The organism is Mesobacterium hydrothermale (assembly GCF_035818635.1).
In the GTDB taxonomy this organism is placed as follows: domain Bacteria; phylum Pseudomonadota; class Alphaproteobacteria; order Rhodobacterales; family Rhodobacteraceae; genus Mesobacterium_A; species Mesobacterium_A hydrothermale.
The window spans coordinates 113511-161944 of sequence record NZ_JAYLLH010000007.1 but is presented as its reverse complement, the minus strand read 5'-3'; the positions used below and the strand labels follow the sequence as shown (position 1 = coordinate 161944).

Here is a 48434-nt window from a genome sequence, read left to right as displayed (position 1 = left end):
CATCAGCATGACTCGCACGGCCAGCACCAAATGGGAATCCCAATTCGGACTCGTTTGTCGCGATCAATCCACTAGGCCATCCCTTTGGCATAGGGGCGCAACAACCCGTGCAGGGTCGATTGCACCGGCGTCGGAATGCCCAGGGCCCTGCCCCGGCGGGCAATTTCGCCGGACAGGAAATCGACCTCGATCGGCTTGCCCTTGCGCAGATCGTCCAGCATCGACGCCCGGACCGTGGCCGGCATCGAGGTCATGAAGCCCCAGACCCGGTCCAGTACGTCGTCGGGGACCTGCGCCGCTTCGGCGCGGGCGACGGCCTCGGCCTCGCGCATGGCGGACCAGAACAGCTCGGTTGTGGCGGGGGTCGATCGGATCTGCCCGATGTCCAGACGGCCTGCCGCCGAGACCCCACTGAACGCGCTTTGCATGATGAACTTGGTCCAGAGATCGGCCCAGATGTCATCAAGCCGCTGCGGCGTCATCCCCGGCACCGTCATCGCCTGCAACAGCGCTTCGGCGCGCGCGGACGTCCCGCCCGACCATTCGCCGAAATTCAGCGCGTTGTTGTCCGAGTTGTGCATCATCACCCCGGGTTCAGAGATTTCGCCGGGGATCCGGGCCACGCCGGGCAGCACATGGTGCTGGCCGACGGTCTCGGCCAGGATTTCTGGCGCGGTGATCCCGTTTTGCACTGTCACCACCATCGTGTCGTCGCGCAGCATCGGCGCGATGGCCTTTGCCGCGTCGGCCACATCGCCGTTCTTGACCGCGAGCAGCACAACGTCCACCGGCCCGATATCGGCCGGCGCATCGCTGGCCGTGACCCGGTCAAGGTGCAGATCGCCCAACGGGCTGACGATGCGCAGGCCGGTGTCCCGCAGGGCCGCAAGATGTGTCCCGCGTGCGATAAACCCGACACTGTGCCCGGCAGCCGCCAGCCGCGCGCCAAAATATCCCCCCAGGGCGCCCGCCCCCATGACCGCGAATTTCATCCCTGCCCTCCGTTGATGTCAGCACAGTCTAACAGGGTCCCGGCGGTCTGGTCCAAGCCTGAAAAAACCGCGCAAAAAGCGCAAATTTCCTCTTGCAGAGCACGATGCGCGACGATACATCCCCAACACCAAACGGAGTGCGGGCGTAGCTCAGGGGTAGAGCATAACCTTGCCAAGGTTAGGGTCGGGCGTTCGAATCGCCTCGCCCGCTCCAGTTTGACAAGTTCTGTAGCGCGGGCGTAGCTCAGGGGTAGAGCATAACCTTGCCAAGGTTAGGGTCGGGCGTTCGAATCGCCTCGCCCGCTCCAGAACTCAGATTTACCGGAAATGTACACCGGTCCGGGTGATTAGCTCAGTTGGTAGAGCGCTTCGTTTACACCGAAGATGTCGGGAGTTCGAGTCTCTCATCACCCACCATCTATCCCATTGAAACCCTTGAATTTCATGCTGTTACCCCTCAGCTTTGGGTATAACGCCGGGTAAAATCGGGTCATCAACCATCGCGAACCACCTCGTGAAACCTGGCCAGACTTGGTCGGTCAAAGTGGCCATTCCTGTCGATGTTCAGCACGTTTTCGGCAAGCGCGCGTTCAACCAGCCCCGCCAGACGTCGGACAAGGCGATTGCCAATGCCGGGGCCGTGCCCTTGGTGGCCCGCTTCAAGGACGAGAGCGCCGTGGTTCGCCGCCATTTCCGCCCCGCCATCGGCTCAGCCAGTGCCCCCATCCTGACCGCTCCTGTTTCCTGTCGGCAGCAGGGCAGGTATCGGTGCCGACCGGCAGTTTGGAATCGGCGCCCTGGATCGGCTTCAGCATCAGCAGTCGGGCGCCCAGGCCGGTTCCTTCCCCCTGCCCCGTGGGCCCCACCCTGGCAAACCCGCACGGCAGGCGTTTGGTTCTGATCCTCGCCCCCGCTTCATCGCCAGCGTCCCTCAGCGCGGCAAAGCCGGGGGGGCTGTCAAGGCGAGCACGGGTTGTAGTGTGCCCGGGCGGTGCGCGTGACGGCACCCAGGACGGGGAACAGGGTCCGTCCGTGCGAGGGTCAGGCCCGTGGATCGTCCGCCGGTCGCCCGGCCACTTGCGCCATGAGCGTGTGCAGGTCGGCGCAGGTCCGACGGCAGGTCATCCCGGTCGATCGCCCCGTCAAGGGCCGCCAGGGTTTCCGCCGGGCGCGACAGATCCGGCGTCAGGTCCGGCGTTTGCCGCAACAGCACGAGCAGCCGCGCCACCACCGGAGCCGACGCCCGGACCAGAAATGTAGTCACGACGGCCGCGGCCCTTGGCGCGGGGCGGGCAAGACAATCGGCAGGAAATCACCCCATCTCATGCTTCGGATCCTGCCTTCTGCCCCGCGGTCGCGCAAGCGTGCCGTCACCCGCCCAGCGCCGGGAACAGCCCCACGATGAAGGAACGGGCCTCTGACGCGATGCCGGGCGACACCGGCTGTTCGCGCAGGTACAGATAGACTTCGCGCTGCTCGGCCAGCCCGTCGACGGGGCGGAACACCACGCCCTCGGGGGCGGCTCGCAGGACCGATTGCGGCAACACCGTCACCCAGCCCCCGTGCCGAACCATCGCCAACAGGGACTGGGTGTTGTGCACCGTGACATCGGCCTGCGCCATCCGATCCCGGAAGCGCGGCGTTTCGATCCGAGCGCACAGCGCGTTGCCCAGGAAAGGCACGGCAAACACCGCGTCAATGCCGGGATCGTCCTGCTGCTGTGCCAGCGGATGATCCTGCGCCATCACCAGCCCGTACCGGTCGCGGAACAGCAGTGCGGCCTCGGCCCCCTTCAACGGTTGCAACGCCGAAGCGATGCCGATATCCGCCCAGCCCTGCACCAGCGCCTCGATCACCTGTGGCGTGTCGCTGTCGCGCAGTTCGATCTTCAGCCCCGGGAATGCGTCGGCCAAGTGTCGCACCAGGCGCGGAAAGGTCTGCGCCGCGACGGACGGCACGGCGGCAATCCGCAACACGCCTTGCGGTGCGCGGGCCAGCGCCTCGATCGCCTGAACCGTGCTGTCAAACTGGCGCAGCTGGCCCAGCCCCATGGCCAGCACTTGCGTCCCCAGCGGGGTCAGCCGGTTCTTGCGCTCGTTTTCGAACAGCGCACCGCCAAGATGCGCCTCAAGCTGTTTCAACGTCATCGACAGCGCCGATTGCGTTCGGCCCAGGTGTTGCGCCGCATCCGACAGGTTGCCCGCACGGGCCACGGCGCAGAACGTCCGCAGCATTTCGATCTTGATCGCCAAATTTCACACTTTCTGAAACTTCCTTCAGAAGTTCGAGTTTGACTGATGCGGCTTTCCCTGTCCACCATCGCGCAGGCCCCGTGCAGACGGGGCCGTCCACATCCTGACGCTTTTGCGGGGGCACGATGACCGGGTACCTGATCGACGGGCTGCAATATGCCAACTGGTCGGAAAAGATCTTTCGCCAGCTGCGCGCGGGCGGGGTGGACGCGGTCCATGTCACGATCGCGTATCACGAAACGTTTCGCGAAACGGTTCTGAACTTTGAAAAGTGGAACCGCTGGTTCGACCTTTACCCGGACCTGATCATGAAGGGGCAATGGGCGTCCGATATCGACGTGGCGCGCAACACCGGGCGCACGGCGGTGTTTTTCGGATTTCAGAACCCGTCCCCGATCGAAGACGACATCGGTCTTGTCGAAATCCTGCACACGCTGGGCGCACGGTTCATGCAACTGAGCTACAACAACCAATCGCTGCTGGCCACCGGCTGCTACGAGGCCGAAGACCCCGGCATCACCCGCATGGGCCGGCAGGTCATCAAGGAAATGAACCGCGTCGGGCTGGTGGTGGACATGAGCCATTCCGCCGACCGGTCCACCATCGAGGCGGCCGAAATATCCGAACGTCCGATCACCGTTACCCATGCCAACCCGCACGACTGGCACCCCGCTCTGCGCAACAAGCGCGACGCCGTGATCCGCGCCGTGACCGAAAATGGCGGGATGCTGGGGTTTTCGGTCTATCCCCACCACATGAGGGACAAGTCCGCCTGCACACTGGACAGTTTTTGCGAAATGATCGCACGCACCGCGGATCGCTATGGCATCGCGCATCTTGGGATCGGGACCGACCTGTGCCAGGATCAGCCGGACTCGGTTGTCGAATGGATGCGCGTCGGGCGCTGGTCGAAAGACATCGACTATGGCGAAGGGTCCGCCAGCGCGCCGGGGTTTCCGCCGATGCCCGGATGGTTCCGAGACAACCGGGATTTCGGAAATATCGCCAATGGCTTGCGCAAGACCGGCATGAACAGGGACGAGGTAGGCGCGATCATGGGCGGAAACTGGTATCGCTTCTTTGCCGCGAATTTCACACCGAAGGCGGCCAGCCATGGCTGAGCGCCGCCCCCCGGATCAGGTCATGCGCCTGTCGCGGCTGGGCGCGCTGCATCAATGCCGGCTCAGCTTCATGCGGCAATTGACGCGGCGGATGGCGACCGAGGGCTGGACCTTTCACCGCCAGGCGTTCGACGTGGACGCAAACGGCGTGGGCCACGCGGTTTACTGCGCCACCGGGCCCGAGCGCAGCTATTCACTGGTCGCCTTCGCCCATGACCTGCCGCCGGAAAAACGTTCCGACCGGGTGATTGCCGACGCGTGGGACGCGACCTTTGCCCTGTTCGACGGGGTGCCGACGCAGGAAGATCTGGACCGGCTTGCCCGCAACGTGCCACTGCAAGAGGCAGGCCGGATCAGCGACCGGGAACTGTCGCTGTCGCGTGCGAACCGGTCGGTCCGGCTGTGGGCGCATGTGGTGGACAGGCTGGCCGCCGGGCAACAGCCCGACGCAGCAGAAATTGACGCCGTCGGCTACCTGATGCGGACCACGGCGGTCTATGGCTCGGGCAAGTTCGGGGCCGCGGACCGCGAACAGATCGCCGACCGTCCGGAAATGCAGGCCCCGTTCCAGGCAGAGATGCTGTCGGTCTATCTGACCCGCTGGTTCGTGCGGGACCTGGTCAACCACATGGCGCGGCAGCAAGGCGTCGGCCGGGCCGCGACACTGGCCCCCGATCTGGCCCGCAAGCTGGGGATCGGCAATTCCACCGGGCTGGGCATGGCGCCGTTCCTCATCAATCACCCTGTGCTGTTCAACAACTGGATCCTGACCCGGGAAGAGGCGCTGGCCCGTGTCCGCGCCCTGCCCCGCGCGTCGGTACAGGAACGCGACGTTTTCCGTACGATTTATGCCCGCGCGACGGGGCTTGTCGCCCGCTGGCGGTCTGACCACCCGATACAGCAGCGAAAGCTTGCGGCGCTGCGGACCGACCTGCGCGCGCTGGACACCCGTTTGGCGGCGGATGACCTGTCTGGCCCAACGCCGTGGGATGCGCTGATCCGCTGGTCGGAAACCGCCCTGTCCGAAGAGGGACAGGAACTGCTGGTGTCGCTGGTACTGGAACCTTACCCCGATCTGGTCGACGGATTGGGGTGTTGCATGGCGGACAGCGCGCCAGAGGCGTTCCAGATCGACGGGTCGATGACCGTTGGCACCGTGCAAGACCTGCTGCGCGACAGCTTTGGCTGGGCGCTTGAGCTGGACTGGTCCCGGCGGCAGGCCAACGCCCGCGCCTGGTATGTCTCGGCGGAAAAGCAGGAGCCGCGCCTGGGCGAGCGATACGAGGAACCGATCAGCGCCTACGAACAACCACTGGCGCCAGCGCGGGATGCGGCGGCCTGTTTCGCCACGCTGGACGGGCTGGCCCCGGACACCCCCATCGCCGATGTCCTTTCGGCGCATCCACAGCACCGCCATACCATCCGCCGCGCCCAGATTTCCGCCCGCGCGCCCTATGGCGAGATCCGAGACAACACCATCGGTGCCGATGTGCTGCCCATCGACATGCTGCGTGCCAAGCTGTCTTTCTTCGGGGCCACGCATTTTGACCCGCGCTCTGACCGCTGGGTGCGGATCAGCATGTACGGCAATGCCCCCTATCCGGATGAACTGACGCCGGCCAACGCCGATCTCTGGGTCTATCCAGAGGCCGCGCCATGACGCTGTCCCTGAACGAAATCGACGCCCAGGCCAAACGCGCCGCCCGCGGGGCGGGGTACAGTTGGGGCATGGCGGAAGAGGCCGGAAAGGCCGCGCGCTGGCTGTGCGCCCAAGGCCTTGACGGGGTGTCGGTGCTGGCGCAGGCGCTGACCCGTGACGGCACCGCGCTGACGCGCGGCGTGGCGATGGCGGACCGGGCGGTCCGGCTGCACGATGAACCGGCCACGCTGATGGATGTGCCGTGCCCGGCGCTGGTGCTGCCCTTTGCCGCCATGGCGGCCCGGCAGCTGCGCGCGGGCGTTTCGGTCGATCTGGACAGCGCTCTGGCGGTGACGGACGGTGACCGGCTGCAACTTTCCGGCCCGCTGCCCGACCACGCGGCCTGCGTGCGCGTGACGCTTGGCGGCGCGCTGTCCACGCCTGTTCCCCGACTCGGCCGCGCCAGCCCCACACCAGAGGCCTGGGCCACACTGACCCGCCTGGCCGCCCTGACCTATGCCCCGGCGACCGACGAAAGCCGCCTGCGCGGGGCCGGGGCGGGCCTTTCCGACAATGACTGACCCCCGAGGATGACATGATCGAAACGAAGACCCTGACCCTGGCCGAGATCGAAGACCTGTCGCTGCGCGCCCTGATGGAGGCCGGAACGCGCGTTGAAAACGCCCGCCCGCTGGCCAAAGCCACCGCCGCGACCGAGGCCGACGGGGTCGCCAGCCACGGGCTGGCTTATATCCCGATCTATTGCGAACACGTCCAGTGCGGCAAGGTCGATGGCGCGGCGCACCCCGTGGTGGACCAGCCCCGCCCCGGCGTGGTGACCGTCGATGCCGCCACGGGCTTTGCCCATCCCGCGATTGATGCCGGGTTCGAACGGTTGATCCCGCTGGCTCGGCAACAGGGTATCGCGGCGCTGGCGATCCGCAACAGCTATAACTGCGGGGTGTTGGGCTATCACACCTATCGGCTTGCCCAGGCCGGTCTGTTGGGCATTGGCTTTACCAATGCGCCCGCCTCCATCGCGCCGTCTGGTGGGGCAAAACCGGTGGTGGGCACCAACCCGTTTTCGATCGCGGCCCCGGGTGCCGATGGCGAACCGGCGGTGCTGATCGACCAGTCCGCGAGCACCATTGCCAAGTCCGAGGTCATGAAACACGCCCGCGAATGCCGGCCGATCCCGTTGGGCTGGGCGCTGGATGCGGACGGCACCCCGACCACCGACCCAGAGATCGGCCTGAAAGGGTCGATGGCACCGTCGGGCGGGTACAAGGGTGTCGGCGTCGCCCTGCTGACAGAGATGATGGCCGCCGCCATGACCGGCGCGACACTGGGCCTTGAAGCGTCGCCCTTTTCCGGCACCAAGGGTGGGCCGCCGAAAACCGGGCAGTTTTTCATCGCGATCGACCCCGGCGCGACCGCAGGCGGCGATTTCGCCGATCGCATCGCCGCGCTGGCCGCCGCGATTCATGCGCAGGACGGTGCCCACCTGCCCGGCGACGGGCGCAAGGCGAAACGGCAGGCGGCCGCGCGGAACGGCGTGGCGGTGAATGTCGCGACGCTGGCGCGGATCGAGGCGATCCTGGGCTGAACGCCTTTGCCGCAACAGCACCGCGCCGCACAGCAAAAAGGGCTGCCCGAGGGCAGCCCTTTCCCAGATTGGTAAATCCGAAGGATCAGCGCTTCGAGAACTGGAAGCTGCGGCGGGCTTTGCGCTTGCCGAACTTCTTCCGTTCAACGACGCGGCTGTCGCGGGTCAGGAAGCCAGCGGCCTTCAGCGCGCCACGCAGGGCGGGATCGTACAGTTGCAGGGCCTTGGAGATGCCGTGCTTGACTGCACCGGCCTGACCGGACAGGCCACCGCCCTTGACGGTTGCCATGACGTCGAATTCGCCTTCGACACCGGCCACCTGGAACGGCTGGCGCAGGATCATCTGCAGCACCGGACGGGCAAAGTACTTGTCCATTTCCTTGCCGTTGACGGTGACCTTGCCCGAACCCGGCTTGATCCAGACACGGGCAACCGCGTCCTTCCGCTTGCCGGTGGCATAAGACCGACCCAGTTCATCACGAACGGGTTCGCGGGGTGCTTCGATTTCGACGACGCTTTCGACGCCGGCTGCGGTCCCCAGCTCTTCGAGGGAGTTGATTTGCTCAGCCATGATTATACCCGCGTGTTTTTCTTGTTCATCGACTTGACGTCCAGCACTTCGGGCTGCTGGGCTTCGTGCGGATGCTCTGCGCCTGCATAGACGCGCAGGTTGGTCATCTGCTGGCGCGACAGGCGGTTGCCCGGCAACATGCGCTTGACGGCCTGGGTGATCACGCGCTCGGGGTGCGCACCTTCCAGGATCTGCTGCTTGGTGCGGGACTTGATGCCGCCTGGGTGACCGGTGTGCCAATAGAAGTTCTCTTGGCGCTTGTTGCCGGTCATCTGGATCTTGTCAGCGTTGATGACGATGACATTGTCACCCATGTCCATGTGCGGGGTGAAGGACGGCTTGTGCTTGCCGCGCAGACGCATGGCAATGATCGAGGCAAGACGGCCCAGAACAACGCCCTCGGCGTCGATCAGGATCCACTTCTTGTCGATGTCTGCCGGAGTCGCAGAAAAAGTTTTCATCGTGGGGCTACCCTGGTTCAGAAGTAAGTATCCCGCGGCAGGGCCACGGGACGTCATGATGGGCGGGTTATATAGATCGCGCGCGACCAGTCAAGCGGGGTTTTTCCGAATTAATACAACCAAAACAATCGCTTAAAATTACGGTATCTATTTACCCCAAAACTTCCCCGCCTTTTTGCCCCCCATACCCGACTCTTTCGCAAACGGACAACGCCCCCATTGGGGGCGTTGCAGGTCTTGTCTCGGGCCAGCAGGCAAATGGCCGTCAGGCTTTCTCATCATGCCCGGCGAACGTGCCCGACATTTCCTCGGTCGACTCGTCCGACAGTTCGGCCGGCAAGATCAGGTTCAGCACGATCGCGATCAGCGCCGCCGGCAGAATGCCCGACGTGGCCAGGACCTTGACCGACGTCGGCAGGTGCTGCAACGCGCCCGGCTCCAGTTGAAGACCAAGGCCAAGCGACAGCGCGATGGCAAAGATCACCATGTTGCGACGGTTCCATGTCACATCCGACAGCATCGAGATACCGGCGGCCACGACCATGCCGAACATGACGATCACACCGCCGCCCAGAACCTCGATCGGGACGGTCGAGATAATGGCGCCAACCTTGGGAACCAGCCCGGCCAGGATCAAGAACAGCGCACCGATGGTGACAACCGTGCGGCTCATGACGCCGGTCATCGCGATCAGACCGACGTTCTGGCTGAACGACGTGTTGGGCAATGCGCCGAACACACCTGCAATCGCGGTGCCAAGACCATCGGCAAAGGTCGCGCCCTGGATTTCCTTGTCGGTCGCCTCGCGGCCTGCGCCGCCCTTGGTGATGCCCGACACGTCGCCCACGGTTTCCACCGCCGACACAAAGGCCATCAGGCAGAAGCCCACGACCGCGGCCATCGAGAATTCAAAGCCGAAGTGGAACGGGCTGGGCAGCGCCACTACCGCTGCGCGGCCAACGTTGCCAAAGTTCACCATGCCCAGCGCCCAGGCCAGGATATAGCCGACCAGCAGGCCAACCAGGATCGCCGAGACCGACAACATGCCGCGGGCGTAGAATTTCAGCGCCAGCGTCACCACGATCACGCTGCCCGCGACCATCCAGTTCTGCAGGCTGCCGTATTCCGGAGTCCCGATCGCGGGCACCCCCCCTGCGGCATACTGAATGCCCACCTTGACCAGCGCCAGACCGATCATCGTGACCACAAGGCCAGTGACCAGCGGCGGCAGGGCAAAGCGGATCTTGCCAATCACGGTGCCCAGCAGCGCGTGGAACAGGCCGCCGATCATCACGCCGCCCATCAGTGCGGCCATGGCGTCGACGCCCTTGCCCACGACCAGAGGGATCATGATCGGGATAAAGGCGAAACTGGTGCCCTGCACGATCGGCAGGCGCGCGCCCACGGGGCCAAAGCCTACCGACTGGAACAGCGTCGCGATGCCCGCAAAGAACATCGACATCTGGATCATGTAGATCATTTCCGGGAAATCCGGGCTGTTCGACCCAAAGCCAAAGCCCGCGGCACCGCAAACGATGATCGCGGGCGTGACGTTCGACACGAACATCGCCAGAACATGCTGGATGCCCAACGGAACCGCTTTGACAAGCGGCGGGGTATAGTTCGGATCGCGCAGTTGCTCTGGCGTTCCAATGGATGCATCGGCCATGAATGTCTCCCTCCCTGATGCGTGGGCCTGGGGTTGCACCAGGCCCGCCTGCCGGGGTCCAGTGGAACCCGGGTGAACATGCTGCCGCGCCGCAAGGCTGCTTGGCGACCGCGTGAAACCGACGACCTTTCGTCCGGCGCGGCCTCCTCCTTGCCACAGTTTGCCCGAATTATGGTCAGCCTACCCCGGTTGCCCGGGATTTCAGCAGCAATAGTCCGAAACAATCCGGGAGAATTTCAAAAAATTCTTGAAGGTCTGTCAAATGGCGCGGGCAGGCCCCGGCACCAGCGCGGCATGGGCGCTGTCGGTAACGATGTGCTGGATGCGGTCGATCACGAATTCCATGAACAGACGGGTCTTCGGATCCTGCCCGCGCCGGTGAGTGAACAGGCACGCCATCTGCACCGGAACCGGAGGTGTGTTCAGCGCCACCGGGACCAGCCGACCGGCGGCCAGGTGTTCGGCCACTTCGAACAGCGGCTTCATCACCACCCCCTGCCCGTTCAGCGCCCAGTCGGTCAGCACGTCGCCGTCATCGCATTCATACCGCCCGGACACGCGGAACCGCTTTGGTCCCTCGGCGGTCCGCAAGGTCCACTGAAATTCCGTCGCGCCGGGAAACCGCAGGTTCAGGCAGTCGTGCCCGTCGGCCACCAGCGCCGCCCCGTCCGCCGGATTGCCCCGCGCGGCGACATAGCCGGGGGCGGCACACAGGACGCGCTGGCAATCTGCGATCTTGCGGATCCGCAGGGTACTGTCCTCTGGCAGGCCAAGGAAAAAGGCAAGGTCCAGCCCTTCGGTCGTCAGGTCGACCGTACGGTCGGTCAGGCGCAGGCGCAGCGTGACCTCGGGGTATTTTTCAAGGAAGTCCGGCACCTGCGGCGCGATCAGCCGCCGCCCAACCCCCAAAGGGGCCGCCACGAACAGCGACCCGCGCGGATTTTCCGAAATGTCGGTGACCTGCGCCTCGGCCTTTTCCAGCGATTCCAGTACCTCGCAGGCCCCTGAATAGAACGCCCGCCCCTGTTCGGTGGGCGCAAGGTTGCGTGTCGTCCGCTGGAACAGGCGCACGCCCAGATGATCCTCAAGCTGGGAAATCCGCGAAGACGTGACCGCCGGCGACACCCGCAGATCGCGGCCCGCAGCGGACATGCTGCCCAATTCATAGACACGAACGAAGGTGCGGATGTTTTCGAGATAGGACATTCTTCGGATATTTTTGATGCAGCTTGATCATTCGAATGGATACCAGAACAATATCCCCCAGCCTAGTCTGCACGGAAACGTCAGGGAGAGTTGTCATGCTGGATATTGCCATCCTTTGGGATTGGATCGGGTTTGCCGTGCGCTGGCTGCACGTCATCACCGCGATCGCCTGGATCGGGTCGTCGTTCTATTTCATCGCGCTGGACCTCGGGCTCAACCGCGACATCCCCGGCCCGGCGGATGGCGAGGAATGGCAGGTGCATGGCGGCGGGTTCTACCATATCCAGAAATACCTGGTCGCGCCCAGTCAGATGCCCGAGCATCTGACCTGGTTCAAATGGGAAAGCTACATGACGTGGATTTCCGGCGCGGCCATGCTGATGATCATCTACTGGGTCGGCGGCGAGCTTTACCTGCTGGACCCGTCCAAGATGGAGCTGTCGCTGTGGCAGGGCATCGCGATCTCGGCGCTGTCGCTGACCGTGGGCTGGCTGATCTATGACGCGCTGTGCAAATCGCCGCTGGGCGATCAGCCGACGCTGCTGATGGTACTGCTGTTCGTGATGCTGGTGGCCATGAGCTGGGGGTACAACCAGGTCTTCACCGGCCGTGCGTCGCTGCTGCACCTGGGGGCGTTCACCGCGACGATCATGACAGCCAACGTGTTCTTCATCATCATTCCGAACCAGAAAATCGTGGTGGCCGACCTGATTGCGGGCAAGGCCCCCGATCCGAAATACGGCAAGATCGCCAAGCTGCGCTCGACCCACAACAACTACCTGACGCTGCCGGTCATCTTCCTGATGCTGTCGAACCACTACCCGCTGGCCTTCGGCACACCCTATGCCTGGCTGATCGCGGCGCTGGTGTTCCTGATGGGGGTGACGATCCGGCACTGGTTCAACACCCAGCATGCCCGCAAGGGCGCGCCCTACTGGACATGGCCCGCAACGGTGATCCTGTTCGTTCTGATCGCCTGGCTGTCGACCCTTGGCCCCGCCGTGCCCGCAGAAGAGGCACGCGAGATGACGCCGCTGGAGCAGCGCTTTGCAAGTGCCGAGGGCTTTCAGGATGCCTATGACGTGGTGTCGGGCAACTGCACCATGTGCCACGCGCGCGAACCCTTCTGGGACGGCATCCACGTCGCCCCCAAGGGTGTGATCCTGGAAACCGAGGCAGAGGTCGCGCGCCATGCCAAGGACATCTATCTGCAAGCCGGGGTCAGCCACGCCATGCCGCCGCCGTCCGCCAGCTTTCTGGGAGAGGCAGAGCGCGACCTGATCGTGGCGTGGTACAAATCCGCAGATTAACCGTACAACTTGGTGGAAACAAAAACGGCGGGCCTTTTGCCCGCCGTTTCGCGTTTCTCTGGGATCGGACGGCAGCGCCAGGAATTACTCTGCCGCCTTGGCCAACCCGGCCCCACCCGATCGGATCACCGACAGCAATTCTTCGCGCCGTTTGGCGGCCTTTGCTTCGTTCGCCTGTTTCACCGGCCCGAAGCCACGGATTTGCAGCGGCAGTTCGGCCAGCGCGACAATCGCATCGCGGTTCGCATCGTCCAGCTTGGGCAGGACATCGGCCATGTCCTTTTCATATTGCTTGATCAGGGCGCGTTCCATCCGGCGCTCCTCTGTCCGGCCAAAGATGTCGAACGGTGTGCCACGCAGGCCCTTCAACTTGGCCAGCAGGGCAAAGCCCTTCAGCATGCGTTCACTGTAGTCCTTTTTCATCGGGCGTCCGTCGGCACCTTCTTTCGACACCATCGGCGGCGCCAGGTGGAAGGTCATTTCCAGATCGCCGTCAAACGCCGCGGCCACCTTGGCGCGGGTTTCCAGGTGCAGGCGGGCGACCTCGTATTCGTCCTTGTAGGCCAGAAGCTTGTGATAGCCCTTGGCGACCGCCTCTTTCACTGCCGGATCGGCAATGCCCTCCACCAGTTTGCGATAGCGCTTGGCCAGCCGTTTCCCTTGGTACTTGACCAGGTGATCGGCGCGGAAGGCAATCTTGTCGTCCAGCGTTTTCGGCAGGGCAACCACGTTCGGCGTGATCAGCTTGGCTGCGTCTTCGGGGTGGGTCACGGCCCAGCGGCCAAGGTCAAAGGCGCGCTTGTTAAGCTCGACCGCCGCGCCGTTCAGGTCGACCGCCTGCAGGATGGCATCCCGCCCCAGCGGCACCAGCCCCATTTGCCAGGCAGCCCCCAGGATCATCATGTTGGAAAAAATCGCATCCCCCAACGTGACACGCGCCAGTTCAGAGGCGTCGAAGAACGCCACCCGATCCTGTAGCCGCGCCTGCAACGCCAGTTCCAGCCGGTCGGACGGCAGGGAAAATTCGGTGTTGCGGGTGAAATCGCCGGTGATGATCTCGTGACTGTTGACGACGCCGCCGGTGCGCCCGGTCTTCATCAGGCCCAATGTCTTGGCGCCGGCGCTGACCACTAGGTCGCCACCGATCAGCGCGTCCATTTCGCCGGTGGCGACGCGCACGGCGCTGATGTCCTCGGGCTGTTCGGCCAGCCGCAGGTGGATGTGCACCGCCCCGCCCTTCTGGGCGAGCCCGGCCATTTCCATCATGCCCGCGCCCTTGCCTTCGATCTGCGCGGCCTGCGCCAGAACCGCACCGATGGTCACCACGCCGGTCCCACCAACGCCGGTGATGACCACGTTGAACGTGCCGTCGATCTGCGGCAGCACGGGGTCGGCCAGATCAGGCAGGTCGACGTTTGTGGTTTCCGCCTTCTTCGGACGCGCGCCTTTCACGGTCACGAAACTTGGGCAAAAGCCCTTCAGGCAGGAAAAATCCTTGTTGCAGGACGACTGGTCGATGGCGCGCTTGCGGCCCAGTTCGGTTTCCACCGGCACGATGGACACGCAGTTCGACTGCACCCCGCAATCGCCGCAGCCTTCGCAAACGTCGGTATTGATGAAGACCCGCTTGTCGGGATCGGGAAACTGGCCGCGCTTGCGGCGACGGCGCTTTTCGGCGGCGCAGGTCTGGACGTAGACGATGGCGCTGACGCCCGTCGTACGGGCCATGTCCTTTTGCACGGTTTCCAGGTCGGCCCGTTCAAAGGTCTGCACACCAGAGGGGAAACTGCCGAGCGATAGCTCTTCCTTTTCGTCATAGACCACGGCGATCTTGCCGACGCCCATCGCCTTGAGCTCTTCCGCGATGCGCTGCGGGGTCAGCCCGCCTTCGTTTTTCTGCCCGCCGGTCATGGCGACGGCATCGTTGAACAGGATCTTGTAGGTGATGTTGACATCCGAGGCGAGCGCGGCGCGAATGGCCTGCACGCCCGAATGGTTGTAAGTGCCGTCGCCCAGGTTCTGGAACACATGGCCGCGCTTGGAAAACGGCGCTTCGCCGATCCAGTTCGCACCCTCGGCCCCCATGTGCGTGAAACCGGTGGTTTCGCGGTCCATCCACTGCACCATGTAGTGACAGCCGATCCCGGCATAGGCACGGCTGCCTTCGGGCACCTTGGTGGAACTGTTGTGCGGACAGCCCGAACAGAAATAGGGCAACCTTACCGCGATATCCTGCGCGTTGTCGGCCTTCTTCGCTTCCTCGATGGCGGTCAGGCCCGCCTTGATCCGGTCGGTGCCGCGGCCTTCTTCGATCAGGATTTCGCCCAGGCGGCTGGCAATCATGATCGGGTCCAGAGCTGCCTTGGTCTGGAACAGTTCCGGCCCGTGCATCGACCCGGCCCCGCCGCCCTTGTGCCAGCCCCAGACGCGGCGGCCGCGACGGTCGTCAAAGATCGCTTCCTTGACCTGTACTTCGATCAGCTTGCGTTTTTCCTCGACCACCACGACCAGGTCCAGGCCCTCGGCCCAGTCGTGGAAGCCGCGCATGTCGAGCGGGAACACCTGCCCGACCTTGTAGGTGGTGATGCCCAGCCGCTCGGCCTCTTCCGCGTCGATGCCCAGCAACGAAAGCGCGTGCACAAGGTCGAGCCAGTTCTTGCCCGCGGCAACGAACCCGATCTTGGCGCCCGGTTTACCCCACATCCGTTTGTCGATCTTGTTGGCGTGGGCAAAGGCTTCGGCGGCGAACCGCTTGTGGTCGATCATCCGCGCCTCTTGGGCGTGCGGCGTGTCGATCAGCCGAATGTTCAAACCGCCCTCGGGCATGTCGAATTCGGGCGTTACCAGCTGCATCCTGTCCGGACGGCCATCGACGACCGCCGTTGCCTCGACCGTGTCCTTCATCGTTTTCAGACCGACCCAGACACCGGCGAAGCGCGACAGCCCGTAGGCGTAAATCCCGTAGTCGAGGATTTCCTGAACCCCTGCGGGGCTGACCACCGGCATATAGGCATCGACCAGCGCCCATTCGGACTGATGCAGCACGGTCGAGGATTCGCCGGTATGATCGTCCCCCATGGCCATCAGCACGCCGCCGAATTTCGAGGTGCCCGCCATGTTGGCATGGCGCATCACGTCGCCCGACCGGTCGACCCCCGGCCCCTTGCCGTACCACAGGCCGAAGACCCCATCGAACTTGCCTTCACCCCGCAGTTCGGCCTGTTGCGCGCCCCACAGTGCGGTGGCGGCAAGGTCTTCGTTCAGCCCTTCCTGGAACTTGATGTCAGCGGCTTTCAGGAATTTTTCCGCGCGGCGCATCTGCATGTCGACGGCGCCCAGCGGCGAGCCGCGATAGCCGGTGCAGAACCCTGCGGTATTGAGACCAGCGGCCGCATCGCGCGCCTTTTGCATCAGCATCAGCCGCACAAGCGCCTGCGTGCCATTCAAGAGGACAGGCGATTTTTCCAGGTCAAAGCGGTCGTTTAGCGAAATCTGCGGGCTGCTCATGTCACGTCTCCCCTCGCGCGATGATGCGGCATTCTTGCACAAATTTTAGGTCAAAAACACTGACCTGAACAGGGAAAATTTCGGATTAACCCAAGGTTACTCAAACTAACGACTCAAATAATTCATTCTTTCGTGTAGACATGGGGCCGCGAACAGAAAGTGACCGACATGGATTGGGACAAGCTCAGAATCTTTCACGCGGTGGCCGATGCAGGCAGCCTGACCCACGCAGGCGACGCGCTGCATCTGTCGCAATCGGCGGTCAGCCGACAGGTGCGCGCGCTGGAAGAATCGCTGAACACCACGCTGTTCCACCGCCACGCGCGCGGGTTGATCCTGACCGAACAGGGTGAGTTGCTGTTCGATGCAACCAAGTCGATGGTCAAACGTATCGATGCCGCCACCGCCCGCATCCGTGACAGCGAAGAAGAGGTGTTCGGCACGCTTCGCGTCACCACGACCACGGGATTCGGCTCGCTGTGGCTGGCCCCGCGCCTGTCGCATCTTTATGAATCCTATCCCGACATCAACATCGACCTGATGCTGGAAGAACGCGTGCTGGACTTGCCCATGCGGGAAGCCGACGTTGCCATCCGGATGAAGGAACCCAGCCAGGCCGACCTGATCCGCAAGCGCCTGATGAGCGTGCGGATGCGGCTTTATGCGTCGCCCGAATACCTGGCCGAAAACGGCACGCCGGATACGCTGGAAGATATGGCCAACCATCGCCTGATCTGCCAGAATCCGAACTCTGCCCAGGTCAGCGCGGGCTTGCAGCTGGTGCAGGAACTGTTCACCTACAACATCCGTAGCACCTTGGCCGTGAACAATTATTTCGGGGTGTTGCAGGCCGTGATCTCGAACCTCGGGATCGGCGTGTTGCCCGATTACATCATCGAGGATTTCCCGACCGTGGTGCGCGTTCTGCCCGACATCGAAAGCAACGAAGTGCCCGTCTTTCTGGCATACCCGGAAGAGTTGAGACATTCCAAGCGGATAGCCGCGTTCCGCGATTTCGTCACGCAGGAAATCATGGCGCACCGTCGCAGCTTGAAAGCAATGTCAGACGCCTAAAAAATGAGCCATGCGGGAATCGCATAGCGGCCATGATGCATCTGCGGCGATAATTCCCTTGATTGGACGGGCTCTGATAAATTAATCGGCAATTGAACGATGAAGCGCTCATCCGCGCATCATCTTCATACCTCCCTGTTGGACTAGGCCGAGCTTTGTGCTCGGCCCTTTTTTTTTTGCGGCTTACAATTCCGGCAGCTTGGGCTTGGCAAAGCCGGTGATCGCCTCTGCACCTGTCGGTCTGATGACCACGTTTTCCTCGTGCACCATGATCCCGCCGCCCGGCAGTTGTACGCCCGGTTCCAGCGTGATGACCATGCCCGCCCGCAGGACATCGTCACAGTCATAGCTGAGCGACAGCCCCTCGGTCAGCTGCATGCCCAGCCCGTGGCCCAACCGGCCAAAGCTTTCGTCGACGCCGCAGATATCGGCCAGCACCTGCCACAGGTCCGACGCCCGCATCCCCGGCTTGGCGGCCTCAAGCCCGGCATGGGCGGCCTCGACAAGTTGCGCGTGGGCGGCCTCTGCCTCGGGCGCGGGGGTGCCGATGGCATAGTTGCGGTCGAAATCGCAGAAATACCCATCCCAGACCAGCCCCGTGTCCAGCATCAGCACATCGCCCGCCATCAGCGGCTCTGGCCCGGCGGGGGAAATCACGTCGTCATAGCCCATTGGCCCCGCCCCGCCGGCCAGGTACGGCACCCAGTCAGCGCCTTCCTCCAGGCACAGCATCTGGAACCGGCGAAACACCTCTTCCAGTGAAACGCCTTCGCGGGCAATTTCATGCACCCGCGAAAACGCCCGGCCCGCGATGTCGCAGGCATGGCTGATCTTGGAAATCTCGGCGTCGGACTTGATACAGCGCAGCGTGCGCATGATGCCTTCGGCGCGGGTGATTTCCAGCGGTGCGATCAGCACCTGCAACGCGGCAAAGGAATGCAGCGGCATCCGCAAATGCGTTTCCGGCCCCGACGGAACGCCAATGCGCCCGTCGAAGCCCGCCACCTCTCGCAGCGTATCGGCCAGCAGCGACACGCCGTCATCCACCGGATCGGGGGACACCCAGGTCCGGATATCGGTCAGCCAGGTCTTGGCCATCAGCTTTTCACCGATGGTCGGGATCACCGCGATCGGGTCGCCCATCGCGGGCAGCACCAGGAACCAGGGGCGGCTGGGGCTTTCCCAGAACCGGGTCAGGAAGCCGGTGAAATAGCGCACGTCCGGTTCACGCGTCAGCAACATTGCCGCGATCCCCTGCGCATTCATCAGCGTTTGCGCCCGGCTGACCCGGGCGCGCAGTTCGTCTTCTTCAAATCCGCGTCGCAGGCTCATTCCGGTGCCTCCGTCAAAAAGGTCAGGACCCGGGCGTTCGGATCGGACACCGCCCCGGCGATCAGCGCCGCCAGCCCTGCCCCACCCGACGCGGTGGTTGCAAGGTCCACCGCCGCCAGCGCGGGCAAAACCTCCTCGGCCTCTGCTTCCGTAATCAGCACAAAGGCATCGGCATCGCGGGACAGGCCCTGAAGTGCAATCAGCGACGGTGCCTTGCAGTCCAGCCGCCCCATCACCGACACCGGTCCGGTCGTTTCCACAGCCTCGCCCAGCCTGATGCTTTCGTATAGCGCGGGGGCGGCTTCGGGTTCGACCACGATGATCTGTGGCCCATCGCCCCAGCGCGCCCGGGCATGGGCCGCCACCGCGCCCGCAAGGCCGCCCACGCCAGCCTGCAACAGGATGTGCGTCGGCGGCTCGGGCAGTTGGTTGGCGGCTTCCTCGGCCATCGCAAGATAGCCTTCCATCAGCCGGTGCGGCAATTCAGTATAGCCTTCCCAAGACGAATCCGACAGCAGGATCCAGCCGTTTTCGTCTGCCGCCTGCGCTGCCGCCTGCATGCTGGCTTCATAGTCGTGGCCCGCGCGCACCACTTCGGCGCCCTTGGCCCGCAGCCTTTCGGCAAAGACCGCCGGTACGGTTTCGGACAGATAGATCACCGCGCGCGCGCCGAACACCCGCGCGCCCGCCGCGACAGACAGACCATGATTGCCCGCACTGGCGGTGACATAGGTGATACCGTCCAAAGGCCCGGATTGCGCCGCATGGGCAATCACATGGGCCGCGCCCAGTGCCTTGAAACTGCCCAAGCCCATGCGGGTGCGTTCATCCTTGACCCAGGCACATCCCACGCCCGCCAATCCCGCCACCGGCACCAGCGGGGTTTCGGTATGCGCCGGGCAGTTTTGCAGCAGCGCCAGAACCGCGCCCGCATCGCTGGCGGGCATCGGCACATCCAAGGTCAAACCCTTTCCTCGCCAAGGGTTTTCCAATCTTCGCATCCAGGCTCCTCAACACCGCCGCGCGCATCTCAGCCCCGGTTGCGGCCACATGTCAACCGCGCGAACGCGCTTTTCCCGTGCGAACCCCTTTTCCCCCGCCTTGCAAGCCTTTAAAGGAGGCCCATCCACGCCCTGGGGGACCCATTGATGCAAGAACCGGCCATCACGCCCGACCTCATCGCCGCGCACGGGATCAAGCCTGACGAATATGCCGAAATCCTGCGGATCCTGAACCGCGAGCCCACGTTCACCGAACTGGGGATTTTCTCGGCCATGTGGAACGAACATTGTTCCTACAAATCGTCGAAGATCTGGCTGAAGACCCTGCCGACCGAAGGTCCGCAGGTCATCTGTGGCCCCGGCGAAAACGCCGGTGTGATCGACATCGGCGACGGGCAGGCCGTGGTGTTCAAGATGGAAAGCCACAACCACCCGTCTTATATCGAGCCCTACCAGGGCGCGGCCACCGGCGTGGGCGGCATTCTGCGCGACGTGTTCACCATGGGCGCACGCCCGATCGCGGCGATGAACGCGCTGAGCTTTGGCGAAAAGGACCACCCCAAGACCCGCCAACTGGTGCATGGCGTGGTCGAAGGCGTCGGCGGCTATGGCAACTGCTTTGGCGTTCCGACCGTGGGCGGCGAAGTCCGGTTCCACCCGGCCTACAACGGCAACTGCCTGGTAAACGCGTTCGCGGCTGGCCTGGCTGATGCCGACAAGATCTTCTACTCCGCCGCATCGGGCGTGGGCCGCCCCGTTGTCTACCTTGGCGCCAAGACCGGCCGTGACGGCGTTGGCGGAGCCACCATGGCCAGCGCCGAATTCGACGAAACCATCGAGGAAAAGCGCCCCACCGTTCAGGTCGGCGACCCGTTCACCGAAAAACGCCTGATGGAAGCGACGCTGGAACTGATGCAGACCGGCGCGGTGATTTCGATCCAGGACATGGGCGCCGCGGGCCTGACCTGTTCCGCGGTGGAGATGGGCGACAAGGGTGGCCTTGGCATCCGGCTTGACCTGGAAAACGTGCCGCAGCGCGAAACCAACATGACAGCCTATGAAATGATGCTGTCGGAATCCCAGGAACGGATGCTGATGGTGCTGGACCCGGCGAAAGAGGCCGAAGCCAAGGCCGTCTTCGACAAGTGGGACCTGGATTTCGCCATCGTCGGCGAAACCATCCCCGAGGACCGCTTCCTGATCATGCACAATGGCACCTGCATGGCCGACCTGCCCTTGTCGAAACTGTCGTCCTCGGCCCCGGAATATGACCGCCCCTGGGTGCCGACGCCCCTGGCCGCTGCCATGGACGACGTGCCGCAGGTCGATCCGATCGACGCCTTGAAGGCCCTGATCGGCTCGCCCAACTATTGCTCGCGCCAGTGGGTGTATGAACAGTACGACAGCCAGGTGATGGCCGACACCGTGGTCACCCCGGGCTTTGGCGCCGGGCTGATCCGCGTGCATGGCACCGACAAGATGCTGGCCTTCACCTCGGACGTGACCCCGCGCTATGTCAAGGCCAACCCGGTCGAGGGCGGCAAGCAGGCGGTGGCCGAAGCTTTCCGCAACCTGACCGCCGTGGGTGCCAAGCCACTGGCCACCACCGACAACATGAACTTCGGCAACCCCGAAAAGCCCGATATCATGGGCCAGTTCGTGGGCGCCATCCAGGGGATCGGTGAGGCCTGCACCGCGCTGGACATGCCGATCGTGTCGGGCAACGTGTCTCTGTACAACGAAACCGACGGGCAAGGCATCCTGCCGACGCCCACCATCGGCGCCGTCGGCCTGATCGCCGCCGGCGAAGCTCCGATCAACGGCCGCGCCCGCGACGGCCATGTCGCGCTGCTGATCGGCGAGACCGGCAGTCACCTGGGCCAATCCGCCTTGCTGGCCGAGGTGTTCAACCGCGAAGATGGCGATGCCCCCAGCGTCGACCTGGCCGCCGAACGCCGCAACGGCGATTTCATCCGCGCCAACCGCGCCTGGATCAACTGCTGCACCGACCTGTCGGATGGCGGGCTGGCCGTGGCGGCCTTCGAGATCGCCGAGGCATCGGGCGTGGGCGTGGTGCTGGACAGCGACGCCACGCCCGAACTGTTTGGCGAGGACCAGGCCCGTTACCTTGTCGCGTGCAATTTCGACAGCGCCGAGGCCCTGATGGCCGCCGCCGCGCAGGCGGGTGTGCCAATCCAGACCGTCGGCCGGTTCACCGGTGACACTGTCCGGATGGGCGGGGCCGAGGCCAGCCTTGCCGAGCTTGCCGCACTTTACCGCGGCGCCTTTGCCGGGTATTTCGCCTGACCTTCGGTCCGGCGACCCGGGTGGGGGCGCTGCCCCCACACCCCCGGGATATTTTGAGCAAGATGATGCAGACGGCGGGTTTCTTCAGACCCGCTGCGAAAGACAGGTGACCCGGCATTGATGGGTTGCGGCGGGCCCGAGGCTCTGACAACTCTTGTGAAAACGCGTTTCGCGATTGCAGGATTTGAGACAGGAAGACCTATGGCGCCCCGAAAGATCATCATCGACACCGACCCCGGACAGGACGACGCGGTTGCCATCCTGCTGGCGCTGGCCTCTCCCGAAGACATCGAGGTGCTGGGCATCACCGCGGTGGCAGGGAACGTGCCGCTGGCGCTGACGGAAACAAACGCGCGCAAAGTCTGCGAACTGGCGGGGCGTCCGGACGTGAAGGTCTTTGCCGGGTGTGACCGGCCGTTGGCACACACCTTGGTGACGGCCGAACACGTGCACGGAAAGACCGGGCTTGACGGCCCGGACCTGCCCGCGCCGGTCATGCCGCTGCAGGACGGGCACGGGGTCGATTTCATCGTCGACACGCTGCGGGCGGAGGCCCCGGGCAGCGTCACGCTCTGCCCGCTGGGGCCGCTAACGAATATCGCCACGGCGTTTCAGAGGGCGCCCGATATCGTTGAAAAAGTTCAGGAAATCGTCCTGATGGGGGGGGCATATTTCGAGGTTGGCAACATCACGCCGGCGGCCGAATTCAACATTTATGTCGATCCGGAGGCGGCCGAGATCGTGTTCCGTGCCGGGGCACCCATCGTTGTCATGCCGCTGGATGTGACCCACAAGGCGCTGGTCACCACCCCGCGCAACGAGGCGTTCCGGGCCCTTGGCACGCCCGTGGGCGTGGCCGTCGCCCAGATGACCGATTTCTTCGAACGTTTCGACAAGGAGAAATACGGCTCTGAAGGCGCGCCGTTGCACGATCCCTGCGTGACCGCCTACCTGCTCCGGCCAGAGCTGTTCACCGGGCGCCATATCAACGTGGAAATCGAAACCGGGTCAAAGCTGACCCGCGGAATGACCGTCGCCGACTGGTGGGGCGTGACCGACCGCGCCACCAACGCCACCTTCATGGGCGACATCGACGCCGACGGTTTCTTTGCCCTGCTGACCGAACGGCTGGCACGATTGTGAGCCTGCTGCACCTCGCCACGCCCGACGACTTGCCGCGGCTGCTGCCGCTGGTGGCCGCGTTGCACGAAGAACTGGGTTTCGACACTGACGACGCACACCGCTCCGCGGCGATCACCCCGCTCCTGGAAGGCTCGCCCCACGGCGCGGCCTGGCTGATCGGCCCGCGCAAGGCGCCGGTGGGCTACATCGTGATCACCTTCGGCTGGTCGGTGGAATTCGGCGGGCTCGACGGCATTGTCGACGAAATCTACATCCGCCGCGCGGTCCGCGGCCGGGGCATGGGGTCAGAGGCGCTGAACACCCTGGCGCAGGCTCTCAAACAAGGCGGCATGCGCGCGCTGCACCTTGAGGTCGACAGCAATGACACGCAGACCCGCCGCTTCTACGCCCGCCAGCATTTCAAGGAACGCGACCGCTACATGTTCATGAGCCGCGTGCTGTGATGCGCCCCACCGCGCCCCATCATCTTGCCCGAAATATCCTCGGGGGAGCGCGAGGGGGCAGACAGCCCCCTCGCTCCCGTCAGCAAAGCCTGCAAAGCCGATGACCGCCCCTGTCCCCGCACCTCGCGATTTTTCTGACTGGCAAGGCCTGCTCGACCTGATCCTGCTCAGCTTCGCCTATATGGAGCGCCGGATCGACCCGCCATCTTCGGCGCATCGGTTGACGTTAGACACCCTCCGACAAAAGGCAAGGGACGAACATCTTTACCTCTCGGGCGGCGCGTCCCTGACCGGCTGCGCCTTCTTCGCAGAACGCCCCGGCACGCTCTATGTCGGCAAGATGGCGATCCATCCCGACCGTCAACGCACCGGGCTTGGCCGCGCCTTCATGGTCGAGGCAGAGGCGCTGGCCCGTCGCCTCGGCCTGACCAGACTTCACTTGGAAACCCGGATCGAATTGACAGAGGTGCACGAGGCCTACCGCCGCATGGGGTTCGTCAAGACCGCCGAAAAGGCCCATCCCGGGTTCGACCGTCCGACCTCGATCACCATGGAACGCACGCTGCCGCCCCTTTGAAACCGTGGGAAAACCGCCTATCTGCCTGCCATGACCCTGCGCATCCCCTTCGACAACAGCTATGCCACCCTGCCCGAGCAGATGTTCGCCCGCGTGCGCCCCGTGCCCGTGGCCGAACCCGCGCTGATCGCGTTCAACACCGGCCTGGCGGCCGATCTCGGCATCGACGGGGTGGATGACCCGCGCCTGGCGCCGCTGTTTTCAGGCAATATCCTGCCTGACGGGGCAGAGCCCATCGCGCAGCTTTATGCCGGCCACCAGTTCGGGCAGTTCAACCCGCAGCTGGGCGATGGCCGCGCCCATCTGCTGGGCGAAGTCCTGGGCCGCGACGGCACCCGCCGCGACATCCAGCTCAAGGGCTCCGGCCCGACGCCCTATTCCCGGCGCGGGGACGGGCGGGCCTGGCTGGGGCCGGTGCTGCGCGAATACCTGCTGTCCGAGGCGATGCACGCGCTTGGCGTCCCCACCACCCGCGCGCTGGCCGCGGTGCGCACGGGCGAGCCGGTGATCCGTGAAACCACCCTGCCCGGCGCGGTACTGACCCGGGTGGCGCAAAGCCATATCCGCGTCGGCACCTTTCAGGTCTTTGCCGCGCGGGGACAGATCGACCTGTTGCAGGCGCTGTTCGACCACGCCGTCGCACGCCACGCGCCGGGGGCCAAGGATCCGCAGGCCTTTTTGCAGACCGTGATCGACCGGCAGGCGGCGCTGGTGGCGCAGTGGCTGTCGCTGGGCTTCATCCACGGGGTCATGAACACCGACAATTGCGCGATCTCGGGCGAAACCATCGACTACGGCCCATGTGCCTTCATGGACCAGTACGACCCGGAGACCGTGTTTTCCTCGATCGACCGCCATGGCCGCTATGGCTATGCCGCGCAGGCCGATATCATCGTCTGGAACATGGCGCAGCTGGCCACGGCGCTGTTGCAGCTGATGCCCGACCCGGAGGCGGCCCTGCCCGGCTTTCAGAAACAGATCGAGGCTATGGGCGATGTGATCCGCGCCGAATGGCTGGCGCGGTTCGCGATGAAGATCGGGATCAGCGCCCCGCGCGCCGAAGACGCTGCCCTGATCGGGGACCTGCTGGCGCTGATGCAGGCCAGCCATGCCGATTTCACCAACACGTTCCGCGCGCTGGTCGATGGCAACCCGCGCGACCAGTTCCTTGATCGCGCGGGGTTCGACCAATGGGCCACGCGCTGGCACAAGCGGCTGGAGGCGGAAACGCACGACCCGCAGGCGCTGATGGCGCGGGTCAATCCGGTGATCATCCCGCGCAACCACCGGGTCGAGCAGATGATCGCGGCGGCGGTCGCGGGCGACGACGCGCCGTTCCACCGCATGCTGGCAGCGCTGCAACGCCCCTACGACCACGGCCCGGACAGTGCCGAACTGGCCCGCCCGCCGGCAGAGGGTGAGCGCGTCAAGGCCACGTTCTGCGGAACCTGAGCCGGCGCGATCAGCGCCGGCGGCGCAGCGTGATCAGCAAGACCCCGACCGCCACCAGCACCAGCGCGCTCAGGACGTTGGGAACCAACTTCTCGCCCAGGATCAGCCACCCCATGCCAACCGACAGGACCGGCGACAGAAAGCTGAAGGCGGCAATGTCGGACGCAGGGTAGATCCGCATCAGGCTCAGCCAGAACAGGAACCCAAGGCTGGCCACGATCACCGCCTGAAAGCCCATCCCGGCCCAATGCCACAGCCCCGGGTCCCGCAGCAACGGACCAAAGAACGGCGCAACCACCAGCAGTATCACCGCCGAGACCGACAATTGCCAGAACAACTGCGACTCGGCCTCGAGCGTCGACACAGCCGTCAGCCGCACGATCAAGGCGATTCCGGCCCAAAGCAGCGTTGCGGCCAGCGCCGCAAGCTCACCCCAGCCGATGCCGCCCCCGCCGGGCTGGTACAGCGCCAGCGCAACCCCCGCCATCGCCAACACCAGCCCGATCCCGCGACGAGGCGTCAACCGTTCTCCGGGCAACAGGAAATGTGCAATGACCGCCAGCCAGACCGGCATCGAATAGAACACGATCGAGGACCGCGCCACCGTGGTCAGATCCAGCGCCACGAACAGCAGAAGGAATTCGACGCCAAAGAACGTGCCCAGCATCATCCCGGGCCAAAAACTGCGGCGCAGCCCGCTGATCCGTCGCCCGCGGACCAGACACCAGATGCCAAGCACGCACAGCGCCAGCGCCGACCGCAGCCCGGCCCCGAACACCGGCGCGATACCGGTGTTCACCAATTTCACCACGACCTGGTTGAACGCCAGGATCGTGGCAAACCCGGTCATCCCCAGCGCACCCGGCAAATCCATAGAGCTCTTGCGTTCCATGCCGCCATCAGCCGTCCGAGTTTGGCCAAGGTCAAGCACGAAAATCCCGATTTCCCATGGCCGTCGCCCAGAAATGTGGCATTGTGCAGACACTTTGGAACGGTCAACGGCAAAAGGATGCGGATCATGGGTCTGATGGGAACACTGGCAAAGGTGGCAATCGGCTACGCAGCGGCGCGCGGCGTTGACAAGATGACGGACGGCGGCGGGCTGGGCGCCTTGCTGGGCGGCAAGGCGCAGGTCCCCGCGCAGGACCCAATGGCAAAGACCCAGGCGCAGGCGGTGGCCGGCATGACCGGAGAGGCCAACCCGATGGCTGAGATGCTGCAAAAGATGACGCAGGGCGGCGGCGATCTGTCGGCGATGATGGGCGGGGCCCCGGGGGCAAATCCGCTGGCAGGCATGATGGACAAGATGAAAGAGGCCGGGTTCGACCTGTCCGCCATGACCGGCGGTGGTGCGGACAAGACCGGGGGGCTGTTGTCGCAACTCTCGGGTGCCGGCGGCACGGGGCTGGCGGGCATGATGGCCACCGCCACCGGGGCCGCCGCGATGACCGGCAAGGGCGTGGGCGGAATGATCGACCAGTTCAACACGGGCCAGACCGCCCCTGAACTGGAAGCGTCGGCCGGGCTGATGCTGCGGGCGATGATCATGGCGGCCAAGGCCGATGGCGGCATCGACGCCGCCGAAAAGGCCAAGCTGCTGGACACCGTGGGCGACGATGCCGATGCCGAGGACATGGCGTTTGTCCAGGCACAACTGGCCGCCCCGGTCGACCCCGAAGCCCTGGCCGCCGATGTGCCCGAAGCCCAGAAGGCGCAGGTGTATTCCGCCTCGCTGATGACCATCCGTGTCGATACGGATGCCGAGGCGCAGTATCTTGATCGCCTGGCCAAGGCGTTGGGGCTGGACGAACCCGTGGTCAACATGCTGCACATGCAGATGGGTATGAAACCGCTTTACGCCTAAGGATCCGTCCCCTGCCCAAATCGTCGTTACAGGGCGTGCTGCTGGCCGCCGCGGGTGCGCTTGTGCTGACGCCCGATGCGCTGTTGCTGCGCCTGTCCGGCATGTCCGGGCTGCAAATGGTGGGCTGGCGCGGACTGTGCATGGGCAGCCTGTTCGTGCTGGCCTGGCTTGTCACGCGGAAACCCGGCGACATGGCGCGGCTGTTCACCGGTGCCGGGCTGACCATTGTTTTGTGCCAGTTTTTCAACGCGGTCAGTTTTGCCAGCGGGATCGCCGCCGCGCCGGTGTCTGCGGTTCTGATGGCGGTGGCCACGGGACCGGTCTGGTCGGCGCTGCTGGCGCGGGCGTTTTTCGGGGAACGCACCAGCGCGGCGACCTGGATCACCATCGCAGCGGTGCTGACCGGCATCGCCATTGCGGTGCTGCAACCTGACGCGCTGACCGCCACCGGCAGTCTGATCGGCGTGAGCTTCGGACTGGGCGTTGCGGTGGCCCTGGCGCTGAATTTCGTGATCCTGCGCCATAACCCGGACCTGCCGCTGCTGCTGGCCATCGGGATCGGCGCACTTCTGGCCGGTGGATTCGGCTGGGCGATGACCGGCCCCGAACGGATGTTCGACGGCCAGCTTTGGGCGATTCTGATCACCGGGCTGGTGATCCTGCCGACGTCTTTCTTTGCCATGTCGCAGGCGTCGCGGATGACGGCCGCGGCCAATGTCAGCCTGCTGTTGCTGCTGGAAACCGTGCTGGGCCCTGTCTGGGTCTGGCTGGGTGTGGGCGAAGTTCCGGGGCCGCGGCTGGTATTCGGCGGGGCCATCGTGGTCACCGCGCTTGCGCTTTATCTGCTGTACCTGCGACGGCGCACGCGCTGATCTGTGGTCTTGGCCTTGCCCCCCATCCGCGGTTAAACCGGGACCGACAGGCAAATCAGGGGCTGGCATGACCGACAGCATCATCGACCGCTGCGCCGCGCAGGGGCTGCGCATGACCGAACAGCGCCGCACCATCGCGGCGGTGCTCGAATCGTCGAGCGATCATCCCGATGTCGAGGAACTGTATGCCCGCGCGTCCAGGATCGACCCCGGCATTTCCATTGCCACGGTCTATCGCACGGTCAAGCTGTTCGAGGAATCCGGCATCCTGGACCGGCTGGAATTCGGCGACGGGCGGGCGCGCTATGAAGATGCCGACCGCGACCATCACGACCACCTGATCGACCTGACCACAGGCGAGGTGATCGAATTCCTCGACCCCGAGATCGAGGCGCTTCAGGAAAAGATCGCCGAAAAGCTGGGGTATCGGCTGGAAGGTCACCGGATGGAACTGTTCGGCGTGCCGCTGTCGAAGAAGTGACGCCTAGAGCACGATGTCGGGCAGGCTGTCAAAGGCCAGTTTCAGCGCCTCCCCCCAGCCGTTCGAGATCGTCTGATAATAGGCATCATCGGGTGCCACGCGGCGCGACAGGCCCAGTTTGAAACTGTCGGCTTCGTAAAGTTGCAGGTCCAGCGGCAGCCCCACGGACAGGTTGGCCTTGATGGTCGAGTCAAAGCTGACCATCAAGAGTTTCACCGCCGCTTCAAAGCTCATCTTCGGGTCAAACGCACGGACAAGGATCGGGCGACCATACTTGGTTTCCCCGATCTGGAAGAATGGCGTATCTGCCCCGGCCTCGATAAAATTGCCTTCGGGATAGATCAGGAACAGGCGCGGCGCAGAGCCTTTGACCTGCCCGCCCAGGATCAGCGTTGCGTTAAAGGCGCTGTCGGCACGCATCCCGCCTTCGGCATGTTCGCCGATGACTTCACGCAAGGTGGCGGCCACCTCGCGGGCGATCTGGAACATCGACGGCGCTTCCAGGATCGACGGGTTCCGGTCCCCCGGCGCTTTGGACCGTTCCTCCAGCAGGCTGACCACCGCCTGGGTGGTGGCCAGGTTGCCTGCCGACATCAACACGATGGTGCGGTCGCCCTGCACTTCCCAGGTGTGCATCTTGCGGAAGGTGGAAATATTGTCGACGCCCGCGTTGGTCCGGGTGTCGGACATGAAGACAAGACCGCGGTCCAGCCGCATTCCCACACAATACGTCATACTGCCTGTTTCCTACTGCTGCGCGACCTGAACCGAGACTGTAAGGTTCTCGCCAGCGCCCCCAAGTGTTGTGCCCCGTACAGGCGCCGCCTCTGAATAGTCAAGTCCCGTGGCGACGCGGACATAGCGCCGGTCCGGTGACATGCCGTTCGACACGTCGAACCCGACCCAGCCCAGCGCGCTGACATAGGCCTCAACCCAGGCGTGCATTGCATCCTGTTCGACCGTGTCGTCCATCATCAGGTAGCCCGAGACATAGCGCGCGGGAAAGCCCATCTGCCGGGCGCAGGCGATGAAAACATGCGCGTGATCCTGGCAAACGCCATGGCCCAGCTCGATCGCCTCTTCGGCGGTGCAGCCCGTTTCTGTCTTGCCCTTGTCATAGGTCACCGCAGCACCGATCACCGCAGACAGGGTGTGCAGACGGTCCAGTTCGGTGTCGCCGCCAACCTGCTTGATCAATTCGCGCACGCCCTTGCCCGGACGGGTCAGCGGCGTCTGGCGGTCGAACAGCCACAGCGGCACCGCGCCTTCGTGCGGGCCAACCACGCCGTGAGTGTCGGTCAGTTCGACCTCTCCCTCGTTGCGGATGACCAGCTCGGTGGTGCCGGTCGCAAAGCTGATCAGGTCGACGGTGTTGCGGTGCTGGTCTTCGAACTCCAGCTCCTTGATGCCGCCGGTGACCGTCGTCTGCCAGTTGATGATATTCTGCGCGCGATAGGATTTCGGGGTCTTGCGCAACTGTTGCAGACCGTAGGGCACCGGCGCGTCGAATTCATAGCGGGTGGTATGGATGATCTTCAGGCGCATGGCTTACTCATAGAACCGATAGTCGATTTCGATCTGGCGGCTGAGGCTGGCCAAGGAAATCAGGATGTCTTCGATATATTCGTGCAGACCATAGTCGAAGATCGCGTCGATGTCGTGCGACATGAACCGCCGGCACAGCTTCTCGGCCAACGTGAAGCTTTCGGGGGTCTGACCATAGTCCTTGGCGATATATCCCAGGTTGTCACGCAGCTTGTGCGCGCAAAAGCTCAGGCTGCGCGGCATCCGCCGGTCAAGGATCAGGAAATGGGCGATGTCGCGCGGCCGCGCCTCCTGCCCGTGGATCATCCGGTAACCGCCTTCCGATCCCATCGACCTCAGGATGGATTCCCATTGCACGTTGTCCAACCGCGAGCCCACCGCAAAGGTGGTGGGCAGCAGCACGTAGTATTTCACATCGAGGATCCGCGCGGTGTTGTCGGACCGTTCGATAAAGGTGCCGATCCGGGCGAAATCGTAGATGTCATTGCGCAGCATCGTGCCATGGGTCGCCCCGCGCACCAGCCCGGTCCGCTGGCGCATGGTCGACAGAACCGCCGGCAGGTCGCGTTCGTTGATCTTGCGCGACAGCAGGTCCTTTGCGCGCATGTAGCAGCCGTTCATCGCCTCCCAGACCTCGTGGGTCAGGGCGGTGCGGACCAGCCGCGCGTTCATCCGCGCCTGGGCAATCGACGAAAAGATCGACGACGGGTTGTCGCGGTCGCGCAGCATCCAGTCGATCGCCAGATCCTTGCGCAGTTCGCCGTGCTTTTCCATGTAGCCGGCATAGACGCCCGCCGATTGCAGCACCGAACCCCATTCGTCATCCGCGCCGCGCAGCCGGGTCAGGGCGATGCGCTGGCCGGTGTCGATCATGCGAACAGTGTTTTCGGCGCGTTCAAGTTGGCGGTACATCCAGAACAGGCCGCCAGCGGTTTTTCCCAGCATGCCTTAATCCTCCAGAACCCAGGTGTCCTTGGTGCCGCCGCCCTGCGACGAGTTCACCACGAGCGAGCCCTTCTTCAGCGCCACGCGGGTCAGCCCGCCCGGCGTGATGTTGATCCCTTCCGGAGAGACCAGCACGAAGGGCCGCAGATCGACGTGACGCGGCGCCAGCCCGGCCTTGGTGAAGATCGGAACGGTCGACAGGCTCAGCGTCGGTTGGGCGATGTAGTTGCCCGGCCGCGCCTCAAGCTTCTTGCGGAATTCGGCGATGTCCTTCTTGGTTGCGGTCGGTCCGATCAGCATGCCGTAGCCGCCAGAGCCGTGGACTTCTTTCACCACCAGCTCGGCAAGGTTGTCGAGGACATAGGCCAGCGACTCCGGATCGGAACAGCGCCAGGTCTGCACGTTCGGCAGCAGCGGCTTTTCACCGGTGTAGAATTCGACGATGTCCGGCATGTAGCTGTAGATCGCCTTGTCGTCGGCGATCCCGGTGCCCGGCGCGTTGGCGATGGTGATCTTGCCCGCGCGATAAACATCCATGATCCCCGGCACGCCCAACGCGCTGTCGGGATTGAAGTTCAGCGGATCAAGAAAATCGTCGTCGACGCGGCGATACAGCACGTCGATGGGTTTGTAACCTTGCGTCGTGCGCATCTGCACCTTGCCGTCAAAAACCCGCAGGTCGTTGCCCTCGACCAGTTCGACGCCCATCTGGTCGGCGAGGAACGAATGTTCGAAATAGGCCGAGTTGAAGATCCCCGGCGTCAGCACCGCCACCGTGGGCGGCCCGTCGCAGCCCGAAGGGGCGCTGGCCGCCAGCGACCGGTGCAGGCTGGCAGGGTACTGGCTGACCGGCTGCACGCGGTTCGCGCTGAAGAGTTCGGGGAACATCTGCAACATGGTTTCGCGGTTTTCCAGCATGTAGCTGACACCGCTGGGGGTGCGGGCGTTGTCCTCCAGAACGAAGAATTCCTCTGGTCCGGTGCGCACAAGATCGATGCCGACGATATGGGTATAGACCCCCCCCGGCGGATTCACGCCCAGCATCTGCGGCAGGAAGGCTTCGTTCTTGGCGATCATCTCTGCCGGGATACGCCCGGCGCGGATGATCTCCTGTCGGTGGTAGATGTCATAGAGGAACGCGTTGATCGCGCGGACCCGCTGTTCGATCCCCTTGCTCAGCAAGGCCCATTCCCGGCCCGAAATGATGCGGGGGATAATGTCGAACGGGATCAGCCGTTCTTCGGCGGCGGCCTGACCGTAGACATTGAACGTGATGCCGGTCAGGCGGAACACGTCGTCGGCCTCGCGCTGCTTGCGGCGCAATCGGGCGTGGTCTTCGCCTTCGAACCAGCGCCCGTACCCTGCATAGGGCGTCCGAAGCGCGCCCTCGCCTTCCCACATTTCGTCAAAGAAATCCGTCATGTTCCCCAGTCCAAACCCTGTACCAGCCTTGCCCACCCGCGCGCCGGAGGCAAGCGACGGTTTGCAAATAAGTGCCCACATGCCGCATCTTGTGCCCAATCCGTGGGCGACAGGGGAATCGCCACGGCTGTCCCCGGTTGCGCCTTCCGCGCGCCGGTTGCAAGGACAGGTTGGGAATCCGCCGCGACGGGACCTATATTAGCTGCGTCAACCATTCCCCCAAGGAAGTGCGATGCAACAGGACAGCCAGATACCAGAGCCCGACTTTTCGGGCCTGTCACCTGCGGTCTGGGGCGACAGGTTCCGGGCAATGGGTGACGCACAGGGGTTTTATGAACCGCTGGGACGTCTGCACGCCGCCTGTTTCGTGGATCAGCGCGACACGCTGCTGGTGACCTTCGAAGCGCTGCCGCGCATCCAACGCGCCGGCGGCACGCCGCTTGGCTTCAGGCTGCGCCGTGCCACCGGCTGGTCCAGCCTGACTCTGGTCAGCAAGGGAGATACGTGGTTCCGCTCGCCCTCGGTCGCCGGATTTTTCGACCAGCTGCGCCGCGACGCATTCTTTGATGATTTCGAGCGGGTGGTGTTTTACGGCTCCGGGCCGGGGGGCTATGCCGCCTGCACCTATGCCCGCGCCTGTCCCGGTGCACGGGTTCTGGCGTTGGCCCCGCAAGCCACGCTTGATCCTCGTATGGCGGGCTGGGATCCCCGGCTCCGCCGGATGCGCCGCCTGCCCTTCGGCGGCCGCTATGGCTTTGCCCCCGACGGCCTGCGACAGGCGGCAGAGGCTTGGGTGCTGTTCGACCCACACGAGCCGCACGACGCCATGCACGCCGCGCTGTTCGGCAACATGGCACATGGGTTGCGCACCCCCTTTCTTGGCCCGGCGCCGGACCAGTCGCTCGAGAAGATGGGGGTGTTGCTCCCCCTGCTGGAAGCCGTGGCCGAAGACCGCCTGACCGCCACGGGCTTTGCCCGGATGATGCGGGCCCGGCGCGACTTCCCGCCATATCTGCGGCGGCTGCTGGCGCATCTGGACGCCACCAACCGCGCCGCGCTGGCCCGCGTGATGTGCCGCAGTGTGCTGGCCCGGTGGGAAATCCCGTCGCTCAGAACCTGGCTTGAACGGCAGGGCTAGGGCAGACAGCGCCAGGGCGGGCGCAAACCCGTGGCATCAGCGCCGGCGGGACAACAGCGCCTCGCGCAACTCTGCCTGAAAATACCCCAGGAACCCGCCGACCAGAACCAGCAGGGGCGACGCGCTGCCGCCGGCGAATTCCAAGACCAGCGCGGCCAGCATCATCACCAAGGCGAAAGCAGCCACCGCCTGTCCGTCGCGGTCGGGCATGTGATCCTCGTCCATCACCCGCAGCAGCAGTTCCACCACCTGCGCCTGCAAGGGCCGCGCGGCCCACCCCGCCAGAACCGATAGGATGATCGTGAACACCATGCGCCGGGGTCCTTCTTGTCGCTGCGCTTTGGCGCCACTGTGACGCATAAGGACCCTGGCTTCAATCGGCACTGGCCCCCTGTCCGCGCTTCGTGGTAACGCACGCCCATGACCCAGATCACGCTTCGCCGCCCCGACGACTGGCACCTGCATCTGCGCGATGGCGCCATGCTGCGTGCCGTGGCCCCCGAAACCGCCCGCGATTTCGGACGCGCCATCATCATGCCGAACCTCGTGCCGCCGGTGGTGACCGGCGCGCAGGCCGCCGCCTATCGCGACCGGATCCTGGCGGCGCTGCCCGAAGGGTCGGGGTTCACGCCGCTGATGACGCTGTACCTGACCGAGGACACCGACGCCGACGACCTGGCCGCGGCCCATGCCAGCGGGCTGATCACCGCGGTCAAGCTGTACCCGGCCGGGGCCACGACCAATTCCGCCAGCGGGGTCACGAATTTCGACAAGGTCCGCCCCGTGCTGGAGCGCATGGCCGAAATCGGCTGCCCGCTCTGTGTGCATGGCGAGGTGGTGGACAGCGACATCGACATCTTCGACCGCGAGGCCGTGTTCATTGACCGGGTTCTGGACCCGATCCGGCAGGCCACCCCCGGCCTGCGCGTGGTGATGGAACACATCACGACGCAACAGGGCGCAGACTATGCCCGGTCGGGCGGGGCCGACCTGGGCGCGACGATCACCACGCACCACCTGGTCATCAACCGCAACCACATCCTGGTGGGTGGGATCAAGCCGCATTACTACTGCCTGCCCGTCGCCAAGCGCGAGGACCACCGGCAGGCACTGGTCGCCGCCGCAACCGGCGGCGAGGCCTGTTTCTTCCTGGGCACCGACAGCGCGCCGCATCCCGACCACCTGAAGGAACACGCCTGCGGCTGTGCCGGCTGTTTCACCGCCACCAACACGATGTCGATCCTGGCCGAGGTGTTCGAGCGCGCAGGCGCGCTGGACCGGCTGGAACGCTTCGCGTCGCTGAACGGTCCGGCCTTCTATCGTCTGCCGGTGAACCCGGACACGATCACCCTGGCGAAAGGCGCGCCCGTCACCTATCCCGACAAGATCGAGGTCGAGGGGTCGAGCCCGGTGACCGTGTTCCAGCCGGGCTTTGACCTGCACTGGCGGATCGTGCGGTAAGGCCTGCGCCGCGGGGGGCCAGCCCCCCGCACCCCCCCCCGGGATATTTTCAGCAAGATGATGAACAGGTCGCCGCCTCTTTTCCAGCGGCGGCTTTTGACGTATGCGCGGGGCTGTCGAGACAAAGGAGCCTGCCGATGATCCCCTCTGCCTTTCCCGCCAAGGAAGAAATTGCCCGCCTGACCGCGCGGATGCTGCTGGAGATCGGGGCGGTGAATTTCCGGCCCGAGGATCCGTTCATCCTGGCCTCTGGCCTGCCATCGGCCACCTATATCGACTGCCGCAAGCTGATCTCGTTTCCGCGCATACGCAGCACGCTGATGGATTTCATGGCGGTGACGGTGATGCGCGAGGCCGGGTTCGAGGCGTTCGACAACATCGCCGGCGGCGAGACCGCGGGCATCCCCTTTGCGGCGATGGTGGCGGAACGCCTGGCGCTGCCGATGACCTATGTCCGCAAGAAGCCCAAGGGCTACGGCCGCAACGCCCGGATCGAGGGCGCCATGACCGAGGGTCAGCGCGTGCTGCTGGTCGAGGACCTGACCACCGACGGCGGCTCGAAGCTGTCCTTTGTCGATGCGATCCGCGAAACCGGGGCCACCTGCGGGCATACGGCGGTGATCTTCTACTACGATATCTTCCCTGAAACGATCGATACGCTTGGCGCCCATGGCGTGCAGCTGCACCACCTGTGCACCTGGTGGGACGTGCTGGCCGAAGCGCGGGCCCAGGGGGCGTTCAGCGCCGAGACACTGGCCGAGGTCGAGGCCTTCCTGAAGGCGCCGCGCGCCTGGCAGGAGGCCCGCAAACAGGGCTGAGTCGGGGCGAATCGGCCCGCCTTTCGCGCGGCGCGACAAGAGTACGAGGCAAGCCCCCGTCGGGCTTGCCTTTTTTCGTCCGGGGGGCCGGATAGCGCCCTGCACCGGCGGTTGACACCGCATCGGGCATGCAGCCTTGATCGTGACGATAGTGTCACACCCCGCGGCGCGCCCTACCAGATATTGACGGACCAAGCATTGCCACGGCAAGATGCAGCGGTGAAACCGACCCACATCTTATCCACAGAGATTTCCCGTCTGCCCTGCGCACGCGCGGCGCGCTACATCGGGCGCCTGGGAGAGTCACAGGGGATGTCATGAACGAGATTGCGACCATCACGCCGGGCAAGGCGCACATTGAAGCGGCCGAGACCATGCCGCATTCGATCGAAGCCGAACAGCAGTTGCTGGGTGCGATCCTGACCAACAACGATATCTTTGACCGCGTCGCATCGATCATCACGCCGGCACATTTCTACGAACCGGTGCACGCCCGGATCTTCGAAATCGCCTCGGCGAGGATTTCCAAGAACGCGCTGGCCTCTCCGGTCACGCTCAAGGCGTTCCTGGAGGATGACGAAGGGCTCAGGGAACTGGGTGGGCCGGCGTATCTGGCGCGCCTGGCGGGCGCTGCGGTCAGTTCATTCGCCGTGCGTGACTACGCCGAGATGATCTATGACCTGGCCGTTCGCCGCGACCTGATCCAGCTGGGCCGCGATATCGCCGCGCAGGCCAGCAAGGTCGATGTCGACAGCGAGCCGCGCGATCAGATCGTGCAGGCCGAACAGAAGCTCTATCAACTTGCCGAGCAGGGCCAGAGCGAACGCGGCTTCGTGTCCTTCCTCAAGGCGGTGACGGAGGCGGTGAACGTCGCCAACGCCGCTTATCAGCGCGAAGGCGGCCTGGCGGGCCTGTCCACCGGGCTGACCGACATGGATACCAAGCTGGGCGGGCTGCACCCGTCCGACCTGTTGATCCTTGCCGGGCGTCCGTCGATGGGCAAGACCTCGCTGGCCACCAACCTTGCCTTCAACATCGCCAAGGCCTATCGCAAGGGCATCCGCCATGACGGGACCGAAGGCGCGGTCGAAGGCGGCGTTGTGGGCTTTTTCAGCCTGGAAATGAGCGCCGAACAGCTGGCCGCGCGAATCCTTGCCGAGGCGTCGGAAATCTCCAGTCATAAGATTCGCCAGGGCGACATGACCGAAGAGGAATTCCGCCGCTTCGTCGAAGCCGCAAAAACGCTCGAGGCCTGCCCGCTTTATATCGACGATACGCCCTCGATCCCGATCAGCCAGTTGTCCGCCCGGGCCCGGCGCCTGAAGCGCGCCCACGGGCTGGATCTGCTGATCGTCGACTACTTGCAGCTGGTGCGCGGCACCTCGCGCAGCGGCGAAAACCGGGTGCAGGAAATCGGCGAGATCTCGATGGGCCTCAAGGCCATCGCCAAGGAACTGAACATCCCCGTGATCGCCCTGTCGCAGCTGTCGCGCCAGGTCGAAAGCCGCGAGGACAAGCGCCCGCAGCTGTCCGACCTTCGGGAATCGGGCTCGATCGAACAGGACGCCGACGTGGTCATGTTCGTCTTCCGCGAGGAATATTATGTCGAGCGGGAAAAACCCTCCGACGACCGGCTGGATGAAATGGCCGCCTGGCAGGAACGCATGGCGCGGCTGCATGGCAAGGCCGAGGTCATCATCGGCAAGCAGCGTCACGGCCCGATCGGCACGGTCGAACTCAGCTTCGAGGCGCAGTTCACCCGCTTCGGCAACCTGGTGAAACCCTGGCAGCAGGGCGAAGGCGGGTACTGACCGCCCCGCCGCTGGACTGCGCCGCAGTCGGGGCGGCGCGCAGCGGCTCGGCCGCACGGGCGGGCGACGGCCCGCACCGCGGGCCCGCGCTTGCGCGTCCCCGCCTCACAGCAGCAGCGCCGCGCCAAGGTAGACCCCGACTTCGCCCAGTTGTTGCGTTGCCCCCAGGCAATCGCCGGTGAACCCGCCCAGCCGCGCCCGTACAAGCCCGCCAAAGGCCTGCGCAAGCACAATGCAGGTCAGGATCGCCGCGAAGGCCGCCCAGATCCCGACCGCCAGCACCAGGACGCTCAGGATCACGAAGGCCGTGCTCATCGCCACGCGATACCCATCGGGCGTCACCGACGGTGCGGCAAAGGCCGCGCCCACGTCGCGGGCATAGCGCGTGGTGGCGATCATGTGCACCGCCGCCATCCGGCCCAATCCGTGCCCTGCGATCAGCAACACCGCGCCCTGCCCCGCTGAAAACGAGGCCAGCAAGGTTAGCTTCAACCCGATCACCACCAGCAGCGCCAGGGCGCCATAGACCCCGATCCGGCGGTCGCGCATGATCGAAAACGCCTCTTGCCGCGGCTTTTGCGCGGCCAACCCGTCGGCGGCATCCGCCAGGCCGTCCTCATGATAGGCCCCGGTGATCAGCAGGGTCGCAGCCAGCGAAAGAAGCGCCGCCGCCATCATTGGCAAGACCAGCGCTGCCAGCCAGAACACCACCGCTCCCAGCGCCCCGATGATCACGCCGGCCAGCGGGAAATACTTCACCGACCGGATCGACAGGTCATCGGACACCGGAACCGCACATGGCATCGGCAGCCGTGTCAGCGTGGTCAGCGCCAGCAACAAAAGCTGCCCTTCCAGTTTCAGCGCCTCGACCATCGCGCCTGTCCTCCTGCCTCCTGCGCTTCAGGCTAGCGTGCGGCTGTCGCTGCCACAACGCAAACCCGCGTGGTTCTGGCACAGGCGTGGGATTTCACCTTGACGCAACCGTTGGACCTGCCAAACAACGTCCATGGCACAGGCTGTTTTAACGATCGATCTTTCCGCTATCCGCGCCAACTGGTACGCGCTTGCCGCGATGGGCCGGGCGGAAACCGCCGCCGTGGTCAAGGCCAATGCCTACGGGCTGGGGGCGGACCGGGTTGCAAAGACTCTGGCCCAGATCGGCGTCCGCCGGTTTTTCGTGGCTGAAGCGCAGGAAGGCGTGGCACTGCGCCGCGCGCTGGGACCGGGGCCGGAAATCAACGTCTTTTCGGGCCACATGACCGGCGATACCGCGGCGATCCGCGATGCCGAACTGACGCCGATGCTGAATTCCATCGACCAGATGCTGCGCCATGTCGAGGCGCTGCCGGGTCATCCCTTCGGCATCCAGCTCGATTCCGGCATGAACCGCCTGGGGATGGAACCGGGGGAATGGGCCGCTTTGCGCGATATCGCACTGTCGCAGAAACCCCGTCTGGTGATGAGCCATCTTGCCTGCGCCGACGAACGCGACCACGGCATGAACGCCTTTCAGCTTCAGACCTTCCGGCAGATGACCGACGGGATCGGCGCGCCGCGGTCGTTGTCAGCCACCGGCGGCATCCTGCTGGGCACCGACTACCATTTCGACGTGACCCGCCCGGGGATCGGGCTGTATGGCGGGCTGCCCTTCGTCGATGCCGCCCCGGTGGCCGCGCTGGACATCCCGGTGATCCAGGTACGTGACCTGGTGCCGGGCGAAAGCGTTGGCTACGGCAACACCTGGGTTGCGCGCAAACCTTCGAAAATCGCGACGATTGCAGGCGGTTACGCTGACGGCATCATTCGCGCCATGGGCCCCAAGGCCTATGTCTGGGCGGGCGAGACCCGCTGCAAGATCGTTGGCCGCATCTCGATGGACCTGATCGCGGTCGACGTGACCCACCTGGACGACATGCCGGAAACGGTCGAGCTTCTGGGACGTCACCAGTTCGTCGATACGCTGGGCGATGCCGCGGGCACGATCGGCTACGAAATCCTGACCTCGCTGGGCAACCGCTACGCTCGGCGCTACGTCGGCGCATGACCCTGACCGCGCCACTGACGGCGCTTGGCCGCGCCACGCTTGGCTTTCTGGCCATGGTGGGCCGGGTGGCGCTGTTTGCGCTGGCGACGCTGCGCCACATCGCGACGCCGCCGTTTTATGCCCGCGAATTTGCCCATGCCCTGCTGCACATCGGCTGGCTGTCGCTGCCCGTCGTCGGCCTGACCGCGCTTTTCACCGGCGGCGCGCTGGCGTTGCAGATCTATTCCGGCGGCGCGCGCTTCAACGCCGAGGCGGTGGTGCCCCAGATCGTCGCCATCGGCATGGTGCGCGAACTGGGCCCGGTGCTGGTCGGCCTGATGATCGCGGCGCGCGTCACCTCCTCGATCGCGGCCGAGATCGCCACGATGAAGGTGACCGAACAGATCGACGCGCTGGTGACGCTGTCCACCCACCCGATGAAATACCTGACCGCCCCGCGTGTCCTCGCCGCGCTTCTGGTGGTGCCGGCGCTGGTGGCCGTGGGCGACGTGATCGGCGTCATGGGGGGCTATGTCGTGGCCACCGGCACGCTGGGCTTCAATCCCGCAGCCTATCTGAAAAACACCGCCGATTTCCTTGAACTGGCCGACATCCTGTCGTCGCTGGCCAAGGGCGCGGTCTTCGGTTTCATCGCCGCGCTGATGGGCTGTTTCTACGGCATGAATTCGGGCCGGGGCGCGATGGGCGTGGGCAAGGCGACGAAATCCTCGGTCGAGGCGGCGGCGGTGCTGATCCTCGCCGCGAACTTCCTGCTGACGGGGGTGTTCTTCTCGCTATGACCCCGCAGCGCCCCCTTTCTGAAGACCCGTGCCCATGATCACCATGTCCGGCGTGCACAAGACCTTTGGCAGCAACCACGTTCTGCGCGGCGTCAACCTTTCGGTTGATCGCGGGACCTCCTGCGTCATCATCGGCGGCTCGGGCACCGGCAAGTCGGTGACGATCAAATGCGTCCTTGGCCTTGTCACCCCCGACGCCGGCACCATCACCGTCGACGGGCAGGATGTGACCAAGGCCGACCGCGACGCGTTCCTGGCCCGCTTCGGCATGCTGTTCCAGGGCGGCGCGCTGTTCGACAGCCTGCCGGTCTGGCAGAACGTCGCCTTCCGCTTGCTGCGCGGCGCGCTGAAGCGGCCCAAGGCCGAGGCGCGTGAAATCGCCATTGAAAAGCTGCGCCGCGTCGGGCTGAAACCCGATGTCGCAGACCGGTTCCCGGCGGAACTGTCCGGCGGCATGCAAAAACGCGTGGGCCTGGCCCGCGCCATCGCGGCAGAGCCCGAGATCATCTTTTTCGACGAACCCACCACCGGGCTCGACCCGATCATGGCGGGGGTCATCAATGACCTGATCCGCGAAATCGTGGTGGAAATGGGTGCCACAGCCATCACCATCACCCATGACATGTCCAGCGTCCGCGCCATCGCCGACACCGTGGCCATGCTGCATGACGGGGTGATCAAATGGACCGGCCCGGTTGCGCAGATGGACGTCACCGACGATCCATATGTCCAGCAGTTCATTCATGGCCGCGCCGAAGGCCCGATCGAGGCCGTGCGCTGATGGCATGGGACGGCTGGGGCTCCCTGATGATCGGGGGATTCCTTGCCGGGACCGGGCCGACGATCCTGATCGGGCAAACCTATCGCAGCCGATTGTTCGCTTTGATCCCGGCCTACCCCCGGCTGGACAGGGCCCTGACGATCCTTGGCAGTCTCAGCCTTGTGATCCTTGTCGTCGCCTTGAAGACCACGGGCGGCGGATATGACGGGATCTGGCTGGCCGTGGTCGTGATCGTCTATCTGACCGCAGGCAACGCGCTGGCGCTGCTGTTGTACCTGTTCACCCACCGGTCGCCGCCGGTCCTGCTGCTGCCGGATCTTGCGATCTGGCTGATTTGCGGGCTGGTTGCGGTACACGTCCTGCCACAGATCAAGGGATAGGCCATGCAAAGCTTTTTCGAGCCGAACTACACCGTCCTGACCTTCTTTTTCGTCAAGAAATTCGTCTATCTCGAAGTGATGGCGGTGCTGGCGCTGATCCGTCTGATCGTGGGGGCGGGCTGGTCGCGCCTGCCTGCGCTGATCGCGCTGGTCCTGGCACTGGCCGGGCTGGCAACGATCTTTGCCCCCGCGGTGCAGATCGGCCACGGCCCTGTCTATGCCAGCGCATCCCGAATGATGATCCACGACGCCGGGATGACGGCGCTGGTCATCCCCTCTGCGGTGTTCCTGACAGCCATGGCCTGCCCCGCCCGCCGCGCCCGCTGGGTCGACTGGCTGCACATCGCGATGATCGTGGGGCTTGTGGGGCTGTGGATCGCCACCATGTTCTAACGGCACGTCCCCCTGAAGGAGCCCCGATGTTGCGCTGGCTGAACCTGTCCCTGCTTGTCCTTTATCCCGTCGCCTGGTTTGCGCCGATGTTGCGCGCGGGGCTCTTGCCGCTGTTTGGCCTGTCGGAAATCAGCGTGATAACCGGCTTGCAGTCGCTGTGGTCTTCGGACGTGGTGCTGGCCTTGCTTGTCACCGCTTTCGCGCTGTTCGCCCCCTACCTCAAGACCATTGGCCTGGCGCTGGTGCAATTCGGCCTGCTGGACGCCCGGGTCAAACCGGCGCTGCATGTTCTGGGCAAACTGGCGATGGCGGATATCTTCCTGGTCGCGCTGTACATCACCGTGATCAAGGGCATCGGCCTGGCCACGATCGAAACCGCCTGGGGGCTGTACCTGTTCAGCGGCTGCATCGTCGCCTCGCTTCTGATCGGGATGAAAACGCCCACACCCGCGCAGGATTAGCGCCCCGACGGAAACAATCTTGCAGGTCCGCGGGGCACTGGTGAACAGCTGTCACCGCCTGCCACAGTTTTGTCGAAATTCCTAGGGAAGCCGCCTGATTCCCCATTAACCTTTGCCGGAGTAACGGGTTGGGGGCGACACGTTTTCCGGGAGTATTCCATGCCGGTCGGGCTGAGCCACGCAGCGGTGGCGACCAGAACTGTCTTTCAATTTCTCGCCATGGTCCTGATCGGACTGATGGCGGGCATTTCCGTGACGTATTCCGCGGCCTGCGCGCTGGGACAGGCGCCGTGGCTGACACTTCCGCTGACCTTTGGTACGCTGACCCTGCCCGATGCGGGGGTCTGGGTGCAACTGTCGGTGACAGCGCTTTCCGTGGCCATCGCGTTTTTCCTGCCGACAAACGCGCGGGTTCTGGCGCTCGAGGACTCGCACCGCAAGTTCCATATCGGAATGCGGGATGTCGCCCGCGCCTACCGCACCGCCCACGCCGAAGATCGCAAGGGCGCTTTCAACATGAAGTCCGAATTCGACAGCGTCCGTGCCCGCATGGCCTTTCTGCGCGATCATCCCGACCTCGCCGATCTTGAACCTTCGATCCTCGAAGTCGCCTCGCAGATGAGCCACATCTCGCGCGAACTTGCGACCGTCTATTCCGACGCCAGCATGGCCCGCGCCCGCGACTTCCTGATCCAGCGCCAACAGGATATCGAGGAATTCAACGCCCGCCTGGAAGAGGCCAAGCTCAAGGCCAACGAAATGCGCCGCTGGGTGATGGAGGTCGAAATGGCCGAAAGCATCGCCGAGGCGCAACTGGTGCGCCTGTGCGAGGACCTGACGGAAATCCTGCCCGAAATCGCCCTCGGCGAGCCGGCCCCCGATGCGCCCCCCGCAGAGCCGATGCAAGAGATAGCTTTGGCCCTGCCGGCAGAGGCCGACGACTGGGAGGATGCCACAGAAACCGACGACCGGATCGTCGAATTGCTGTCGCGACGGGTGGCCGAGTAATCCCGGTCAGGACCGGGGCATGACTTTTCTTCGAAAAATCTCTGGCCGGGGGGGGCGGCCCCCCGAGGTATCTGGACAGCAAAAAGACAGGGCGACGCAGGGCCGCGTCGTCCCTTGCCAGTTCCGGAAAAAGCGGTCAGGCTTGCGCCGATGTGTGCGTGAGGTAACCAATGGCGGCCGAATTTCCCAGCCATGACGGGCCGTTCTCGATCGGGGCCGAAAACGGCAACCCGGCCGGTATCGGCTTTTGGGCGCTGGTGGCCGAGGATTTTCGCAGCCACAACCGCGCACCGCTGTCACAGGGATTTTGGGCGCTGTTCTGGCATCGTTTCGGAAACTGGCGCATGGGACAGCCGCGCGCCGTGCGGCTGCTGGCCACACCGCTTTACCTGATGATGTTCAAGCTGACGGAATGGATCTGCGGCATTCACCTGCCCTATCCGGTGCGGGTCGGGCGACGAGTCCGGCTGGAACATTTCGGCGGCATGATCCTTGTGCCGCGCGCCATCGGTGACGGTTGCACGATCCGGCAGAACACCACGATGGGGGTGAAACATGCCGACGATCGGGATGCCAAGCCGATCATCGGGCGTGGTGTCGATATCGGCGCGGGCGCGGTGATCCTTGGGGCGGTTACCGTGGGTGACGGCGCCCGCGTCGGCGCCAACGCTGTGGTGCTGACCGACGTTCCGCCCGGTGCCACCGCAGTGGGTGTGCCCGCCCGCGTGATCCGCACCCCCTTGGCAAAGGCCTCGGCATAGGTCAAACGTGACCCATGGCCAAATCCCCTGCCCGTTTCGTCTGTCAGTCCTGCGGGGCCGTCACCAGCAAATGGTCCGGCCGCTGCGATGCCTGTGGCGAATGGAACTGCATCGTCGAGGAAACCCCGCTGGCGGCCGGTCCCGGCAAGACCGCGCTTGGCGCAGCCCGGGGCCGCCAGGTGCCACTGACCGACCTTGCCACCCGCGAGACCCCGCCGCCGCGCAGCCGCAGCGGGCTGGACGAGCTTGACCGCGTGCTGGGCGGTGGCCTTGTCCCCGCCAGCGCCATCCTTGTCGGCGGCGATCCCGGCATCGGCAAATCCACGCTGCTGTTGCAGGCCGCCGCGCATTTTGCCCGCGCCGGCCTGCCGGTGATCTACGTTTCGGGCGAAGAAGCCAGCGCCCAGGTCCGCATGCGCGCGCAACGGCTGGGCCTGGATCAGGCACCGGTCCGGCTGGCCTCGGAAACCAACCTGCGCGACAACCTCACCACGCTCGAGGCCGAGCGCCCCGGCCTGGCCATCATCGATTCGATCCAGACCATGTGGGCCGACCAGGTCGACAGCGCCCCCGGATCGGTCAGCCAGGTCCGCGCCGCGGCGCATGAACTGACCGTCTTTGCCAAACGGCGCGGAGTTTCGGTGATCATGGTCGGCCATGTCACCAAGGAAGGCCAGATTGCCGGCCCGCGCGTGGTCGAACACATGGTCGACACCGTGCTCTATTTCGAAGGCGAACGCGGCCACCAGTTCCGCATCCTGCGCGCGGTCAAGAACCGCTTCGGCCCGGCCGACGAAATCGGGGTGTTCGAAATGACCGGCGCCGGGCTGGCCCAGGTCACCAATCCTTCGGCGCTGTTCCTGTCCGAACGCGGTCAGCCCGCCCCCGGCTCGGTTGTCTTTGCCGGGATCGAGGGCACCCGGCCGGTGCTGTGCGAATTCCAGGCGCTGGTTGCGCCGTCTTCGCTGTCACAACCGCGCCGCACCGTGGTGGGTTGGGACGGCGGCCGGCTGTCGATGATCCTCGCCGTGCTCGAAGCGCGCTGCGGCATTCCCTTCGCCGGGCTCGACGTGTTCCTAAACGTGGCCGGCGGCATGAAGATCACCGAACCCGCCGCCGATCTGGCTGTGGCCGCCGCGCTACTTTCCGCGCGCGAGGATGCGGCACTTCCGCCAGAGACTGTCGTTTTTGGCGAAATCAGCCTATCAGGTGCGCTAAGGCCGGTGTCGCAGACGGAAAACCGGTTGAAAGAGGCACAAAAACTTGGTTTCACCTCGGCCATCCTCCCCGCGGGCGGCAAGACCGTCGCCGGGGGCGGCATGACTCTCAAGCCGCTGGACGACCTGGCGGCCTTGGTCGGTGACGTATTTGGCGCGGGCTGACCGCGCAGGCAGAAAGGGCTGTTTGAGCAATGGAAGGGTTTACCGCTGTCGACGGAATCGTGGCCGTCGTCATCGTCTTGTCGGCGTTGCTGGCCTATTCCCGCGGGATCGTGCGCGAAGCCATGGCCATCGCCGGCTGGGTCGCTGCCGCGATCCTCGCCTATATCTTCGCCGACCAGGTCCAGCCGCTGGTCAAGGAACTGCCGGTGATCGGCCAGTTCCTGTCCGACAGCTGCGAACTGTCGATCATCGCCGCCTTTGCCGCGGTTTTCGCGCTCGCCCTGGTGGTGGTCTCGCTGTTCACACCGCTGTTTTCCTCGCTGGTGCAACGCTCCGCCCTGGGTGGGCTGGATCAGGCGCTCGGCTTTCTCTTCGGTGTTGCCCGCGGCATCCTGCTCGTGGCGATCGCGTTCTTCGTCTATGAAACCGTTGTGACCTCGCAAGACATCGCGATGATCGACAACAGCCGCTCGGCGGCCGTCTTCAGCCAGTTCACAGGCCGGATCGAGGATCAGAACCCCGAACAGGCGCTTGGCTGGATCACCGAACAATACGAACAACTGGTCGGTGTCTGCGCCGGCCCGGCGACGCCGCCGGCACCGGAACCGGCCAGCGGCAACTGATCCGCCAGCCCTCTGCCCAGCCCTCTGCACAGTCAGAAAACCCCGGCAGACGCCGGGGTTTTTTCTTGCCGCCCCGCGGCCCCCGGGTAACAGACGGCATCGGCGCAACGTCCAGACGCCGCGCACGCCCTGCCTTTCATCTTTCCAGAAATACTCACGTCACTCCGCTGGCCACGGGCGACGGGCCTACCCCAGCGCGCCCAGCCCCGGGAAGGTCTCCAGCAGCCAGAACGAGAAGATCGAGAACGCTCCGGTCAACAGCGCCAGCCCGACCACAAGCAGCAGCAGGCCCATGATCTTCTCGATCAGCCCCATGTGGCGCTTCAGCCGGTTCATCACGCCCATCGCGCGGCTCAGGAACACGGCGGCCAGCAGAAACGGCAAGCCCAGACCGGCGGCATAGACCGCCAGCAGCAGCGTCCCGCGCGTCACGCTGCCCTCGCTTGCCGCCAACGACAGGATCGCCCCCAGTTGCGGGCCGATGCAGGGCGTCCAGCCAAAGGCAAAGGCCAGCCCCAGGATATAGGCGCCAAAGGCCGATCCCCCGCTATCGCCCGCGTCGATTCTTGCCTCGCGGTCCAGGAACGGGATGCGAAACACGCCCAGGAAGTGCAGGCCAAAGACCATCACAACCACGCCGGAAATCCGCGCCAGCAGGATCTGGTTCTGCAGGAAGAACGCACCGAAGGCCGAGGCGGTGAAGCCCAGCACAAGGAACACGGTCGACAGCCCCATGACAAAGAACAGCGCCGCTATGATCGCCTTGCGGCGGGCCGATCCGCCGGCCTCCATCTCGGTCAGGCTGACGCCCGACATGAAGGCCAGATAGGGCGGGACGATGGGCAGCACGCAGGGCGACAGGAAGGACACGACACCGGCAAGCAGTGCCACGGCCATGGCCGGCACAAGGCTGGCGTCTATGATCTCGATTCCGAACATGGTTTCTGACATAGGCGATTGCCCAACCGGCGTCACCCGCCCTTATGTCACAGGTGTCATCACATCCGCGTGGACACAGGCCGGGCCGCGTCCTATCCCTCGGGTATGACACGCGATTACGACGCCCGCGGGATGATCTGCCCGCTGCCCGTGCTGAAAGCCCGCAAGCTGCTTCTGGCGATGCAGCCGGGCGAGTTGTTGCACCTGCAAACCGACGATCCGGTCGCGGTGATCGACATTCCGCATTTCTGCACCGAGGCCGGACATCACCTGGTCAGCAGCACGGCCGACGGGTCCGTCACGCGCTGGACGATCCGGCGCGGCTGACATGAAAAACGCCGCCCGGGGGCGGCGTTTTCCTGTTTCCCTGATCCCGCGATCAGCGGCCCATCGACCACCAGCCGCGGCGCTTGGGCTTGTCGTCGTCGTCGCTGCCCGCATCGGCGGTTTCCAGCTCTGGTTCGGCCACTTCCGCGGCATTCGCAGCGGCGGACTCGTGCTCGGCTTGGGGCGGGGTATCCTCGGCGACAGCCAGCTCTGCCGGAGCGTCCGGCGCGGCTTCTTGCGGCTGTTCGGCCACCGGCGCTTCGGCAACGGCTTCGACCGGGGCTGGCGCCTCGATCTCAGCGACCTCAGCCTCTGGCGCAAGCTCAGCCTCTGGCGCAAGCTCGGCCTCGGGTGCCGCTTCTGCTGCGGCCACGACCTCGGCCGCTGCGTCGCTCACCTCGGCTACGGCGTCTCCTTCGGCAGGCGCGGCGCTTTCTTCCGCAACCGGCTCAGCCTCTGCCGCTGCATCCGCGTCGGCGGGAGCCTCGTCGGGTTTCCTGCGGCTGCGGGTGCGGCGGCGCGGTTTCTTGGCCGGG

48 protein-coding genes and 3 tRNA genes (1 of these 51 only partly in view) are annotated in these 48434 nt (G+C 64.8%); 33 read left to right on the top strand and 18 right to left on the bottom strand.

Going from position 1 to position 48434, the window contains the following annotated elements:
• Positions 1-71: 71 nt before the first annotated feature.
• Positions 72-992, bottom strand: coding sequence for a 2-dehydropantoate 2-reductase (locus VK792_RS07400; RefSeq protein ID WP_326296784.1), 921 nt, complete (start codon positions 990-992; stop codon positions 72-74).
• A gap of 139 nt (positions 993-1131) precedes the next feature.
• On the opposite strand from VK792_RS07400, the gene VK792_RS07395 reads away from it, so the two are divergent.
• The 4 genes from VK792_RS07395 (at position 1132) to VK792_RS19515 (ending at position 1893) form a co-directional block, all read left to right on the top strand.
• Positions 1132-1206 (top strand) — tRNA-Gly (locus VK792_RS07395).
• 19 nt (positions 1207-1225) lie between these two features.
• A tRNA-Gly gene (locus tag VK792_RS07390) sits at positions 1226-1300 on the top strand.
• Positions 1301-1333: 33 nt separating this feature from the next.
• Positions 1334-1409, top strand: a tRNA-Val gene (locus VK792_RS07385).
• Positions 1410-1506: 97 nt separating this feature from the next.
• Positions 1507-1893: a DUF6538 domain-containing protein gene (locus VK792_RS19515; protein WP_353962938.1), complete on the top strand. Its 387-nt coding sequence runs from the start codon at positions 1507-1509 to the stop codon at positions 1891-1893.
• A 469-nt stretch (positions 1894-2362) separates the two neighbouring features.
• Here VK792_RS19515 and VK792_RS07375 read toward each other — a convergent pair whose 3' ends face one another.
• Positions 2363-3244, bottom strand: a complete 882-nt coding sequence (locus VK792_RS07375; protein WP_326296782.1) for a LysR family transcriptional regulator — start codon at positions 3242-3244, stop codon at positions 2363-2365.
• A 125-nt stretch (positions 3245-3369) separates the two neighbouring features.
• Here VK792_RS07375 and VK792_RS07370 point away from each other — a divergent pair, with 125 nt between their 5' ends.
• From VK792_RS07370 to VK792_RS07355, 4 genes are read left to right on the top strand one after another with little or no spacing between them, the layout of a single operon-like run.
• A complete protein-coding gene (locus VK792_RS07370; protein WP_326296781.1) occupies positions 3370-4365 on the top strand; it encodes a membrane dipeptidase in 996 nt (331 codons plus the stop codon).
• Positions 4358-6025, top strand: coding sequence for a hypothetical protein (locus tag VK792_RS07365; RefSeq protein ID WP_326296780.1), 1668 nt, complete (start codon positions 4358-4360; stop codon positions 6023-6025). The genes VK792_RS07370 and VK792_RS07365 overlap by 8 nt, the downstream gene beginning before the upstream one ends.
• Positions 6022-6585: a DUF3726 domain-containing protein gene (locus tag VK792_RS07360; protein ID WP_326296779.1), complete on the top strand. Its 564-nt coding sequence runs from the start codon at positions 6022-6024 to the stop codon at positions 6583-6585. Before VK792_RS07365 ends, VK792_RS07360 begins: the two co-directional genes overlap by 4 nt.
• A 14-nt stretch (positions 6586-6599) precedes the next feature.
• On the top strand, positions 6600-7610 hold the full coding sequence (locus VK792_RS07355; RefSeq protein ID WP_326296777.1) for an Ldh family oxidoreductase: 1011 nt from the start codon (positions 6600-6602) through the stop codon (positions 7608-7610).
• Between the two features lie 85 nt (positions 7611-7695).
• Here VK792_RS07355 and rpsI read toward each other — a convergent pair whose 3' ends face one another.
• The 4 genes from rpsI to VK792_RS07335 all read right to left on the bottom strand — a co-directional run bounded on the left by rpsI (position 7696) and on the right by VK792_RS07335 (position 11517).
• A complete protein-coding gene (rpsI, locus tag VK792_RS07350; RefSeq protein ID WP_326296776.1) occupies positions 7696-8181 on the bottom strand; it encodes a 30S ribosomal protein S9 in 486 nt (161 codons plus the stop codon).
• 2 nt (positions 8182-8183) lie between these two features.
• Positions 8184-8642, bottom strand: coding sequence for a 50S ribosomal protein L13 (gene rplM, locus VK792_RS07345; protein WP_326296774.1), 459 nt, complete (start codon positions 8640-8642; stop codon positions 8184-8186).
• 265 nt (positions 8643-8907) lie between these two features.
• The gene (locus VK792_RS07340) at positions 8908-10311 is read right to left on the bottom strand and encodes a uracil-xanthine permease family protein (RefSeq protein ID WP_326296773.1); all 1404 of its coding nucleotides are present in this window, start codon (positions 10309-10311) and stop codon (positions 8908-8910) included.
• A 258-nt stretch (positions 10312-10569) separates the two neighbouring features.
• On the bottom strand, positions 10570-11517 hold the full coding sequence (locus VK792_RS07335) for a LysR family transcriptional regulator (protein WP_326296772.1): 948 nt from the start codon (positions 11515-11517) through the stop codon (positions 10570-10572).
• Positions 11518-11612: 95 nt separating this feature from the next.
• On the opposite strand from VK792_RS07335, the gene VK792_RS07330 reads away from it, so the two are divergent.
• Complete coding sequence (locus VK792_RS07330; protein ID WP_326296771.1) at positions 11613-12827, top strand: urate hydroxylase PuuD; 1215 nt, start codon at positions 11613-11615, stop codon at positions 12825-12827.
• 84 nt (positions 12828-12911) lie between these two features.
• Here the strand turns inward: VK792_RS07330 and VK792_RS07325 are convergent, their stop codons facing one another.
• Positions 12912-16334, bottom strand: coding sequence for an indolepyruvate ferredoxin oxidoreductase family protein (locus VK792_RS07325; RefSeq protein WP_326296770.1), 3423 nt, complete (start codon positions 16332-16334; stop codon positions 12912-12914).
• Between the two features lie 168 nt (positions 16335-16502).
• Between VK792_RS07325 and VK792_RS07320 the strand changes: the two genes are divergently transcribed.
• Positions 16503-17408, top strand: coding sequence for a LysR family transcriptional regulator (locus VK792_RS07320; RefSeq protein ID WP_326296769.1), 906 nt, complete (start codon positions 16503-16505; stop codon positions 17406-17408).
• 183 nt (positions 17409-17591) lie between these two features.
• On the opposite strand, the gene VK792_RS07315 is transcribed toward VK792_RS07320, so the two are convergent.
• Together VK792_RS07315 and VK792_RS07310 are read right to left on the bottom strand one after the other, a co-directional pair.
• Positions 17592-18740, bottom strand: coding sequence for a M24 family metallopeptidase (locus VK792_RS07315; protein WP_326296768.1), 1149 nt, complete (start codon positions 18738-18740; stop codon positions 17592-17594).
• On the bottom strand, positions 18737-19741 hold the full coding sequence (locus tag VK792_RS07310) for a pyridoxal-phosphate dependent enzyme (protein ID WP_326296767.1): 1005 nt from the start codon (positions 19739-19741) through the stop codon (positions 18737-18739). The genes VK792_RS07315 and VK792_RS07310 overlap by 4 nt, the downstream gene beginning before the upstream one ends.
• A gap of 147 nt (positions 19742-19888) precedes the next feature.
• Here VK792_RS07310 and purL point away from each other — a divergent pair, with 147 nt between their 5' ends.
• From purL to VK792_RS07285, 5 genes are all read left to right on the top strand, one after another.
• The gene (purL, locus tag VK792_RS07305; RefSeq protein WP_326296766.1) at positions 19889-22048 is read left to right on the top strand and encodes a phosphoribosylformylglycinamidine synthase subunit PurL; all 2160 of its coding nucleotides are present in this window, start codon (positions 19889-19891) and stop codon (positions 22046-22048) included.
• A 201-nt stretch (positions 22049-22249) separates the two neighbouring features.
• A complete protein-coding gene (locus VK792_RS07300; RefSeq protein ID WP_326296765.1) occupies positions 22250-23191 on the top strand; it encodes a nucleoside hydrolase in 942 nt (313 codons plus the stop codon).
• Complete coding sequence (locus VK792_RS07295; RefSeq protein ID WP_326296763.1) at positions 23188-23634, top strand: GNAT family N-acetyltransferase; 447 nt, start codon at positions 23188-23190, stop codon at positions 23632-23634. Before VK792_RS07300 ends, VK792_RS07295 begins: the two co-directional genes overlap by 4 nt.
• Before the next feature lie 100 nt (positions 23635-23734).
• Complete coding sequence (locus VK792_RS07290; protein WP_326296761.1) at positions 23735-24211, top strand: GNAT family N-acetyltransferase; 477 nt, start codon at positions 23735-23737, stop codon at positions 24209-24211.
• Between the two features lie 30 nt (positions 24212-24241).
• On the top strand, positions 24242-25663 hold the full coding sequence (locus VK792_RS07285) for a protein adenylyltransferase SelO (RefSeq protein ID WP_326296759.1): 1422 nt from the start codon (positions 24242-24244) through the stop codon (positions 25661-25663).
• Positions 25664-25673: 10 nt separating this feature from the next.
• Here the strand turns inward: VK792_RS07285 and VK792_RS07280 are convergent, their stop codons facing one another.
• A complete protein-coding gene (locus VK792_RS07280) occupies positions 25674-26555 on the bottom strand; it encodes a DMT family transporter (protein ID WP_326296758.1) in 882 nt (293 codons plus the stop codon).
• Between the two features lie 126 nt (positions 26556-26681).
• Between VK792_RS07280 and VK792_RS07275 the strand changes: the two genes are divergently transcribed.
• From VK792_RS07275 to VK792_RS07265, 3 genes are all read left to right on the top strand, one after another.
• Positions 26682-27527, top strand: a complete 846-nt coding sequence (locus VK792_RS07275) for a tellurite resistance TerB family protein (RefSeq protein WP_326296757.1) — start codon at positions 26682-26684, stop codon at positions 27525-27527.
• 35 nt (positions 27528-27562) lie between these two features.
• Entirely contained in the window at positions 27563-28399 is an 837-nt protein-coding gene (locus tag VK792_RS07270; RefSeq protein WP_326296755.1) for a DMT family transporter, read from the top strand.
• Between the two features lie 67 nt (positions 28400-28466).
• Complete coding sequence (locus tag VK792_RS07265) at positions 28467-28880, top strand: Fur family transcriptional regulator (protein WP_326296754.1); 414 nt, start codon at positions 28467-28469, stop codon at positions 28878-28880.
• 3 nt (positions 28881-28883) lie between these two features.
• Here the strand turns inward: VK792_RS07265 and VK792_RS07260 are convergent, their stop codons facing one another.
• Genes VK792_RS07260 through VK792_RS07245 form a run of 4 tightly spaced genes read right to left on the bottom strand, consistent with a single transcriptional unit; the run spans position 28884 to position 32792 of the window.
• A complete protein-coding gene (locus VK792_RS07260; protein WP_326296753.1) occupies positions 28884-29615 on the bottom strand; it encodes a proteasome-type protease in 732 nt (243 codons plus the stop codon).
• 12 nt (positions 29616-29627) lie between these two features.
• Positions 29628-30425 carry a transglutaminase family protein gene (locus VK792_RS07255; protein ID WP_326296752.1) on the bottom strand — a complete coding sequence of 266 codons (798 nt, stop codon included), beginning with the start codon at positions 30423-30425 and terminating at the stop codon, positions 29628-29630.
• Positions 30426-30428: 3 nt separating this feature from the next.
• Complete coding sequence (locus VK792_RS07250) at positions 30429-31370, bottom strand: alpha-E domain-containing protein (protein ID WP_326296750.1); 942 nt, start codon at positions 31368-31370, stop codon at positions 30429-30431.
• Positions 31371-31373: 3 nt separating this feature from the next.
• A complete protein-coding gene (locus VK792_RS07245) occupies positions 31374-32792 on the bottom strand; it encodes a circularly permuted type 2 ATP-grasp protein (RefSeq protein ID WP_326296749.1) in 1419 nt (472 codons plus the stop codon).
• Between the two features lie 232 nt (positions 32793-33024).
• Here VK792_RS07245 and VK792_RS07240 point away from each other — a divergent pair, with 232 nt between their 5' ends.
• Positions 33025-33930, top strand: a complete 906-nt coding sequence (locus VK792_RS07240) for a phosphoadenosine phosphosulfate reductase (RefSeq protein ID WP_326296748.1) — start codon at positions 33025-33027, stop codon at positions 33928-33930.
• A 36-nt stretch (positions 33931-33966) separates the two neighbouring features.
• Here the strand turns inward: VK792_RS07240 and VK792_RS07235 are convergent, their stop codons facing one another.
• On the bottom strand, positions 33967-34242 hold the full coding sequence (locus tag VK792_RS07235) for a hypothetical protein (RefSeq protein WP_326296747.1): 276 nt from the start codon (positions 34240-34242) through the stop codon (positions 33967-33969).
• Positions 34243-34350: 108 nt separating this feature from the next.
• On the opposite strand from VK792_RS07235, the gene pyrC reads away from it, so the two are divergent.
• The 3 genes from pyrC to VK792_RS07220 all read left to right on the top strand — a co-directional run bounded on the left by pyrC (position 34351) and on the right by VK792_RS07220 (position 38020).
• Positions 34351-35391 carry a dihydroorotase gene (gene pyrC / locus VK792_RS07230; RefSeq protein ID WP_326296746.1) on the top strand — a complete coding sequence of 347 codons (1041 nt, stop codon included), beginning with the start codon at positions 34351-34353 and terminating at the stop codon, positions 35389-35391.
• 137 nt (positions 35392-35528) lie between these two features.
• Positions 35529-36209, top strand: a complete 681-nt coding sequence (locus tag VK792_RS07225) for an orotate phosphoribosyltransferase (RefSeq protein WP_326296745.1) — start codon at positions 35529-35531, stop codon at positions 36207-36209.
• A 317-nt stretch (positions 36210-36526) separates the two neighbouring features.
• A complete protein-coding gene (locus VK792_RS07220; protein ID WP_326296743.1) occupies positions 36527-38020 on the top strand; it encodes a replicative DNA helicase in 1494 nt (497 codons plus the stop codon).
• A 105-nt stretch (positions 38021-38125) separates the two neighbouring features.
• Here VK792_RS07220 and cobS read toward each other — a convergent pair whose 3' ends face one another.
• Entirely contained in the window at positions 38126-38893 is a 768-nt protein-coding gene (gene cobS / locus VK792_RS07215) for an adenosylcobinamide-GDP ribazoletransferase (protein ID WP_326296742.1), read from the bottom strand.
• 133 nt (positions 38894-39026) lie between these two features.
• Between cobS and alr the strand changes: the two genes are divergently transcribed.
• The 10 genes from alr to VK792_RS07165 all read left to right on the top strand — a co-directional run bounded on the left by alr (position 39027) and on the right by VK792_RS07165 (position 46632).
• A complete protein-coding gene (gene alr, locus VK792_RS07210) occupies positions 39027-40064 on the top strand; it encodes an alanine racemase (protein WP_326296741.1) in 1038 nt (345 codons plus the stop codon).
• A complete protein-coding gene (locus tag VK792_RS07205) occupies positions 40061-40843 on the top strand; it encodes an MlaE family ABC transporter permease (RefSeq protein WP_326296740.1) in 783 nt (260 codons plus the stop codon). Before alr ends, VK792_RS07205 begins: the two co-directional genes overlap by 4 nt.
• 34 nt (positions 40844-40877) lie before the next feature.
• Positions 40878-41624, top strand: coding sequence for an ABC transporter ATP-binding protein (locus tag VK792_RS07200; protein ID WP_326296739.1), 747 nt, complete (start codon positions 40878-40880; stop codon positions 41622-41624).
• Complete coding sequence (locus VK792_RS07195) at positions 41624-42004, top strand: hypothetical protein (protein ID WP_326296738.1); 381 nt, start codon at positions 41624-41626, stop codon at positions 42002-42004. Before VK792_RS07200 ends, VK792_RS07195 begins: the two co-directional genes overlap by 1 nt.
• A gap of 3 nt (positions 42005-42007) precedes the next feature.
• Entirely contained in the window at positions 42008-42397 is a 390-nt protein-coding gene (locus tag VK792_RS07190; protein WP_326296737.1) for a hypothetical protein, read from the top strand.
• 26 nt (positions 42398-42423) lie between these two features.
• Complete coding sequence (locus VK792_RS07185; RefSeq protein WP_326296736.1) at positions 42424-42858, top strand: paraquat-inducible protein A; 435 nt, start codon at positions 42424-42426, stop codon at positions 42856-42858.
• 219 nt (positions 42859-43077) lie between these two features.
• Positions 43078-43866, top strand: coding sequence for a DNA repair protein (locus tag VK792_RS07180; RefSeq protein WP_326296735.1), 789 nt, complete (start codon positions 43078-43080; stop codon positions 43864-43866).
• 170 nt (positions 43867-44036) lie between these two features.
• Complete coding sequence (locus tag VK792_RS07175; RefSeq protein WP_326296733.1) at positions 44037-44627, top strand: serine O-acetyltransferase; 591 nt, start codon at positions 44037-44039, stop codon at positions 44625-44627.
• Between the two features lie 14 nt (positions 44628-44641).
• Positions 44642-46009, top strand: coding sequence for a DNA repair protein RadA (radA, locus tag VK792_RS07170; protein ID WP_326296732.1), 1368 nt, complete (start codon positions 44642-44644; stop codon positions 46007-46009).
• Positions 46010-46038: 29 nt separating this feature from the next.
• Positions 46039-46632, top strand: a complete 594-nt coding sequence (locus VK792_RS07165; protein WP_326296731.1) for a CvpA family protein — start codon at positions 46039-46041, stop codon at positions 46630-46632.
• Positions 46633-46818: 186 nt separating this feature from the next.
• Here VK792_RS07165 and VK792_RS07160 read toward each other — a convergent pair whose 3' ends face one another.
• Positions 46819-47571, bottom strand: a complete 753-nt coding sequence (locus VK792_RS07160; protein WP_326296730.1) for a cytochrome c biogenesis CcdA family protein — start codon at positions 47569-47571, stop codon at positions 46819-46821.
• A gap of 105 nt (positions 47572-47676) precedes the next feature.
• Between VK792_RS07160 and VK792_RS07155 the strand changes: the two genes are divergently transcribed.
• The gene (locus VK792_RS07155) at positions 47677-47898 is read left to right on the top strand and encodes a sulfurtransferase TusA family protein (RefSeq protein ID WP_326296729.1); all 222 of its coding nucleotides are present in this window, start codon (positions 47677-47679) and stop codon (positions 47896-47898) included.
• 52 nt (positions 47899-47950) lie between these two features.
• Here VK792_RS07155 and VK792_RS07150 read toward each other — a convergent pair whose 3' ends face one another.
• Positions 47951-48434, bottom strand: the final stretch of a protein-coding gene (locus VK792_RS07150; RefSeq protein ID WP_326296728.1) for an Rne/Rng family ribonuclease. Its footprint extends 2483 nt past the window's final position; only the last 484 of its 2967 coding nucleotides appear in the window; the start codon falls outside the window, past its right edge — the gene reads right to left on this strand; it ends in the stop codon at positions 47951-47953.

What these genes read in the sequence shown, in the direction of transcription:
- VK792_RS07240 (WP_326296748.1), top strand. Translation starts at nt 33,025, where the DNA reads ATGCAACAGGACAGCCAGATACCAGAGCCCGACTTTTCGGGCCTGTCA.
- cobS (WP_326296742.1), bottom strand. Translation starts at nt 38,893, where the DNA reads ATGGTCGAGGCGCTGAAACTGGAAGGGCAGCTTTTGTTGCTGGCGCTG.
- VK792_RS07205 (WP_326296740.1), top strand. Translation starts at nt 40,061, where the DNA reads ATGACCCTGACCGCGCCACTGACGGCGCTTGGCCGCGCCACGCTTGGC.
- VK792_RS07190 (WP_326296737.1), top strand. Translation starts at nt 42,008, where the DNA reads ATGCAAAGCTTTTTCGAGCCGAACTACACCGTCCTGACCTTCTTTTTC.
- rpsI (WP_326296776.1), bottom strand. Translation starts at nt 8,181, where the DNA reads ATGGCTGAGCAAATCAACTCCCTCGAAGAGCTGGGGACCGCAGCCGGC.
- VK792_RS07285 (WP_326296759.1), top strand. Translation starts at nt 24,242, where the DNA reads ATGACCCTGCGCATCCCCTTCGACAACAGCTATGCCACCCTGCCCGAG.
- VK792_RS07225 (WP_326296745.1), top strand. Translation starts at nt 35,529, where the DNA reads ATGATCCCCTCTGCCTTTCCCGCCAAGGAAGAAATTGCCCGCCTGACC.
- VK792_RS07330 (WP_326296771.1), top strand. Translation starts at nt 11,613, where the DNA reads ATGCTGGATATTGCCATCCTTTGGGATTGGATCGGGTTTGCCGTGCGC.
- VK792_RS07250 (WP_326296750.1), bottom strand. Translation starts at nt 31,370, where the DNA reads ATGCTGGGAAAAACCGCTGGCGGCCTGTTCTGGATGTACCGCCAACTT.
- VK792_RS07290 (WP_326296761.1), top strand. Translation starts at nt 23,735, where the DNA reads ATGACCGCCCCTGTCCCCGCACCTCGCGATTTTTCTGACTGGCAAGGC.
- VK792_RS07300 (WP_326296765.1), top strand. Translation starts at nt 22,250, where the DNA reads ATGGCGCCCCGAAAGATCATCATCGACACCGACCCCGGACAGGACGAC.
- radA (WP_326296732.1), top strand. Translation starts at nt 44,642, where the DNA reads ATGGCCAAATCCCCTGCCCGTTTCGTCTGTCAGTCCTGCGGGGCCGTC.
- VK792_RS07195 (WP_326296738.1), top strand. Translation starts at nt 41,624, where the DNA reads ATGGCATGGGACGGCTGGGGCTCCCTGATGATCGGGGGATTCCTTGCC.
- purL (WP_326296766.1), top strand. Translation starts at nt 19,889, where the DNA reads ATGCAAGAACCGGCCATCACGCCCGACCTCATCGCCGCGCACGGGATC.
- VK792_RS07355 (WP_326296777.1), top strand. Translation starts at nt 6,600, where the DNA reads ATGATCGAAACGAAGACCCTGACCCTGGCCGAGATCGAAGACCTGTCG.
- VK792_RS07320 (WP_326296769.1), top strand. Translation starts at nt 16,503, where the DNA reads ATGGATTGGGACAAGCTCAGAATCTTTCACGCGGTGGCCGATGCAGGC.
- VK792_RS07255 (WP_326296752.1), bottom strand. Translation starts at nt 30,425, where the DNA reads ATGCGCCTGAAGATCATCCATACCACCCGCTATGAATTCGACGCGCCG.
- VK792_RS07325 (WP_326296770.1), bottom strand. Translation starts at nt 16,334, where the DNA reads ATGAGCAGCCCGCAGATTTCGCTAAACGACCGCTTTGACCTGGAAAAA.
- pyrC (WP_326296746.1), top strand. Translation starts at nt 34,351, where the DNA reads ATGACCCAGATCACGCTTCGCCGCCCCGACGACTGGCACCTGCATCTG.
- VK792_RS07200 (WP_326296739.1), top strand. Translation starts at nt 40,878, where the DNA reads ATGATCACCATGTCCGGCGTGCACAAGACCTTTGGCAGCAACCACGTT.
- VK792_RS07185 (WP_326296736.1), top strand. Translation starts at nt 42,424, where the DNA reads ATGTTGCGCTGGCTGAACCTGTCCCTGCTTGTCCTTTATCCCGTCGCC.
- VK792_RS07180 (WP_326296735.1), top strand. Translation starts at nt 43,078, where the DNA reads ATGGTCCTGATCGGACTGATGGCGGGCATTTCCGTGACGTATTCCGCG.
- VK792_RS07280 (WP_326296758.1), bottom strand. Translation starts at nt 26,555, where the DNA reads ATGGAACGCAAGAGCTCTATGGATTTGCCGGGTGCGCTGGGGATGACC.
- VK792_RS07360 (WP_326296779.1), top strand. Translation starts at nt 6,022, where the DNA reads ATGACGCTGTCCCTGAACGAAATCGACGCCCAGGCCAAACGCGCCGCC.
- VK792_RS07155 (WP_326296729.1), top strand. Translation starts at nt 47,677, where the DNA reads ATGACACGCGATTACGACGCCCGCGGGATGATCTGCCCGCTGCCCGTG.
- VK792_RS07365 (WP_326296780.1), top strand. Translation starts at nt 4,358, where the DNA reads ATGGCTGAGCGCCGCCCCCCGGATCAGGTCATGCGCCTGTCGCGGCTG.
- VK792_RS07370 (WP_326296781.1), top strand. Translation starts at nt 3,370, where the DNA reads ATGACCGGGTACCTGATCGACGGGCTGCAATATGCCAACTGGTCGGAA.
- VK792_RS07260 (WP_326296753.1), bottom strand. Translation starts at nt 29,615, where the DNA reads ATGACGTATTGTGTGGGAATGCGGCTGGACCGCGGTCTTGTCTTCATG.
- VK792_RS07275 (WP_326296757.1), top strand. Translation starts at nt 26,682, where the DNA reads ATGGGTCTGATGGGAACACTGGCAAAGGTGGCAATCGGCTACGCAGCG.
- alr (WP_326296741.1), top strand. Translation starts at nt 39,027, where the DNA reads ATGGCACAGGCTGTTTTAACGATCGATCTTTCCGCTATCCGCGCCAAC.
- rplM (WP_326296774.1), bottom strand. Translation starts at nt 8,642, where the DNA reads ATGAAAACTTTTTCTGCGACTCCGGCAGACATCGACAAGAAGTGGATC.
- VK792_RS07175 (WP_326296733.1), top strand. Translation starts at nt 44,037, where the DNA reads ATGGCGGCCGAATTTCCCAGCCATGACGGGCCGTTCTCGATCGGGGCC.
- VK792_RS07220 (WP_326296743.1), top strand. Translation starts at nt 36,527, where the DNA reads ATGAACGAGATTGCGACCATCACGCCGGGCAAGGCGCACATTGAAGCG.
- VK792_RS07400 (WP_326296784.1), bottom strand. Translation starts at nt 992, where the DNA reads ATGAAATTCGCGGTCATGGGGGCGGGCGCCCTGGGGGGATATTTTGGC.
- VK792_RS07245 (WP_326296749.1), bottom strand. Translation starts at nt 32,792, where the DNA reads ATGACGGATTTCTTTGACGAAATGTGGGAAGGCGAGGGCGCGCTTCGG.
- VK792_RS07315 (WP_326296768.1), bottom strand. Translation starts at nt 18,740, where the DNA reads ATGAGCCTGCGACGCGGATTTGAAGAAGACGAACTGCGCGCCCGGGTC.
- VK792_RS07165 (WP_326296731.1), top strand. Translation starts at nt 46,039, where the DNA reads ATGGAAGGGTTTACCGCTGTCGACGGAATCGTGGCCGTCGTCATCGTC.
- VK792_RS07160 (WP_326296730.1), bottom strand. Translation starts at nt 47,571, where the DNA reads ATGTTCGGAATCGAGATCATAGACGCCAGCCTTGTGCCGGCCATGGCC.
- VK792_RS07335 (WP_326296772.1), bottom strand. Translation starts at nt 11,517, where the DNA reads ATGTCCTATCTCGAAAACATCCGCACCTTCGTTCGTGTCTATGAATTG.
- VK792_RS07340 (WP_326296773.1), bottom strand. Translation starts at nt 10,311, where the DNA reads ATGGCCGATGCATCCATTGGAACGCCAGAGCAACTGCGCGATCCGAAC.
- VK792_RS07310 (WP_326296767.1), bottom strand. Translation starts at nt 19,741, where the DNA reads ATGCGAAGATTGGAAAACCCTTGGCGAGGAAAGGGTTTGACCTTGGAT.
- VK792_RS07265 (WP_326296754.1), top strand. Translation starts at nt 28,467, where the DNA reads ATGACCGACAGCATCATCGACCGCTGCGCCGCGCAGGGGCTGCGCATG.
- VK792_RS07235 (WP_326296747.1), bottom strand. Translation starts at nt 34,242, where the DNA reads ATGGTGTTCACGATCATCCTATCGGTTCTGGCGGGGTGGGCCGCGCGG.